Source organism: Exiguobacterium sp. s78, assembly GCF_018618985.1.
Lineage (GTDB): Bacteria > Bacillota > Bacilli > Exiguobacteriales > Exiguobacteriaceae > Exiguobacterium_A > Exiguobacterium_A abrahamii.
Genome location: NZ_JACSNB010000001.1, coordinates 1,999,691 through 2,057,361 on the forward strand (window position 1 = coordinate 1,999,691; position 57,671 = coordinate 2,057,361).

Below are 57,671 nucleotides of genomic sequence, written 5' to 3' on the forward strand. Positions count from 1 at the left end.
TCGTTCCGACGAATACACCAAGCAATGGATTATCCGACATCGATACCGTCAACTCCCGGAACCAGACGCTTGACTCGAGTGGAGCCATTCCGTCGCCCATCAATGTCAAACCATAGAACAATGCACCGAAGCCGAAGAAAATCTGTCCGATGTATTGAACCCGTTCTTTATTGAAGAAGAAGATCAAGAAAGCACCAATTGCGATCGCTGGAAGCGCGGCTTCCTTGACGTTAAAGCCGATGATGAAGGCAGTAATCGTTGTTCCGATGTTAGCCCCCATGACGACTCCGATCGCCTGTCGTAAATTCATCAGACCTGCACTAACGAGTCCGACGACGATGACGGTCGTCCCTGACGACGACTGTATCAAAATCGTGACGACGATACCTGCTAGGATACCTAACAATGGATTTGTCGTATATTTATCAAGGATATAACGTAATCGGTCTCCTGCTGTTTTTTGGAGCCCATCTCCCATATACTTAATACCGAATAGGAAAATCCCGAGTCCACCGATGAAGGTGAAAATCATTTCCTGCAAATCATAGTTCATCTTGCCAGCTCCTTTATTTCATGTGGATTGATGTGTTTGTAAAGTTTATTTTCTCAACTTCCCCATTATGTAAAGGTCCGGTGAACTTGTAAATAGTTTTTGCGACATCCGTTTGTTAAGGTTTTATTAATCTGTACCATTACACAAAAACCCTTTATTACTAATCAAAATTAAACAATTAAAATCTGTTTTAAAACAGTAGAAAGAGTGATTCACTTGTCATTTTTACGTCAACTGATTAATTACTTACAAACTTCCTTAATTCCAAATCGTCTGTTTTTACGTCTTCGTTTGGCAGATGTTTCCCTTTATTTTTGTGGATTAGCTTGGATTTCACTTTGGACGACGATCATTGATTCCTTCTTTTTACAAAAAAGCATCCCGATCGTTGCCTGGTTCATCCTTCATTTCATCTTTATCGCAATCGCTGTATTACTTTACGTGTTGTTCATGGCGTATCTAACGAAGGGATTCGTTCGATTGTTACTTCCCCGTCCGTGGGCATATCGCCAAACGTTTCCTTATACGGTTGCAACGAATCTCTGGTCTTTCCCACTCGGTATGCTTCTATACCAACTCGATTACCCTCGCTTCGGAATCGGGATACTCGTAATCGGACACTTCGTCTACACATTAGTACCATTATGGATTGCCCGTTCCTCAAAGCCACGCGCTTCACGTAAACCTCAATGAGTATTAAAATCAGGCGTCCGACGGATTGACGGACGCCCTTCTTTCATTAAACAATTGTAAATGTTCAATTTTCGTTCTTGTTTCTCGATTTTTAGGGAATAGTTCGATATGATAGAAAAGGTAAACATAAACAATATGGCGGTATGCCACAAAAGGAGATTTTCGATATGCCGAAAATGGTCCATCGCTCTAAGACTCGTCCCGTTCGTGTAGGGGACCTTGTCATTGGTGGAAATAATGAAGTCATCATCCAAAGTATGACGACAACTAAAACACACGACGTCGAAGCGACAGTCGCTGAAATCCTACGTCTTGAAGAAGCTGGTTGCCAAATCGTCCGCGTCGCTTGTCCGGAAGAACGTGATGCGCTCGCACTTGCAGAAATCAAAAGCCGAATCAACATTCCGCTTGTCGTAGACATCCACTTCAACTATAAACTTGCGCTTATGGCAATCGAAGCTGGCGTCGATAAAATCCGGATCAACCCGGGTAACATCGGTCGTCGCGAAAAGGTAGAAGCCGTCGTTACAGCAGCAAAAGCGAAAAACATTCCGATTCGTATCGGAGTAAACGCTGGTTCACTTGAAAAGCATATTCTTGAAAAATATGGCTATCCAACTGCTCGTGGTATGGTCGAAAGTGCTTTGCACCACATTAAGATCCTCGAAGATCTCGACTTCCATGACATCATCGTCTCGCTTAAAGCATCAGACGTACAGTTGGCGCTTGAAGCGTATCAACTCGCTTCTGAATCGTTCGACTACCCACTTCACGTCGGGATTACGGAATCCGGTCCACTTCGTTCTGGTTCATTAAAATCAGCAGCTGGACTTGGCGCGATTTTGTCACGCGGAATCGGAAACACAGTTCGTGTATCTCTCTCAGCGGACCCTGTCGAAGAAGTAAAGGTTGCAAAAGAAGTCTTGAAGTCATTCGGTCTCGCAGCGAACGCGGCGACATTGATCTCATGTCCTACATGTGGTCGGATCGAAATCGATTTGATGTCGATTGCCGCAGAAATCGAAGACTATATCGAAAACATCCAAGCGAACATCAAAGTCGCGGTTCTCGGATGTGCGGTCAATGGCCCTGGTGAAGCACGTGAAGCTGATATCGGTATCGCTGGTGCACGCAACGAAGGATTGTTGTTCCGTCACGGAGAAATCATCCGTAAAGTACCGGAAGCAACGATGGTCGAAGAATTGAAAAAAGAGATTGATGCGATCGTTCTCGAAAAACAGGCTGAAAAAGAAGCCGAAAAAGCAAACCACGCATAAGTTGAAGACTCCTCGCTCGCGAGGAGTCTTTTTTCGTATCTCGATTTCGACTATGTTATACTAAGTGAAGAAAAATTTTTAGAACGTGGGTGACTGTAAATGAAAATTGGAATCGACATCGATGGAACAATCACACATCCATCCTCTTGCTTCACTTACATGAATAAATATCTCGGAACGTCGATTGACTTCAATCAGGCTTCAGAGTATGAATTGCATACGTATACCGATATGAATCAAATCGAATTTTGGGACTACATGGTGAACTCTGGTCACGAGACAGGCATTTATCGTGAATCCATCCCTCAAGAACATGTTCGCCACCACTTATGGAATTTGCGGAAGCAATATGATCTCCATTACGTGACAGCACGATCAGAGCTCGTTCGTCCCGTAACAGAAGAGTGGATCAAACAACACGAACTTCCTCTTGATTCCTTGATCATGACGGGATCACACGACAAAGTACAAGTCGTCCGTGATTTATCACTCGATTTATTCATGGAAGATCGATTAGAGAATGCTGTGCAGATCGCAGAAGACACATCCATTCCTGTAATCTTGTTCGACGCACCTTATAACCGTAAAGCCGTACCGAATAATGTCATTCGTGTCGCTTCATGGAATGAGGCCGTTTTAGAGATTCAAAAATTTGCACCGATTCGTTAAAACAGCCGATTAGGCTGTTTTTTCCATTTTTATGTCATTACATGACTTGATATCGTACAATGACTATAGATTGAAACTTTGATATAGGAAGGGCTTCATGATGCTTGCGACAGTGAATATCTTTTTTATTAATATCTGTATTATTTTTCTCGTTTCTACGTTCACTTTTTATCTACTTCGTGATCGTTTGCCAATTCAACCTGACTCAAAAATATCAACTCGTCTCTATTTCGGACTTTCCAATGGTATAACCGGCATTCTACTTATGCATAATGCAATCGATTTAAATGGAGCACTGATTGATTTACGATTATTACCTCTCGCTTTATCTGCCTTGTTTGGCGGTAATGTCAGTATTGCCGTGACAGGACTGATGCTCTTGATTTATCGATTCGTGATTGATAATGGTGATTCACTAAATGCTCTGTTTAGTTCCGTTATCACACTACTTGGATTTTTAGTACTTTCTTTTATTTGTCGTCGATTCATCAAACGACAAGGGTACTTCTTTTCTGCCATCGTCACGGTCGGTTCGCTACTTGTACTCTCGCGATTAATTATGAGTAACTCCCCGGCGGATGCCTGGGGAACGATTTATATTCCGTATTTCATTTTAACGATTGGCGGAGCTCTTTTGTTTTATCGCTTATCTTCGCTCCTTCAGCAGCATTTTGTTCTTTATTCCTATCAATCCTACCTTGCTTCGACCGATCAATTGACGCGACTCGCGAATCGCCATGTCATTTTAGAAAAAGTCACGACGCTCGAAAAGAGTAAGGCTTCCTGGGGTGTCATCTTGTTTGACTTGGATCACTTCAAGAATGTGAACGATACACATGGTCACGCTATCGGAGACGCTGTCTTGCGTCACTTTTCGATTTTATTGAACGAGCATTGTCCGGCACCAGTGACAGTTGGTCGATACGGTGGTGAAGAATTCATCGTCATCGTTCCAGACATTGAACTGCATCCTCCTGTCGTCCTAGCTGAAACAATCGTAACCGCCGTTCAGCAAACACCGTTCGTCATGCAAGATCATGCCGTATCCATTACGGTGTCCGCAGGAATTGCTTACGCTCATCAACAACCAGCTGAAACAGTATTCAAGCAAGCGGATAGCGCTTTGTACGAAGCAAAAGCGCAAGGACGAAATCAGTATCGCCTGTATCAATCGGAATGAATACTAAAAAAGCCACTTCTCCTCCGAGCGATTCGGACTGAAGTGGCTTTTGTTGGTCAACGGACCGTTCCTTCATTCGTTTTTTGCAGTAGACATATGATTTCTTCAAGTGGTACCGGTTTAGCAAAGAAATAACCTTGGAATAGACGAATGCCGATTTCCTTAGCAATGCGTACTTCTTCTCCCGTCTCAACTCCTTCGACGATACATTCGACATGCATCGACTGGCTCAATTGAAAAATAGACTCGAGGATGGATTGTCGTTTCTCCGATTCACCGATTTGTTCGATGAATTGCTTCGGAATCTTCAATTGACGTAACGGTAACAAACGCTCGAGAACATGATAGGATGCATGACCGGTTCCGAAATCATCAAGTGACAATGGGAAATCGAGCGTTTTGATTCGTTTGAGCGCTCGATGAATCGATTGACTTTCAAAATCAAGTGACTGACTCTCTGTGATTTCAATTTTAATCTGTTGTGGTTTTAAGGCATACTTCAGTAGCGTTCGTTCGATGAACGGCATAAACGATTCACTCGTCAACTGGCGCGGTGATACGTTGACAGACAATGTAAACTCGTCTGGAACAAGATCGACCAATGCTTTGCGTGTCTTACAGCTTTCCTCAAAAATCCATTCTCCTAGACGAATGATCAAATCACTTTTTTCAGCAATCGGAATGAACACGGATGGTCGATCAGCTCCCTGTAACGGGGTCTTCCATCGAACTAATGCCTCAAGACCAATGAATTGCTCTGATTGAACATCGTATTGTAATTGATAAACCAGATGAAAATCCGTTTCGATATTAGCTTGGGCTAGAGATTGTGCCGCTTTGACTCGTAGTTTTTGATCCTTACGCCATTCTTGGTCAATACACATCACACGTTCGTTTTGTTGCGCCGCTTCTTGTAAGGCAGTCAATAATTGCTGCACCCGACGCTTTCGATTGCTGGTCGCCCCTTCGCCATTATCAATGACGATGGATATGTTGACATAGACATGATGCCCCTCGATTTCGTATGGTACGGAGATTGCTTGACTCAATTCTTCCATCGCTTCCTTACATGCCACCTCGTCCGGCTTTTCCATGACGATCAATAATGTTCCTGCTTCAATCCGAGCAAACGCTTGGTAAGGAGGTAGTTGTCTCTTGAGTCGCTCGATACAGGCACGTAGTACTTGTGACTGAATATCTTCTCCGAAATACCGCGCCAACTCATAGTAGTTTTCTAAATGAATTCCGACGAAAATGAGCTGTTGTTCGGGTCTTGGGAAATCAATTTCGTTTAACCCTTGGCGATTCAAGACACCTGTTTCCTCATCACGTCGCGCTGTATCGTGTAGTTGTATCGCAAGGTCATTTAACCGATTTAAATTACGGATATGCAAGTGATTGATGACAAGCGCAATCGATACGCCAATCACAATCATGCCAATCCGTCCATAATGGTCCGTCGGATCAATTTCTACCGTCACGGTATCGGCATTCCACATGACATACAAACTAGTTGCGACAGCAACCATGATGGCGTACCACATCATGATGCGTTGATACGAGATTAAAGCGATCATCAAAAACAAAAAGCAACTTGCCCAAACGGTAACTGCCGCGTAAGGTAAAAAACTAATCGATGTAATCGGAACGACGAGCAACATCAAGGACAATAAGTGCGTTTGCAAAACGATTTCCATCTTGCGACGGCTAATATAAAAAATAAATAGACCCATGACGATTAAAAATGAAATGATGACAGAACGACTCAAATACGCATTCTTAATTGTCTCTTCTGTCGTCGTATAAATGATCAAAGCTCCAACGAACATCATGAATAAGGCAAAATTTCCGATCCACCATTGTTGTTTCCGAACGATATCCTCCATGCTTTCCCCCTCCTTTCCGTCAGATTTTCCGTATAAAGGTTTCGACATCGCTTGATGATACTCCTGTTAAATGGAATGTGTCAATTCCTTCCTAAAAAGAAAAGTCTTCCCTCATACGTATCGTGGAAGACTTTCTTTCAAATTGATGTTTTTATTGTTCGACTCTACCTAACTCCTCGATGACATCCGTCGCTAACAAACTGCTCGGATGCATGTGTCGTTCAACTTGCCGAGAAGCACGTGCATACCACTCCGCTCCTTGCGCTAACGTTTGTTCGATGTCGCCTGTTGGATGTTGTGCAAGAAGGCTGGTTAATATGCCAAACAGAGTATCCCCACTTCCTCCTTTGGCGAGACCACTTGATGCACCAGAGATGACGAATCCGCCTCCATCCGGTTTCGCGATTAAGATGACATGGGACTTCAAGACGACAGTCACTTGATGCAAGATGGCATAGTCAGTTGCCTGACCAAAAAGATCATCTTGAATACTTGCGACACTCTGGTTCGTCATCCGGGCGAATTCACCGATATGCGGTGTGACGATGATTGGTGCGGTTCGTTCTGGATAACTTTCTTTCACTAGAGCTGCAGCATCTAATACAACCGGCACATCACTCTCAAGTAGATGGTCCACCCATGTTTCGACTGCCTCTTGCGATAATCCAGGACCGATTCCAACTGCTGAGATGGAGGGGAGCATCTCCTGAATTGCTGGTAACGTCTGATCAATGACCATCGCTTCCGGCGCTTGGGCGATGATTCCATGTTTCGCAAGTGCCGTCGTCGCAACTTGTAGTTTACCGACTCCTGTTCGTAAGGCTGCCCGTGTCGCGAGTTGGATGGAGCCCGGCATCGTCTCACTTCCACCAATCAATAGCGCCGTCCCGTACGTTCCTTTATGCCCGTATGGTTCCCGCTTGAATAAGGCGGTCACATCCTTAGGTGATACGCGCCATTCACCAAAAGTCGGCAATCCGATATCAATTGTTTCTGATTCGCCATAAAACGGGGCTGTTCGTATTAAAAAAGCAGATCGTTTCATTGCATGTAATTGGAAGGTCACGTCTGCTCGAATCGCTGTCTCCTTAAATTCCGTTGCGTGATCCGTCGGTACACCGCTTGGAACATCTACTGCATAGATACGTGCCCCTTGTCGCTTTTGTTCCGATACGAATTCACACTGCGCTTCGAACACTTGATTCATCCGCTTTGAATCAAATCCCGTTCCATATAAGGCATCTAAAATGACATCATATTGACCACACGGTTGTTCGGTCACAAGTCCAAACGCTTCTGCATAATGAACATGAACGATGGATGTATCCGAACGATTCTCTCCAAATGGCGCAAATAGTGTGACATCAAATCCGTCGCGTATCAATTCGCGACCAATGACATATCCATCCCCACCATTATTGCCTGTTCCACATAAAATCAAGATTCGCTCCGTCTTCCTATGACGCTCCTTGATACGTGTTGCGATGTGACTTCCGGCTCGTTCCATCAGCACTTCAAGTGGCAGTCCGGATGTCCGCGCCCACTCATCGATTTGTCGCGCTTCTTGTGTATCATAAATCATCTTCTCATCACCTCTGTTCGACTATTCCCGTTTTGAACAGGACTAGTCTTTTAAAACGAAAAAAGAGGACGCCCGACCAGGCATCCTCTTTCATTTAAGATGTCATTCGTTGACAATTCGCACAGCGCCCATAAATTTCGAACTTATGATCCTCGACTTCAAAACCAGTCTCTTGGACTGGAGAAATCCATTCCATCGGACAGACATTCAACGTCTCCGTTTTACCACAAATTCGGCAAATCAAATGATGATGATGGTGTCCTGAAGCACAAGCTGCTCGATATTTCATCTCTCCATCCAATTCTGTTATTTCTAGAAGATCGATTTCCGAAAAATCATTTAAGTTTCGATAGATTGTATCATAACTTAACGAAGGATGAGACGTCCGAAGAGCTTCTGCTACTTCCCGCGCACTGACATAACGGTTCACTTCAAAAAGATACGATAGCAAATCGAGACGCTTCGGTGTCATTTTAAATCCGGAAGCCTTCATTCGTTCACGCGCTTGTTCGATGTTCGTCTTCATGTGTTTTCCCTCCTATCCAAAAACGTTCCAACAGCATCACGATGATCAGCTCAAGTACCGCAAGCAAGACGATCATTCCACCTGGTGCCAAATCGAACTGATAGGCCAGGATGAGTCCGAGTACTGTCGCAACTTCACCAAATATGATAGCTAAAAAGATTGTCGCCTTAAAACTCTTCGCAATTCGAAGTGCTGCCGCAACCGGTAACGTGATTAAGCTTGAGACAAGCAAAATCCCAACGATTCGCATACTGATCGCAATGACAAGTGCAACGACGATCATAAAGAGAATATGCACTAAGCGAAGGCGAATCCCGGAAACGCGCGCCTGCTCCTCGTCAAAGGAAAGGAACAACAATTCCTTATAAAAAGCAAAGACGAAGATGACGACGACGACCGTCACGATTAGAATCGTATATACATCCGTCAAGGCGACAGCCGAGACCGTTCCAAACAAGAAGGAGACGAGATCCATTGAAAAGCCGTTCGCGAGACTGATGAATGTTGCCCCAAGCCCCATTCCCGTCGCCATGATGATCGGGATTGCGAGTTCTTGGAAGTGCTTGTACTTCGCACGCAACCAATCGATCGTCAGTGCCGCGATGACCGATGTCACGATTCCTAAATACAGTGGATTTAAGTCCGCTAATTGTGCGACCATTCCAGAAATCAATAGACTGAGCGCAATTCCGGCCAGCGTGACGTGTGATAGTGCATCTGCAATCAGACTCATCCGCCGGACAACAACGAACGAACCGATCAATGGTGCCGTGAATCCGATCAGAATAGCAGCCACCAAAGCGTACTGTAAAAACTTTAACGTCATGAACGCTTCAATCATTGGACACTCTTCCCTTCATGAACGAGAACACGTCCCGGAACCGGATAGAGGGAGCGAATCGTCTGTTCATCCAGTTCCCAGTATTCTTTGATGCCACAGTTACACCCTAAACGTCCATCGACCAGATGGATCACATCCGTGACAAGTTTACTGACGAAGTGGATATCATGCGTGACAAGAACGAATGTCCGGCGCTTATCTCGACGAAGTTCTTCTAATATTTCATAAAATTCTTTGACGTATCGCTGATCGACACCGACAGTTGGTTCATCTAAGATCATTAAATCCGGATCATTGACGAGCGCACGTGCGATGAAGACACGTTGTTGTTGACCACCGGATAGGTCGCCGACTTTTGAATCGCGTCGCTCCCACATGCCGACCGTTTCGAGGGCCGTTCGTACTTTGTCTCGATCGTCTCGAGACAAGCGACGAAAGAGTCCTTTTTTGGCGTACAGTCCCATCTCAACGACTTCTGCGACAGTTACCGGAAAACCGGAGTTGAACGATGCCGCTTTTTGCGAAACATAGCTGATTCGCCACCATTCATTGAATTGTGATTGCGATTGCCCAAATAAACGAATTGTTCCTTTCGGTTGCAATAACCCTAATATACATTTGATCAGCGTCGATTTTCCGGATCCATTTTCTCCGACGATGGCTAAAAATTGTCCTTGCTCGACCTGAAACGAGACTTGATTCAACACCCGACGATCCGGGTAATCATAGCTGACTTGATCAATCTCGATGATTGGTGTTTCCATTTATTTTTCACTCCTTCCGTTTTCGTAAAACGGAATAATTACGCCTTAATCAACTGTCTTATTATAGCGCCCGCCAATTATTGGTGCAACTCTAGCAACTTCCTATCCTCCTTGGAAAACATTCAAGGTACAATAAAGACAGAAGCTAGCTGTTTCCGGCTTGTTCAGAGAGGGAATTCTTTTAGTGCACGCATCGCAGAGAGGAGTCGGAGTCATTTGAAACAAGAACTTGCAGTCATCGATATCGGTTCCAACTCGATTCGTTATGTTATCTTCCATCCGATCGCTTCTGGTCGCTATATCGAGAAGATTAATATTAAAGTCGTCGCCCGATTATCTGCTCACATCAACGAGGATGGAGCACTCGATGATGAAGGCATCGCCTTACTCGAAGAAACGTTACATCGTTTTTATGAAGTTGGTGTCACCCATGAAGTCGAAGAAACGATCTGTGTCGCGACAGCAGCCATCCGTAATGCAACGAACCGAGATGCCATCGTTGAATCCGTTACAGAAAACACGCCTTTTTCCATTCAGGTTCTGACAGATGAACAAGAAGCATACTATGGCTATTTTGCCATCATCAATTCGACCTTCCTGACTGATGGCTTTTCTGTCGATATCGGTGGTGGTTCCATGGAAGTCACCTTGATTGAAAATCGCGAAATGGTGGCGTATCACAGCTTTCCATTTGGTGCCGTCACCTTGACACGGCAATTCGTTTCGGACGAGACACTAAGTGCCAGCGATAAGAAGAAATTGGTGAAATTCCTAAGGGAACAATTCGAATCGATTCCATGGCTGAGTGATAAAAAGCTTCCTTTAATCGGTGTCGGTGGTTCTGCCCGAAATTTCGTTCGGATCCATCAGTCGAATCAGGACTATCCCCTTCGAAGTATTCACCAATATCAAATCAAAGCGAAAGAACTCGCGAAGATGGTCGACGATCTCGAAGGAAAGTCGGCGAAACAACTATCGAAAATCGAAGGACTCTCAAAAGATCGAATTGATATCTTCCTGCCGGCATTGATTGCGATTCAAGAGTTAGCCCATCACATCGAAGCGGAAGAATTCGTCATGAGTAATCTCGGTCTTCGCGAAGGTCTTGTTTACGAGTTCGATGTGCAGGACGAAGCATACCGTCGGATTGAAAACGTACGTGAGCAAAGTCTCTATCAGCTCGAAAGCGACTATAAGGTCAATCGAGATCGTGCGTCATATATTGGAACACTCGCCAAATCGATGTACCGACAGCTCGTCACGCTCGACTTGATTTCAGAACGCGCGTCTGATCTACGACTGCTCGATTCAGCAAGTCGCTTATTTTATTGTGGACAATACATTAATCCAGATACACGATCGGACCAGACGTTCTACCTGTTGACGAATACCGAATTGAATGGCATGACGCACAAGGATCGCGTTGCTCTCTCGCTCGTCAGTTCCTATTCTTCTGCCAAACGGATGAATCAGCTTGCGAAACCTTTCAAGGACTGGTTTACGGAAAAATCGCTGGATCGCTTCGACCTACTTGGATCTCTCCTCAAATTAAGTCATGCGCTCGACGTGACGGAGCGAAAAGCTGTCGATCATTTGGAACTGTTCCTTGAAAAGGATCAACTCCAATTCGTCCTCGATACAGGGGATCATGATTATGGATTCGAAGTCGAAAAAGCAGAAAAACAAAAGAAACACCTGGAACGAATCATTGATTGTACGATTACCTTCGAAACGAAAGGAGATCTTCCTTCATGAAGCTCGACATACCTGAACATTTCAATAATCGTGAGCTCAGCTGGCTCCAGTTCAACAAACGTGTGCTGGATGAAGCGTTTGACACACGCAATCCGCTAATGGAACGTTTTAAGTTTCTCGGTATCTTTAGTTCCAATCTAGACGAGTTCTATATGGTACGAGTCGGTGGTTTAAAGGATGAAGTACTCGCCGGGTTCAATAAACCAGAAAATAAACAACAGATGACACCCAAACAACAGTTACGTGCGATCGCAGCGAAAACAAAAGAGTTAGTCGATCGGCAATACGAAGCATTTCAAGCAATCAATCAGACGTTATCCGATGAAGGCATTACATTCTTGAAATACGACGCTCTGACTTCGGAACAAACGACCTATGTAAAATCCTTTTTCCGTGAACAAGTCTTTCCGGTACTCACGCCCGTTGCCGTCGATGCCTATCGTCCGTTCCCGATGCTCTCGTCAAAGTCACTCAACATTGCGACGGTGCTTGAGGCAGAAGACGGGACAAAACGAAATTTGGCGCTCGTACAAGTACCTGCTGTCTTGCCACGATTCGTCGATTTACCGGTAGAAGATGACGAGACGACGGCTGTCATCTTACTCGAAGACGTCATCATCGCCTTCATCGATAGTCTATTCAAAGGTTATCGTGTGTTGTCTGCCATGCCGTTTCGGATTACGCGTAATGCCGACCTTCCGTTTCATGAGGAAGGTACCCATGATTTATTAAAGCTGATTGAGAAAGAATTAAAAAAACGGCGTTGGGGAGTCGCCATTCGACTCGAAGTTCAAAAAGCTGCCATCAATACCGAACTGCTCAACATGTTACGCGATGTACTGGATTTACAGGAACGCGACATCTTTGCCGTGGACGGTCCGATTGATTTGACGTTCTCCTTTGCCTTCTACAGTCAAATCGGTATTGAATATGATCATTTGATTTATCAGACGATCATGCCAGTTGACCCACCGGCACTCGATAGTTCAAAAAATCTGTTCAATCAATTACTCGATCGCGATTACCTCTTGCATCATCCGTATCATACGTTTGATCCTATCGTCCGGTTCATCGTCCAAGCGGCGAATGATCCGAACGTCCTTGCCATCAAACAAACACTTTATCGCGTATCTGGTGATTCTCCGATCATCAAGGCCTTAAAAACGGCAGCGGAGAACGGGAAACAGGTCACCGTTCTCGTTGAACTGAAGGCTCGATTCGACGAGGCGAAGAACATCGAGTGGGCGAAGCAACTAGAAAAGGTCGGCGCCCATGTCATTTACGGATATAGTGATTTAAAGACCCACTCGAAGATCACGCTCGTCGTCCGACTCCACGAAGGCAAGATTCAGCGTTTCGTCCATCTTGGTACCGGCAATTATAATGATTCGACGGCGAAACTATACACGGACGTCGGATTATTGACCGCTCGGGAAGAGATCGCCGAAGATGCGACGAACTTCTTCAATTGGTTATCCGGATACGGGGAACAGCCAGAATGGAACGTCATTCAAACTTCACCGAACGCAATGCTTGAGAAGTTCCTGTCATTGATTGATGAAGAGATTCATCATCATAAAAAGCACGGAAATGGTCGAATCGTTGCTAAGATGAATAGTCTAACGGAAAAAGACATCATTTTACGGCTTTACAAGGCATCGCGCGCCGGTGTCCAAGTCGAACTCATCGTTCGGGGCGTCTGTTGTCTGCGTCCTGGCATTCCAGATGTTTCGGAGAACATTCGCGTCATCTCGATTGTCGATCGTTACTTGGAGCATTCACGCATCTTCTACTTCCATCACAACGGTCAGGATTTGATGTATGGGTCAAGCGCGGACTGGATGACACGCAACATGCGAAAACGGATTGAAATCTTGTTCCCGATCATGGACGAAGAACATAAGGAGTATTTAAAGGATTGCCTCGCCCTCGCCCTGGCTGATAATGTGAAGTCGCGTGAGCAGGCAGCGGATGGATCTTATCATTACGTGAAGGACGGAAAACAGAGCTGTGAATCCCAGTTGCTGATTCAAGACTATACGAGCGGCAAACTCAAACAAAAACCTAGTTTTACAACTCCATTAACACAAAAGTGGATCACGATCGAAAAGAAAGAGGACAAAGTCATTCTTGATCAAAATGCCACCTGACGTTTAATACGTACTTTACCTCAAAGGCTGATTTACAGCAGAAAGGACGAAATGTATGCTTCAGCAAATCTTATTATCCCTTCTCGCCGGCGTCATCTGCGGCGTCGTGTTTACCGCACTGAAACTGCCGATTCCTGCTCCACCTGTTTTTCCAGCCGTCGTCGGAATCTTCGGTGTTTTCCTTGGGATGAAAATCTATCTATTTTTAGTAGAACGCTTTTTCTAATCTAAATGAAAACAGTTCTCTTTGCTGCCAGCGCAGAAAAGAGAACTGTTTTTTTGATTCTTTTTAAAGTTTTAATGATTAAATGTCGATCGTGGGAGCTCTGCTTGAATAGGAAAAGATTTTACTCACTCTCTTCCGTTGCTGCTGCCGTATCCACCGCATGAAGCATCTGTTGATGTAACCATCGGTGACAGGTCGGGCAAACCGTCTGATATCCTTCTGGTGTCAAATGCCATTCCAGTAACGACTGCCTAGACTCCTCACAATGCATACATTGACGCGCGACTTGTTCCAGATGATTTCGCTCCTTGAAGCGCTCGATTCGACGTTGTTTAGATTGTTCGAGTGTCAGTACATCCGTTTCGAAATACCCATACTGCCATGAATCAAGCAGACGCGTGCGAAACACGCCTTCGACCGGTCCAGTTTTAAGACCAAGTTGATCGAGTGGTCGTCCAAGTAAGGGATGACGTAAATCCACACTGATGAGATCAAGGCACACATATGACCCTTCTGAGTCGTCAGCATTCGTCAACCAAAATGGATCTTCTGGACGTGTCGTATACTCGGTGAACAAGGCTTCAGCATACGCCATGATACCGTCAGTCGTCGCAAGAAACACCTCTTCTCCCTCTACCAGTTCTGCCGGCAAATAAAACGGTTCCTTTGTTTCATAGTAGTGGACAACAGCTTGTCGTATCGCAAAACTAGTCTCATCAACGACGAGTATATGACACATCACAGACACCCCTTTATGAGTTATTCGACCGGTGCTCCTAGAATCGGTAGACGCCAGTCTGCATCAAACGCACCCGAACGTAACATATCGATTTCTTGTTTATACGGTGCCACTTTTTTCTTTGGATCGAGACCGATGTATGGCGTCTCTAAGATTTTCGGTAAATGTGCCAGGGCAGGATGATGCACGACACGATGTAAGGCATCAAATCCAATCTCACCGAAACCAATATTTTCATGACGGTCCTTTCGAGCACCACGGATATTCTTGGAGTCATTCACATGAATGACTCCAAGACGATCCAGTCCGACGATTCGATCGAATCGTTCAAGAACACCATCTAAGTCATGTACGATATCGTATCCCGCATCATGCACGTGACATGTATCGAGACAGACGGACAGACGATCATGATGTGTGACGCCTTCGATGATTTGAGCAAGTTCCTCGAAGGTTTTTCCGATTTCCGATCCTTTTCCAGCCATCGTCTCAAGCGCGATCTTGACCTGTTCGTCACCTGTCAGTACTTCATTGAGTCCTTCGACGATCCGTTTGATTCCGACCTCTTCTCCAGCACCGACGTGCGCACCAGGATGTAATACGATATGTTGCGCCTTTTCAAGCGCTTCTGCTCGTTTAATTTCTGCTGCTAAAAACGAAACGGCGAGTTCGAATGTCTCGGGTTTCGTCGTATTCCCCAAGTTGATGATATACGGCGCATGCACGACGATTTCCTCTATTCCATTAGCACTCATATGTTGCAATGCTTCTTGAATCCGTAACTCTTCCATCGGCTTACGGCGTGTATTTTGAGGTGCTCCTGTATAGACCATCATTGTCGTTGCACCATAAGATGCCGCTTCCTCACTTGCACCTAACAGCATTTTTTTCCCCGAAACGGAGACGTGTGAACCTATTTTCATGTTCTTTTCCACCTTTCTCTTTTTACAGTGTACCAAATCTTGAAAACGACAAGACACCCGAAAAATGTTTTTTCATTTCACGGGTGTCATCAATGGAGTTATTTTGATTTGCGTGCGTTTTCTTTACGTTGCGCGCGACCGACACCACGTTGTTCTTTGATGCGTTCACGTTTTGCTGTTTCTTTCAGCTTGTATTGATGTTTCTTCTTATAACCTGGTTTAACACGTTTTTTCGCTTTTGCTGCTTCACCCGAAAGGCGACTATGCGCTGTCTTCGAGACGGCAGTCTTCATGTGCGGCTTCGCACGGCGACGTTCTTTGACTTCGACGATTTGACTACCTTTGACATCGACGTTCGTGAATTGAATGCCACGGTCCTCTAAGCGATTGATCATACCGTTCTCGTGATCTTCAAACAATGTGTACGCCAATCCATCTTGATCGACACGACCTGTCCGACCTACACGGTGGACGTAGAAGTCTAAATCTTTTGGAATACCATGGTTGATGACGTGCGAGACACCTGAAATATCAATTCCGCGTGCAGCAAGATCCGTCACGATGACGTATTGATACTTCGCATCGTTGATTTCTTTGATGGCTTGCTTACGACGACGAGCCGGAAGGTCTCCGTGAAGAGAACCAACGTTCAATCCTGCTTCTAAGAACAAAGCTTCGACTTCGATTGCTTCTGCTTTTGTATTCGTAAAGATCAAACAGATATACGGATTCAACGCTTTCGCGACTTTCAACGTCAATTGCGAGCGCTCACGGTGCTTGACCGGAATCGTATGGTGAACGATTTTCTTCGCTGTCTGTTGTTTTGGATCCACATGCGCATAACGCGGGTTATTCATATATTTTTTCAAGAACGGTTGCAATTTCTCAGGAATCGTTGCTGAGAAGACCATCATCTGAAGCTGTTCTGGAAGAGCTTGCGCAATCCGGTCAACTTCTGGCAAGAAGCCCATGTCGAGCATTTGATCCGCTTCATCGATGATATAATGCTTCACGAAATGCGGCTTCAATGCTTGTTCCTTGAATAAATCTAGAATACGTCCCGGTGTTCCGATGACGATTTGTGGTGAGACTTTCACACGACCGATTTGACGTTCGCGATCCATTCCACCTGTAATGAGACTCGTCTTGATGAAGTCTGGTTCCTTCACGAGTAACGATTTCAGTTCTTCATGAATTTGCCAAGCAAGTTCGCGCGTTGGAGCAACGATGATCGCTTGTAATTCTTGAAGCTTTGGATCGACGTTTTGAACGATCGGAAGAAGGAACGATAATGTTTTTCCTGTGCCGGTTTGTGATTGACCGATGATATCGCGTCCCTTTACTGCAGCTGGGATGATCCGCGACTGAATGTCGGTCGGTTTTGTGATGCGGGCGTCATCGAGTGCTTCGATGACGAACGGGTGTAATTGATAATGGCTGAATCCATTCATGAATTGACACCGTCCTTTCCTTATTTGCTGAGGCTTCTGCCTCTCGATTAGTTCAACATGGTTATGGGTCTACTACCGTCATACAGATAGGAGTACGTATAAAAACGAGTTGGAATCTTTTTGTTTTTCGTATGAAGCTTCAATGCACTGAAGGCGACTTTCATCATCTCATCAGCACTCTGGACGACCGTCGCATCCATCGATTTCATGTCAACAGCTTCTAATATAGCACGATTCCCGTCTATGCCGACAATTATTTTTCCTTTGATGCCTGCTTTTTTCAATGCTTCGAGGACACCTAGCGCGATATCGTCATTGTGACAATAGACGGCATCAAACGGAATTCCCGACTCAATCACCTGCGTCATGACCTGTTCTGAAGTGACGGGGTCGTAATCTCCATTCACGGATTCGACGATTTGAAGTTCCGGCTCACGCTCAAGACCAGTCAAAAATCCCCGGTGTCGTTCATTCGTCGTGTTGACGTTTGCCGTACCTGCGACTTCAATGATATTAGCGGTGGCTCGTCCCGTCTGCTTGATGCGTTCATGTTTGATGAACGAGGCAAGTTGTTCCCCGATCAATTGGTTATTCGAGGTGATCGAACTGACGACTGCTTCGGAGCGAATCAATCGATCGATCGCGAAGACCGGAATCCCAGCACGGGCTGCCTCTTCTAACGTACTAGCGATATAGACATCATCCAGCGTCGTCACGAAGATTGCATCCACCTTCATTCGAATGAACTCTTGAATCTGCTCACGTTCATTGATGCGTGAGTTATGAGACGTCGCGACGACTGCTTCATATTTATTCAGTTTGGCTTGTGTCTTGAACGCATCGACAAGTCGTTGCGCAAATTCATGTTTATCATTGACGATCGTGAAGCCGACGAGATGACGACGTGGACTCGGATCCGGATTGACGAATAAATTGGAAATGAACAAAACGGATGAAATCCAAACAATTAGGACGAATAACCAGGCCTTATTGAATTTCATTCCGTTTGCTCCTTTCGAGGTAAGTGGACTTGAATCGTCGTACCGACCCCTGGCTTACTATCAAAGATCATCTTTCCTTTATGATCACGAACGATTTGTTTCGACATGAAGAGTCCAAGTCCATTGCCATCGACTTTTGATGTCTTAAACGCTTGACCGACATGATCAATTTGATTTCCATCCATCCCTACCCCATTATCCTGAACAATGAATACGACTTCTTCTGGATAAACGTGGACATGCAGATGACAGATTCCATCCGGTCCTTTAAACGCGACAGCTTGAAGAGCATTACGGACACAGTTTGCTAAAATCTGCAAAATCCCCTCTTCCGATGCATAAATCTTTGGCATGAAGGACGGTGTATAAATTTTGCAGTCCGCTTCGTAATGATGAGCTTCCGCTTCTAAGATATATGTCAGCTTCTTCATTAAATCATTCATATCGATCGTCGTTTTTTGAAGCGCATTGTTTTCGCCTTTCGATAAATCAAGCATCGTTTGAATCATGCCATTCGCTCGATCCAGTTCCGATAAGGCGAGAATCAGCATTTCTGGATCACGATCCTTTTCTGCTGCTAACAACTGTAACGTCATCTTGACTGGCGTTAGTGGATTGCGGATTTCGTGGGCAATTCCTGCTGCTAATTGACCCAATGAGGCTAGTTTTTCTTGATGTAACATCGTTTGTTGTTGACTCAACTGCTCAAGGCGCGCATTTTCCATCCGTTGAGCGTACTCGTTATAGGCTGCAACGAGTGTCTTGACTTCGTTTGATCCGGCACGCTCGAGAACAATCGGTTTGGGTGAGGTGCTTTTTTCGATTTTATGGACAAGTTCAAGCATCGGTGCCGTCAATTGTTTTGACATCAAATAGCCGACGATCAGACTGAGGACGAGCGTCAAGGCAGCGATGATCAAATACTGTTGTCGTGTCGTGTAGACCGGTTCATAAAAGACGCTTCGTGGCGTTCGAACGAGAATCTTCCAATCCGTCACCTTCAAATCTTTCGCAAAGTAATACATATCTTGGTTCGTACTAAAAATTTCGGAAGGTTCTACCGACTGAAAAGCACGATCAATGACACTTTTTGATAATAAGCGCTCTTCATCCGGTACCAGATTACTGGATGTGGCTAATAATTCTTTTTTGCTATTGAACAGGTAGGCGATCGTCTGATCGTCAAATGATTCAAGCGAATTCCGAAAGACGATCGAGTTCATGACACTTAATCCACCACCAAAGACACCGACGCGTTTATTACCGTCTCGAACCGGAACGAACATATAGGTGACAGCATCTGACTCCATCGTATACAGCTTACTCATATGAAAGTCCGTACTCGTCAACGTTTGCAAGAATTCATCATCTTTCAGGATCGTACTGTTTTCTATACGTCGATCCTCACTTGAGAACCAAGTGACTTGCTTCGTCTGTCGATCAAAGTAGAAGAAACTCTTAAATCCTGTATCAATGTCTAATAGATTCGATTCTTCAATTTTTTGTTTCAGCTTTTCGGGGTTTTTGACATTCAACTGCAAGCTCATGATCTCTTCATGCAGATTCCCAATATTGTCGCGAATCGCATTTCCTGAGACCTCGACACTCTTCTCGCTTTGTTTCTCTGTTTGTTGCTCGACCCGGGAAATCGTGACCCGGTCCGCAGTGAAGGCAAGCGCTGAAATGACAAGACAAATCAGGATGAATAAGACAGCGGTGATTTGAAAAAAATACGACCGCATCATTTTCTTAGACTCCATCCCTTCGCCTCCCTTTTGAATAATTGACAACTTCATTAGTATAGCATGTTCTGTAGATGAAACAGACTCCTCTATTTTCATTCAGCTTCAATCAATGGTACACTCTAACTAATCATTCTTTTTCACAAAGGGAGAATCCATAACTATGCTAGTAAAAAAAATCAGCCCCCGCGGCTATTGTTACGGTGTCGTCGATGCAATGAAACTTGCACAACAAGCGGCATTGAATAAAGACTTGCCACGTCCGATCCATATTTTAGGAATGATCGTCCACAATGCTCACGTGACACGTGAGTTCGAAAATATGGGGGTCATCACTGTCGATGGTCCCGATCGCCTTGAAGCGTTAGAGACGATTCAAGAGGGCACTGTCATCTTTACTGCACACGGCATTTCACCTGCAGTTTATGCGCGTGCTGCTGAGAAGAACTTACACGTCGTCGATGCAACATGTCCTGACGTGACGCGTACGCACGATTTGATTCGACAAGTCGTCGCGGATGATTATGAAGTCATCTACGTCGGCAAACACGGACACCCGGAACCTGAAGGTGCAGTCGGTGTAGCACCAGAGCATGTGCACCTCATCGAAAAAGTCGAAGATATCGATGAACTCCCGTCTCAGCTTGCCCACAAAAAAATCATCGTCACGAATCAGACGACGATGAGCCAATGGGATGTCCAAGCTTTGATGGAACACGTTCGTAAAAAGTATCCGCATGTAGAAGTACACAATGAAATCTGTAACGCAACACAAGTCCGGCAAGAAGCGGTGGCTGATCAAGCAGGAGACTGCGATCTCGTCATCGTCGTCGGGGACCCGCGTTCGAACAACTCGAACCGTTTGGCACAAGTATCCTTCGATATCGCTGGCACTCCAGCGCATCGGATTGGTGATCTAACGGAACTTGACTTAACTTGGCTCGAAGGTGTCACGCAAGTTGGTGTCACATCAGGTGCATCAACGCCAACACCGATCACGAAAAAGGTCATCGATTTCCTACAACAATATGATCCTGCTGATATCAGTACGCATGACAAGACACCGTTCCTTGAATTACGACGCATCTTGCCTAAAGTCAAAGTACTTTAATCATTACAATCGATACAGCAAAACCGAGTCGCGATCGTCATTCGCGACTCGGTTTTTTTATTACTAAATACGACGGTAGCATCGACGTATTCCATTCGATTCATCATAAAAACTGAAACGGATTCGTATTCGCTGTTGAAATCAGCAGTTCGACGTCGATTTTTTTCTGTTCGAATCGACGCTTCAATTCGTTGACGACGCCTTCCTTCATGACCGACTCTACATGATGTCCTGGATCGACGACTGCTAGTCCAAGTGCCATCGCATCATGCGCAACATGAAAATAGAGATCGCCTGTCACAAGGACATCCGCTCCCGCAAATGCTGCAGTCGAGACGTACTTATTGCCGTCACCACCAAGGACCGCAACTTTTTGGATGTGGCGTGATTCGTCTCCTACGAATCGTAAGTTTTGTACACCAAACGCATTGCGAACATGCTCTGCAAATTCACGCAACGTCATTGCTTCCGGTAACCGACCAATCCGACCAAGACCAAGTGATGTTGCTGGGCGTTCTTGACGAATGAGATCATAGGCGACTTCCTCATATGGATGAGCCTGTTTCATCGCTCGAATGACTTGTTTCTGATTCAGTTCCGTGACGATCGTCTCGATTCGGACTTCTGAAACGCGTTCGAGTCGCCCTGCTTCACCAATATACGGGGTAGCTTCGGTCAACGGTCGGAATTGACCCGTTCCATCGACGTGGAATTGACAATCACTGTAGTCCCCTTCTTTTCCTGCTCCCGCTTGTGCAAGGGCTGTTGAAACGCGCTCTACAGCCTCAGTCGGTACGAAGACACTTAGTTTATATTGCGTGTTTTCAAACGTCGGTGCTAGTACTTCACAAGACTCAAGACCAAGCGCATCTGCCATCCAGTCATTGACCCCGCCTGGTGTCACGTCAAGGTTCGTATGCGCAGCATACACCGCAATATCGTGTTTGATACATTTTGTGACGATCCGTCCTGTTGCAGAACGATCCGTCACATTTGCTAACTTACTAAAAATCGGTGGATGATGCGCGATGATGAGATCGACCTTCTTTTCAATCGCTTCATCCACGACAGACTCCAAGACATCAAGTGTTACGAGAACACGTTTGACGTCCTTGTTCAATGTTCCGATTTGTAGACCAATCGGATCACCTTCGAGTGCGAATTTTTTCGGAGCAAATGCTTCAAACTGCTCAATGACATGGTTCCCATTCGCCATTAGTTTGTCACCTCTTCCATCTTTTGAATCAACCGTTCGATGGCTTCGATTTTTTCAGATAAAACCTCCGTTGCTTGTCCTTGTTTCATCTGAGCTAGGATATACTCCCGCTTTTGTTTTTCGATCTGCCATTTTTCGATGAATTCTGGTGCACGTTCCCGCATTAACTGTGGTCCAAAGAACAATTCCCACTGACGTGTTGTTTCGTCCTCTGAGTACAGTGTTTCATCTCCACGTTCTGCAACAAGAATTTCATAGATCTTCCCGTTCTCCTCGACGATGGCTTCAGACAATAACGCATATGAATTCGTCAACAACCACTTCCGGACATCGACTGCATCGACATTCGGTTGAAGAATCAAGCGTTCCGCTCCCGACAACCGATCTTTCCCTTCTTCAAGGATTGAGGCAATCAGAGTTCCTCCCATTCCCGCAATCGTGATCGCCGTTGCTTCGCCCGGCTTTAAAACCGATAGACCACTTCCAAGGCGAACATCGATTTGGGACTCGAGCCCAACCAGTGCAACTTGTCCTTTTGCTGCTTCCATCGGTCCTTCGTTTACCTCTCCCGCAATCGCGCGTTCGATTTTATATTGTTGGATACAAAAACATGGTACGAATGCATGATCTGATCCAATATCTGCGAGGATTGCTCCTTGTGGAATATACGACACGACTTTTTGGAGTCGTTGATCCAATACGACGTTCATTTGCATCATCTTCATCCTTCCTATTTTCCGAAAAACTCTCTTTTAAAAATAGCGGATTTACGCTAAAAAAGATACCATACACCACAAAAAAACATCCATCTCGTGACGAGATAGATGCCTTTGTTCTTATTTCTTAGCAGCTAACCATTTGGCTAGAACAGCTGCTTCTTCGTCATTCGCAAGACCGCCAGGCATTTGCCCTTTACCGTTCATTGCGATGTCTTTAATTTCATCTTCTTTCAGCTTCGCGCCGATCTTTGTTAAGTTCGGACCTGTTCCGCCTTCTAAGTTTCCACCGTGACATCCTGTACATCCTTTAGATGCAAACAAGTCTTCTGGCTTCATTTCTGCAGTTGACGGCCCTTTGCGAGCTTCCTTCACCTGATCGACCCCAAAGTAAGACAATGAAATCATAGCGATGATGGCGATGACTGCGATCGCCGCGAACGGTACTAATGGATTACGCATTTGGATTCCCCCCATATTCTATACCCAACCAAGTTGGTGACTGAATGGTATTCCCCGTTACTATTCTACTGTAAAAAAAACAGGGAAGGAAGAAAAAAACGAAACTTTTTTCTTCCTTCCCACTAAAATTTCATATATTCTTCACACTTTGAATTAATCGAGGAAATCTTTCAAGCGTTTTGAACGACTCGGATGACGTAACTTCCGAAGTGCTTTTGCTTCGATTTGACGAATCCGCTCACGTGTAACGCCAAATACTTTTCCGACTTCTTCAAGTGTCCGTGTCCGACCATCGTCAAGACCAAAACGAAGACGGAGGACGTTTTCTTCACGATCCGTCAGTGTATCTAACACATCTTCGAGTTGTTCTTTCAAGAGTTCGTATGCCGCAGCATCTTGTGGTGCTGTCGCATCTTGGTCCTCGATGAAATCTCCGAGATGTGAATCATCCTCTTCCCCGATTGGTGTTTCAAGAGAAACCGGTTCTTGCGCAATTTTCAGGATTTCACGGACTTTTTCCGGCGTGATTTCCATCTCTTTCGAAATTTCTTCCGGTGATGGTTCACGTCCAAGATCTTGCAAGAGTTGACGCTGGACACGAATCAATTTATTGATCGTTTCAACCATGTGAACCGGAATTCGGATTGTCCGCGCTTGGTCAGCAATCGCACGTGTGATTGCTTGGCGAATCCACCATGTTGCATACGTCGAGAATTTGTATCCCTTCGTATAGTCGAATTTCTCGACCGCCTTGATCAGACCCATGTTTCCTTCTTGAATCAAATCAAGGAACAACATGCCACGTCCGACATACCGTTTAGCAATCGAAACGACGAGACGTAAGTTTGCTTCCGCCAATCGTTTTTTTGCTTCTTCATCGTTTTGCTCGATTCGTTTTGCGAGTTCGACTTCGTCTTCCGCATTCAACAAATCGACACGACCGATTTCTTTTAGATACATCCGGACAGGGTCATTGATCTTGACACCAGGAGGAACAGACAAATCGTTTAGATCCGCCTCTTCTTTTTCGTCCCCTGTACCGTCATTGTTGACCTTGATACCTTCTGTTTCAAGCAATTGAAGGAATTCCTCGAATTGCTGAGCATCCATTGATTCGAACGAACTTAGTTTGTCTTCGATCTTTTGGTGTGACAATTCACCATTTTTATGTCCGAGCGCGATGAGTTCCTCTTTCGCGAGACGGAGTAATTCAGCTTCTGATCTTGCTTTTTCTGCCATCGAACCATACACTCCTTCCACATCATGCAGCAGGTCATCGATCTTTTAAACGACGCTTTCGTTTAATGATCGCCTGCATCAGCTCCGCTTGGGTACGGATATCTGTTTGTTGATTCAATCGTGATTTTTCTTCTTCGAGCAATCGACGTTGCTGTTCATTTTGGACGTCACGAATGTAATGACTGAGTAAGTCAGGATCATATTCAGGTATCAGCATGAACTCTAGATCCGCTACGATTCGTTGCAAGGAAGCATCATGGAGCATCGTCAAAAAACGATCTGGACTTCCTTGCGTACCTGCTCCGTAAAATTCATATAGCTTGCCGGCAATCAATTGGTGTGCCGGATCATTGAATTGGACACCTAGTTGCTCTCGCACTTCTAGACATACTTCTTCGGAACGGATCATGTAGGCAAGCAAGAAGCGTTCTGCCTTCTTCCAGTTCACGAACGTTCGGTCAGGAGGTGCTGTCGGTAGAGCAGCTGGGCGATCGGAAACGATTTGTTCTCTCTTCGGTTGTTGCACGGTTGGACGCACTTGTGCGATCAAGGAGTCTTTCGAGAGTTTGAATTCCTCAGAAAGTTTTCCTAAATAAATGTCCCGTAACAACGGATTGGATGTTCGACCAATCTCTTCAAGCATAGTTTCAATATATCGAACGCGTTCTCCTTCTAATCGCAAGTTTTTTCCTTGTCGAAAATAAAAAGATTTGAATTCAAGACTTGAAACCCGTTCTTGTTCGATCCAGTGTAAAAACGTCTCTTCGCCCTGAGTCCCAATGAAGGAATCCGGGTCTTCGCCATCCGGTAAACGGATGACGGAACAGTCGACGGCAACGGCTTCAAGCAACTGTAGGGCTTTTAACGTCGCAGCGCGTCCTGCCTTGTCTCCGTCATAACAAATAATGACTTCATCGACGATACGTGCTAGGTTTTGGGCATGAACCGGTGTTAAGGCTGTTCCTAAAGAAGCTACCGTATAAGGTATACCCGCTTGAGCGACACGCACAACATCAAGATTCCCTTCAACGAGGACGACTTGTTTGATTTTGCGCATCGCCCCTCGTGCTTGAGCGAATCCGAATAACAGTTCACTTTTATTGAACAAAGGTGTTTCCGCTGTATTGACATACTTCGGATCACGACCATCAATCGAACGTCCACTAAATCCGACGATCGTGCCATCACGATCGGAGATAGGGAATACGACTCGACCGTTGAATCGATCTCGATAATCGCCATCGCGTCCGATTGAAATCAATCCCGCTTCGACCATCTCATCTAAATCAAACCCACGTCGTGCCAAGGAATCCACTGTAAAACGATCTTGATCCGGCGCATACCCGAGTCGGAACTCACGCATCGCACCTTCACGGATACCGCGATTCTCTAAATAGATTCGTCCTGCGTCGCCTGCTTCCGTTTGAATCAACACCTCATGATACAACTCGGTGACGATCCGATGTGCTTCGCGCATCCGGAACTTCTTTTCCTGTTCGGGTGTCGATTCTGATTGTTCGAATCGGTCCGGCTCCAGTTCCGGAAGTGTGACATCACTTCGATCCGCTAATTTAGAGACGGCTTCCTTGAAACTCATTCCTTCTGTTTCCATGACGAAAGTGATCGCGTTTCCACCTGCACCACATCCAAAACAGTAGTACATCCCTTTATCAGGAGAAACAGAAAAGGAAGGTGATTTCTCAGAATGAAACGGGCAAAGCCCTGAATATCGATTCCCTTGTTTTTTTAATTCTACACGTTCTGAAATCAATTCGACGATGTCCGTTGCTTGGCGGACCTGATCGACGATTTCATCAGGAATTCGCTTCATTCCGTCCTCTCCCCTTTCCTTGAGAACTTATCCTTACATGACCATACCCGCAATGAAACGGAACGATGACTCGTTCCGTTTCATTAGAAAAAGGGCATTATCTCATTTATCAGCTAAACAAGTATACTATGTTCCTGACTGCTTGACTAGTCATGCGCCTTCCCGGAAATTCCGGTCAAAATCAGGTTCGCCGTTTCCTCGACTGCTTTATTCGTCACGTCGATGACTTGGCAACCGATTCGTTCGTATAAATTCCGTGCGTATTCGAGTTCCCGGTTGATTCGGTCCATCTGCGCGTACGCTGCTTCTGGTTTGAGTCCTAATGAACGCAGGCGTTCCATTCGGATGTCGATCAACTTTTCCGGTGAGATGAGTAGTCCAAAACATTTTTCTTTTGGAATATCGAATAGCTCTGTCGGCGGGATCGATTCAGGTACGAGTGGTACGTTCGCTACTTTATATCGTTTCAAAGCCAGATACTGCGAAAGCGGTGTCTTAGATGTACGCGACACCCCAATCAAGACGATGTCCGCACGTTTAATTCCTTTTGGATCACGTCCATCGTCATACTTAACAGCAAATTCGACCGCTTCGATTTTTCGGAAATATTCCTCATCTAAGCGATAGATTAATCCTGGCTCTTCCTTCGGTTGCATCTGCAAGCGATCTTCCATCGTATCAAGCAATGGACCAAGTAGATCAATCGCTTTTACACCGTGGGCACGCGCTGTGTCTGCAAGCAGACGACGATGGGTCGCATGAACGATCGTAAAAGCGATCGTCGCTTGTTCTTCTTTCGCATGAAGAACCAAGTCATAAATGACTTGATCATCATCGACGAACGGAATGCGGACCGTTTCGATGGCTTGTTCCGGGAATTGGATTGCAGCTGCGCGGACGACGAGTTCACACGTCTCTCCGACAGAGTCACTCACGACATAAATCCGTTGACGCATCAGGAACCCTCCTTAAATTTCTTCATCACGTGCTAAAGCGACCAACACTTTCGTCATGTTCGTCTTCGTCATTCGACCAACGACTTTCAAGACGCCGTTCTCCTCTTCGACGACTGGCATTGAATCAATCTGTTTTTCGATCAGTTTCATACCGGCACCAATCAACGTCTCCGATTTTTCACAGACCGTCAAATTCGGCATCCGTGTCATGATGATGTTGACCGGTAACGAGTCTAATTCTTGATTACCGATTGCCGCACGTAGAAAATCCTTACGTGACAACACACCGACTAACGCATGGTCCTTACTGACGACGAACAGCGAACCAACATCTTCAAGGAATAAGTGAACGATCGCATCGTATACGGTCATCCCTTCATGAATGACCTTTGCCGAAGACATGAATTCGCCGACGGTCAAGGTGTCGAGTTTCTCATGAAGCATGGACGCATTTTTCTTTCCAACGTACATATAGCCGACACGTGGACGCGCTTCTAGCATGCCGGTCATCGTTAAAATCGACAAATCGGGTCGTAATGTCGCCCGTGTCAGGGAGAGCGCTGCAGCAATCTGCTCTCCCGTGATCGGACCATTCTCTTTGACGATTTGGAGTATCTTTTTTTGCCGTTCATTTAACTTCATCGGCTCATCCGTCCTTTTTCTTTACGCTAAAGTAAGTGCATTGAACCGGGCGACTGATTCGATGGCTTGCGCAAATCGTTTCATTTCGCTAAGACGGTTCGTACGGACCGTTTCGTCGTCCGTCATGATCATCGTACCGTCGAAGTATGCTGTAATCGACGGAACGGTTGCCTCAAGTGCCTCAAGCGCTCGCTCATAATCAAGTGACGCGATAGCTTGATCGACCTCTGGTAAGGTTTTCTCAATCGCCTCATGCAGCGCGCGTTCCGCATCATTTTCAAAGAGCGCTGGATTAACAGTTGTGACGTCTTCTGCTTTTTTCGAGATGTTTAAGACACGACTGAGTTGTTCGACTGTTTTCTTGAACGATTCTTTTTTCGTCGCACTTTCAAGCATCGCAGCACGCTGCTCATTCGCTTCGACTGTCAACGTATGATCAAGAGCGGCTTCGACGACATCATGACGGAAGTTCATTTCCGATAGACGGTATTTCAAGCGTTGTGCAAAGAAGTCTTGTAATGCAACTTGAACTTCTTCGGCATCCTTCGCATAAAGACCTGCTGCCACCTGTTCTGAAACGACGAAGGCAATCAATTCAGTCAATGTCAGATTCAACTTTCGATCTGATAAAATCTGAACAATCCCTTGTGCTTGACGACGCAATGCATACGGATCCGCTGATCCACTCGGAATCATACCGACACCAAAGAATCCAGCGACGCTATCCATCTTATCGAGAATCGCATAGAGTGTTCCTGTCGGTGTCTCCGGACTTGCATCACCCGCGAAGCGTGGCATGTAATGTTCACGAATCGCAGCCGCGACTTCCGGATCCTCATTCTTCATGTTCGCATAACGCTCACCCATCAGACCTTGTAATTCTGTGAATTCATAGACCATTTGACTGACGAGGTCGAATTTATAGATCTCTCCTGCACGTTCGACACGTGTTTTGTCTGCACCGACACGATCTGCAAGTGCGAGTGCCATCTGACGGACGCGACGGACTTTTTCGCCTGTCGTTCCTAATTTTTCATGGAAGACGATTTTATCAAGTCGTTTCGCCTGTTCATCGATATCTGCTTTTTTATCTTCTTCATAGAAGAACTGCGCATCTGCTAAACGGGCACGGATGACTTTTTCGTTTCCGCGTGCGACGTTTTCAAGATGTGTTGCGTTTCCGTTTCGTACCGTCACGAAATAATGGAGCAACGCCCCGTCACGTTTGACCGGGAAGTAACGTTGGTGTTCCTTCATCGTCGTGATCAAGACTTCTTCTGGTAACTCAAGATACGCTTCATCAAATGCACCGAACAAGGCTGTCGGATACTCGACGAGGTTCGTGACTTCTTCAAGTAAAGACGCATCGATCGGCACTTCGAATTGTTCGCGTGCCGCAAGCGCTGCAATTTGTTCTTCGATCAATTGACGACGTGCTTCGTAACTGACGATGACATTTTCTCCTGCGAGCGCTTCAACATAAGCGTTCGGACGTAGGATCGTGATGTCCTGCCCGAGGAAACGATGTCCACGCGATGTCCGACCTGTTTCGACGGATGCGACTTCAAACGGGATGACTTGATCGTCAAGCAGGGCAATCAACCAACGAATTGGACGCATATAACGTAACGATTGTGTGCTCCAACGCATGTTTTTCGGGAATGTCATCGCTTCGACGACTTGTTTTAGTCCAGGAAGTAAATCAGCTGTCGCTTGTCCGACTTCCTTACGTGTCGCATAAAGGTATTCGACTCCTTTTTCTTCTCCAAGGAAGAGATCGTCCGTCGTTAACCCTTTACCACGCGCGAATCCTTCGGCTGCTTTCGTCCAGTTACCGTCTTCATCCATCGCGATTCGTTTTGCTGGTCCTTTTAATGTCTCTTCGAGGTCGCTTTGACGTGCTGCGAGACCTTTGACGTAAACTGCAAGACGGCGTGGTGTCGAGAAGGATTGGACGCTCGCGAACTCAATCCGTGCTTCTTCAAGAAAACGCGTCACGCGCTCCTTGAGTTGTGTTTCGGATTGAAGAACGAATCGAGCCGGCATCTCTTCTAAACCAATTTCAAGTAATAATTCATGCATGTGACTCACCTGCTTTCGACTTGATCAATGGGAAGCCAAGACGTTCCCGTTCTTCGATGAAACTTTGCGCACAACGACGCGACATGTTCCGGACACGATGGATGAATCCTGTGCGTTCCGTGACGGAAATCGCCCCTTTCGCGTCGAGAAGGTTAAAGGTATGTGAACATTTCAAGATGTAATCATACGCTGGGAAAACGAGGTTCTCGTCCAAGGCACGATTCGCTTCTTTTTCATATTGATCGAACAACGTGAAAAGTAATGCGACATCTGACGTTTCAAACGTATACTTCGAATGTTCGAACTCCGGTTGATAGAAGATATCACCGTATTTGAAGCCATCTGTCCAAACGAGATCAAAGACACTCTCGACGTCTTGGATGTACGACGCGAGACGCTCGATTCCGTACGTGATCTCTACTGCGATCGGATTACACTCGATTCCACCGACTTGTTGGAAGTACGTGAATTGTGTGATTTCCATCCCGTTCAGCCATACTTCCCAGCCGAGACCTGCAGCACCGAACGTCGGGTTCTCCCAGTTATCCTCTACGAAACGAATATCATGTTCGAGTGGGTTGATACCAAGCAACTCGAGACTTTGTAAGTACAATTCCTGAATGTTGTCAGGTGATGGTTTCATGATGACTTGGAATTGATGGTGTTGATACAGACGGTTCGGGTTTTCCCCGTAACGACCGTCAGCCGGACGGCGTGATGGTTCTGTATAACAAACGTTCCATGGTTCTGGTCCGAGACTCCGTAAGAACGTCATCGGATTCATCGTACCGGCTCCTTTTTCTACGTCGTATGCTTGCATCGTCAAGCAGCCTTGTTCTGCCCAAAATTTTTGTAATGTCAAGATCATGTCTTGTACTGTCATCTTCACGACTTTCACCTCCGAAATGATTAAGGAACGCAAAAAACGCCCCTATGTACAACAATCGTTGCACATAGGGACGAGACGAGCCCGCGGTTCCACCCTACTTGCATGCATCGCATGCCACTCTTTTTGACAAAGAACACTCCGAAACGCCATTCGCGCCCCTCTCACTCCCAGCTCACACCACCCTGGAATCGCTTGATTGAGAAAAAGACGGTACTCCTTTTCGTCATCGTGTTCATTTAGTTGCTTCTACCGCATTTATTCTACCGAACCCGCTTGTTGCTGTCAATCGTTGCCGAAATCAATCAACTGGTCGAGGACACGTTTTGAACGTAGACGTAACCCGCTGTAGCGTTCCATATAAGCATCCATGATTTGACGCAATAGACGCTTCGTTTCCGGCTTCACCGTCACGGTACCAATCCGCGAGAAATCATAGACAGAAAACACATAGAGCATCTTCGCGACTGCCTCTGACATAAAGACAGCATGTTCATCCTCATGGCGATGCCGGCGACAGAGTAGACCACCGTGGTGTAACGAAAAAGCAAACGGTGCTTCAGCACTCCCGCAAATCGTACAGCCATTCAAGTGCGGCGCAATCCCTAGATGACGCAACAGGCGCAACTCGATGATGAAAGAGACGACGTCGGGATCAAGTCCTTCATCCATCGCCTCCAGTCCTTCGACGAACAAATCATAGAGTGCCGGTTGCGGCACTCGTTCATCAAGCGCTTTATCTGCCAGCTCCAGTAGATACATCGCATACGCCATCAAGACGACATCTTGCCGGATATGCGCGTGGCTCGTGATGACGTCTGCTGATTTCAACTGACCGAGACCACGTGACCGTGGATAGATATAGACGGCTCGAACGAAAGGCTGGCTTGCCGCGTTGAAACGACTACCCGGCTTCTTCGCTCCTCGCGCCATGACGGCGAGCTTGCCGTATTCACGTGTCAGTAGCGTGACGATCTTATTCGATTCACCGTATACGACCGTTCGTAGTACAAGCCCTTCCGCCTTATCGATCATCGCTTAATACTCGTCATCGCGGAAGCCAAGTTCACGCAATTGACCGGCCTTGTTACGCCAATCCTTTTGGACTTTGACCCACAAGTTCAGGTAAACTTTCGTTCCGAGTAACATCTCGATGTCCGTTCGTGCTTCAGAGCCGATTTCTTTTAGAAGTGCTCCGCGTTTACCGATGATGATTCCTTTTTGGGAATCGCGCTCGATCAAGATCGTCGCATGGACATCGACCATGTTTCCATTCTCACGCGTCTTGATTTGATCAATCGCGACTGCGATCGAGTGTGGTACTTCGTCGCGTGTCTTCTGCAAGACTTTCTCACGAATCATCTCTGAGATGATAAAACGCTCCGGGTGGTCAGTGACTTGATCCGCCGGGTAATACATCGGTCCTTCTGGTAAGATCTTCGCGATTTCTTCAAGTAACGGTCCGACGTTGTTACCTTGAAGCGCAGAGATCGGAACGACTGCCGCAAACTCGAGCTCATTTTTATATGACTCGATGATTGGCGGAATATCATTCGGATGAATCAAATCGACCTTATTCATGACGAGAATGATGGGTGTATCGAGTTCCTTCAATTTTTCAATGATGAAATCGTCACCTTTTCCTTTTGGTTCTGTCACGTTGACCATGAACAAAATCGCATCAACTTCACGCAATGCGTTCGTTGCGACCTTCATCATGAAGTCACCGAGTTTATGTTTTGGTTTATGAATCCCTGGTGTATCGATGAAAATCGTCTGAACGTCTTCTGTCGTATAGACACCTTGGATCTTATTTCGCGTCGTTTGTGGCTTATCAGACATGATGGCAATCTTTTGTCCGATGACACGGTTGAGGAATGTCGATTTTCCGACGTTCGGGCGTCCGATGATCGAGACAAAGCCCGATTTGAATCCTTCTTTAAACATGTAAATCCCCTTTCGTGAATGCTCCTGGTAAGAGGGCGCCCACTGTTGTTTCTGTGACGTCCCCTTTAAGGTTCGTCAAATAGATTGGCATATCCGCGTCACACATCTCTGATAACACTTGGCGGCATTGTCCACATGGTGCGACCGGTCCTTCCGTATCCGCAACGACAGCCATCGCTGCATACTCGCGCGCATCCTGTGCCCACGCAGAGAAGATTGCTGTCCGTTCTGCACAGTTACAAAGACCATATGCAGCGTTTTCAATATTGCAACCATGGAAGACTTGTCCGTCTTTTGTTAGTAGAGCAGCACCGACTTGGAATTTCGAATATGGAACATACGCTTTTTCGCGTGCACGTTTAGCTTGTTCGAGTAATTGTTCTGTTTTCATGTGAATATCCCCTTCTTAGGAACGGTATTGGCCAAAAAGGCCGGATTCTTATTGTACCAAATATGGGATGAAGATGCATAGTGCAATTGCAATAGATGTAAGCGCCAACACTAAAACAGCTCCACTTGCAATATCCTTGACTGCTTTTGCCAGCGGATGCCATTCCTGTGTCACGAGATCAACGACGCGTTCAAACGCTGTATTGAACATCTCGGCACTGATGACGATCCCGACCGTCAAGAAGAGGATCGCTCGTTCGACAGACGTCAATGGTAATAAAAAGGCGACAAGTAACACGATGGCACCAACTGCCACGTGAACCTTCATATGCCGTTCTTCTCGAATCGATTGGCGCAATCCGTTCATGGCATGCCGAAACGGTTGCCACCAGCTTTTCACAATGTGCCCCGATATAACTCGAAGTGATGCAGGATTTCCTCCTGTCGCTTCGTCATGACTTCCTCATCTGCTTTTTCAATGTGATCATATCCGAGTAAATGGAGGAAACCATGGACAGCGAGGAAACCGAGCTCTCGCTCGAAATGATTGCCATACTCTGCCGCTTGTTCGCGACACCGTTCCACGGAAATGATCAAATCACCGAGGACGATTGGTTCGTCTTCGAGCAATCCAAAATCGATTTCATCTTCACCGAGTTCTTCCATCGCAAAGGAAATGACGTCCGTTGCCTGATCCTTTCCACGCCATTCACGATTGATCTCTTGAATCTCATCGTTTGAAACGAAAGTCACGGACAACTCACTATTTGAATCGACTTCTTCCTGTTCCGCCGTGTAAATCAAAATCGATTCGACAAGCTGTCGTTGTTCTTCCGTTAGACGATTATTTTCGTCTGTCATATAAATATTCATGTCGTTGCCTCTTTCTTTAATTCTGGATACTCGATTCGTTCATGGAACAAACCGGATAAGGTATGACACGCACTTTCACCGACGCGATAAATCTCGCGTGTCGTAATGTCACATTCCGCAAATTGATCATCCATCATCTTTTCACGAATGATTTTCGCGACCAAGTCCCGAATTCCTTCTTCTGAAGGGGCTTTCATCGAACGAACGGCCGCTTCAATCGAGTCAACGATCATGATGACCGCCGCTTCACGGGTTTGTGGTTTCGGACCCGTGTAACGGAACGTCTCCTCATCGACCTCCCCTTGTTCTGCTGCCTTGACATAAAAGTATCGCAGCAGAGAGGTTCCATGATGCTGGCGGCAAATATCGACGATGGCTGCAGGCAGCTTTGCGTCTTCGAGTAATTCAACACCATCCTCGGTATGTGCCAAAATGACACGCGCCGACTCTTCTGGTGTCAATCGATCATGTGGATTACGTCCATGCTGGTTCTCAATGAAATAAAGCGGTCGTCGCGTTTTTCCTAAATCATGATAGTAGGCGCCGACTCGTGCAAGCAAGCCATCTGCTCCGATTGCTTCACAGGCTGTTTCTGCTAAGTTCGCGACCATCATGCTGTGATGGTATGTTCCCGGTGCTTCAACTAATAATTTTTTGAGTAACGGATGCGTCGGGTTCAACAGTTCGAGTAGACGGGTCGGTGCTAAAATACCGAACGTCATTTCAAGAAACGGCAATAGTCCAATTGCTAGGACGGCACTCAATATACCACTCGCAATCGCAAAACCGATTAAAATCAGCGTTTCTCGCAGTTCGAACGTACCACTTCGTAACAGGACGAATGCTAAGAAAATCGCGATGTTTGCTCCGGCAATCGAAATACTGCTCATGAAAATACGACGACGCGACAAACTAGATTGTAGGAAAAATGTTGCGACTAACCCACCAACCAACAAATAGATTGCGATATTGAAGCTGAAGTTTTGATTCGCACTATAGAAGAACGTTCCCGCTAGCGCCGTAAAAAGAGAGCTTGATAAGGCAATCCGTTCGTTCAATAAATTGCGCAGGACGAGCGCAGCAAAAGCGGTCGGCGTGAGTAAGTAAAATGCTGGATTGATGTCGTCTGCTAAGAACGCCATACCATACATGACGAGTAATTGTAGACTGACGACGAGATAGACAAGCCCGAATAAACGAATCCGCCCCATTTGAGCGTATCGCAGTTTCGAACGGTGAATGAAGCCAAATAAAAAGGCAGTCATCAACGCACTGATCAGCATCGCACCGAGTAACGGTTTCAACGACTGTCGATCAGAAATCAATCCGACGAGTTGTAGCTGACGATAGGCATCTTGTGAAATCACTTCGCCTCGTTTGACGATCACTTCACCTTCTGAAATGATAACCGGTTCGACTTTATCACTCGTCTGTTTACGGAGCTGTTCCGTTTTTTCCGGATCATAGACGTAGTTCGTCACGATCAGTTGATCGGTCAACGCTTTAGCGACTGCTTTTAGTGAAAAGGAGAGTGGCGAACGTTCGATATCCGTCCGTGCATTCTCACGTGCTTCCGCTACTTCACCACCATCGGACGAGATGCGTTGACGCATCGCTTCTTCAATCGCTGTAATGACGACGTCACGTGTCGTATTCCGCAGTGCTGTCGTCGACGTCACAAGCAAGCGTAACTCATCATCCTTCAACAGTGTCGCTGCCTCTGTTCCACGCAGACGCTGTTTGATTTTACCGATCTCATTTGTTTTTTTAATACCGGACAAACTCGCAAAAAGTTGTTCGACTTTATCAATTTGCTGTGCTGCATACTCTTGTTTGATCGTATACTGACTCTCGATTGCAGCAACCGAATTTTCCTTGATTTGATTTGTTGCGACCCGGTCCTCCATCGTCAAGGGTGACCGGATATCTTCTTCTGCAATTGAGAATGGTTCTGCGGACAAGGCTTCTGGTCGAACGCTGACATACATCATCGTCGATACGATGAGATAGAATATTACTGTCAAAAGACCGACCCAGACCCCAACCTTGCGCATATCATCTCCCCCTTTTTCCTCTATTTCCGTAACGGCTTAGGTCAAATCCTGACTATAAGCATCAACGATTTTTCGGACAAGTGGGTGACGTACGACATCAGCTGAGCCAAAGTGCTCAAAATGAATCCCTTTGACATTGCCGAGCAAATGTAACGCTTCTTGTAGACCAGACGTTTTTCCACGCGGAAGATCGACTTGTGTTAAATCGCCCGTAACAATCATCTTCGAATGGAATCCGAGACGCGTCAGGAACATCTTCATTTGTTCCCGTGTCGTATTTTGCGCTTCATCGAGAATGACAAAAGCATGTTCAAGCGTCCGTCCTCGCATGTAAGCAAGCGGTGCGATTTCGATGACACCACGTTCAAGCAGACGAGCCGTATGTTCGACACCAAGCACGTCATGTAGCGCATCGTACAGAGGACGTAGATAGGGATCGACTTTTTCTTTAAGATCCCCTGGAAGGAATCCTAGATTTTCTCCTGCTTCTACTGCCGGACGCGTCAGGACGAGTCGTTTGACGTGACCTTCTTTTAACGCTTTTGCTGCCATCACGACAGCAAGATACGTTTTTCCGGTTCCCGCTGGCCCAATACCAAATGTCAAATCACAGCGGTCGATTCCCCGAACGTAACGTGCTTGACCGAGTGTCTTTGCACGAAGTGGTTTTCCTTTATGATTCGTATGAATGACCGTATCGTAAAGTTCTAGCAGTTCATCCACACGATCTTGACGTGCAAGTTGAATGGCGCTCGTCGCGTCACGTTCCGTTAAAACAGCTCCGCGATTCACAAGTTGTTTCAAGACGCCTACGACCTGTCCTGCTAAGATCACAGACTGCTCCTGTTCGGATTGTGCCAACAGCTCATCTCCTCGATGGGTCAGCTGAACGTCAAGTTCTGCTTCCATCGTACGTAAGACTGCATCATTCGGACCGACGAATGCTTGAATCTGTTCTGAATTCGAAAATGCAAATGGGATTCTTTCGTTGAATATCACGTTGTGAATGGCCTCCTAGTCATGGATAACAAGTTGTCATCGCTTCATATCTAATCTCTTCCACTTTAGCACTTCCGCCGAAAAGATGGAAAGAAAAACCCGTTCCCACCTTTTAGGAAATAAAAAGAGTCGATCCTACGCGTTTCGTAGGATCGACTCACTAGACAAATATTAGCGTTTGCGCTTGGAAACAGACGCACCAAGAACTTCACTCCAAACGATGGCACGTCGCATTTCATCTTGTGAAATCGTCGTTGCTGATGCTGAACGACTAGACGATCCAATGGCACCATTTGCTACGCTATCTTTGATTTCGCCAATCGTCGATGAGGACATCCCTTTTTTCGAATGTTGCTTTTGACGTTGGTCCAAACGTTGTTGCAATTCCGTTCGTTCATGAACTGGTCGCGCTTTCGTTTGCGTTACCCCCGGTTGTTTCTTCGCGGGTGCTTTTTTACGAACGACAGGTGGAGGTACCGTCTCTTGTCGCATCGTATCGACCTGTTCGGTCATTTGCTTCACATATTCACCGAACTCCTTTGAAGGAGTTCGGTTCGTCTGCTTCGGTTTTTTATCTGCTGCTTTTGAGATGACGGAGATGACACCGAATGCGATCATCAATCCGACCCATATGATATCCATACCGTCTCACCCTTTATTGTGAGTCATTTGGTGATGATTGCCCACCGATTGCTTGGCGCATTTTCGTATCTGCTGTCACGTTCAAGTAGTTCGCATAATCCATGACACCAAAGTTACCGTCACGCATCGCTTCAGCGATAGCAAGCGGCACTTCCGCTTCAGCAGCGACAACCTTCGCACGCATCTCTTCAACACGTGATTTCATCTCTTGTTCACTTGCGATCGCCATTGCGCGACGTTCTTCGGCTTTCGCTTGCGCAATGTTCTTATCTGCTTCTGCTTGATCCGTCTGCAGAACCGCACCGATATTCTTACCGATATCAATATCTGCAATATCAATCGAGAGAATCTCGAACGCCGTACCCGAATCGAGTCCTTTTGCAAGAACCGTCCGTGAGATCATCTCTGGATTCTCAAGTACTTCTTTTTGGTCATTACACGAACCAATTGTTGAGATGACACCCTCACCAACACGTGCGATGACCGTTTCTTCCCCAGCACCACCGACGAGACGATCGATGTTCGCACGTACCGTGATCCGGGCTTTCGCTTTCACTTCAATCCCGTTCATCGCCACACCGGCAATGAATGGTGTTTCGATGACTTTCGGGTTAACCGACATTTGAACAGCTTCCAAAACGTTACGACCAGCAAGATCAATCGCCGCTGCGCGTTCGAAGCTCAACTCGATATTCGCACGGTGTGCTGCAATCAAGGCATTGACGACGCGGTCAACGTTACCACCAGCAAGGAAGTGACTTTCCAGTTGGTTCGTATTCAAGTTCAATCCCGCTTTAACCGCCTTGATCAACGGATTGACGATCTTAGACGGTGTTACTCGACGAAGACGCATCCCAACTAATGTAAAGATCGATACGCGCACTCCCGCTGCGAGCGAGCTAATCCAAAGTGGAATCGGAACGAGCGTGAAGAAGATGGCGAGGAAAATTAAAATTCCTCCGGATATGAGTAATACAGTCAATAATTCAGGTGTCATGTGTGGGACTCCTCCTTCGTATGTTGGACTCTAACAATGACGCGTCCATGCGTCACTTCTTTTACGACGATCGTTTCCCCCGCTTGAATGAAGGTCCCTTCCGTAACCGCATCGATTCGATTTCCGTCGATTTCAATTGTTCCTGACGGACGGAGAGGTGTCAGACTGACTCCTTCTTGTCCTAACAGTTGCACTTTGTCTTGATGAGAAAGATAGCCTTTTTCAGACGATGTGGAATCTGTCAAAATCAAACCTCTCCATAATAAGGATTGATTCGATTTAATTCTGCGATATGCCCAGTATCCGGCCGCAAGTGATAGAAATACAGCAAGTCCAACCGCTATGCCTACTTGACCAACTGTAGCACCTGCCATGATCAGACTAGCAAGGACAGCGCCGATTCCGAGGACTCCAAAGATTCCGAACCCTGTGACGAATATTTCGACCAGTAACATGAGGACCCCGATCATGAAGACCGCCAAAATCATCCCTAAGCTAAACGTCATGCGTACGTTCACCCCTTTTCATTCGTGTCAGAAGCTGCTTCTTTTGCACTTTGATTCGTTACTATAATTATATACGCTTTCAAAACAAAAAGGTTTCATGACTATTCTGAATTCATTAAGAAACTTTTAATTGTGACAAGAACGACAAAAAAGGTGCCCCGAAGGACACCTTTTTCATGTATTAAGCGAGCCGTTGTTTGACGAGTCGATTAATTAACGCACCGTCTGCCTTGCCTTTAAGCTGTGGCATGACGATACCCATTACTTTCCCCATATCTGAAGGAGCAGAGGCACCCGTCTGCGCAATAGCTGCGTCGACGATTTCCTGTACTTCTTCCTCGGAAAGCTGTTTTGGCATATAAGCTTCGAGCACGACAATCTCTGCTTGAATTTTCTCGACGAGATCGTGACGACCAGCGCTTTCGAATTCTCGGAGGGAGTCGTTGCGCTGCTTCATTTCACGTGAAAGAATCGTTAATTCTTCCTCGTCTGTCAATTCTTGCTTACCGAGTTTGATCGTTTCATTTTGCAACGATGATTTCACCATCCGAATCGTCGTAAGACGATCTTTTTCACGTAGACGCATGGCTTCTTTCATATCCGCTGTCAAACGCTCCTGAAGACTCATGAGGATACACCCTCTCTAACGTTAGAACTTCTTACGCTTACGCGCAGCCTCCGATTTAAGCTTACGTTTTACACTTGGCTTTTCGTAGTGTTTACGTTTACGAACTTCTGCAAGCGTACCATCTTTTGAAACACCACGTTTGAAGCGACGAAGTGCGTCTTCAAGTGATTCATTTTTACGTACACGAGTTTCCACTAGTTTTCCCTCCCTCCGATATTACCGACTAAAGGAAACGTGTCAGACACGTCATACAACATTATAGTAGGAATATACAATTTGGTCAACAGTTGATTCTAGCGACTTTTCTGTACCCTACGCTGTTCCTTTTTGTTCTTATCTATCCTCTCATGGTTGCATCCGTTTGACAACAAAATCTAGTCATTCCTGCATCAAAATCCAGAAACTTTTTTGTAAGCGTTATCATGTATTTTTTAAAATGTTTTGTCAAAAAGGGTGATGATGTGTCAAAATATAGACAATTATCAAATAAAGGAGTGTGACATCACTTATGAAAGAAGCAAAGCGCATCATTTGGGGATTGATTCTCGGGGTGATTCTCGGAATCGTCCTCGCTTCCTTACCGGACAAGTCGATTTATGAGGGATTGAATAAATATGCTTTACAACCCATCGGAACGATCTTCCTGAACTTAATTAAGATGCTCGTCGTACCGATCGTCTTCTTCTCAATCGCCCTTGGCGTCATGGGACTTGGAAATCCAAAAGAGCTTGGTCGTGTTGGTGGTAAAGCCATCACTTACTTCATGACGACGACAGCTGTCGCAATTGTCATTGCTCTCGGTTTGTCATTACTGATCAAACCGGGTACGTTTGGTAACTTCGAGACGCAAGGTCTGGAATATGATAACGGAAATCTACCAGATACGAGCATAATCAACACAATCGTTGGTATGTTCCCGACGAACCCGATCACGTCGATGGCGGAAGGAAATATGCTACAAATCATCGTCTTCAGTGTCTTTATCGGTTTTGGGATCACGTTCCTCGGTCAAAAAGTCTCGACACTACGGACGTTCATCGAGCAGGGTAATGATTTAATGACGTACTTGATCACGCTCGTCATGAAAATGGCACCGCTCGGAGCATTTGCTTTGATCGCATCAGCCGTCGGTTCTCAAGGGTGGGATTCGCTAAAAGCAATGGGACTTTATATGGGTGTCGTCATCTTGTCACTATTCGTCCATTCCGTATTGACGTATGGTTCGACTGTTTCACTTCTTGGGAAGATGAACCCGTTCTTCTTCTTTAAGAAGTTCGCACCTGTCATGCTGTTTGCTTTCTCGACGTCTTCGTCGAACGCAACACTTCCTGTTGCGATGCAAACGGCTCAAAAAGAGTTGAAGGTTCCGCGTTCCGTCTCAAGTTTCGTCCAACCTCTTGGTGCGACGATCAATATGGATGGAACAGCGATCATGCAAGGTGTCGCGACTGTCTTCATCGCGCAAGTCTACGCTGTAGATTTGACGCCAGGTCAACTTGCGACTGTCGTCCTGACAGCTGTTCTTGCATCAGTCGGTACAGCCGGTGTACCGGGTGTCGGTCTCGTCATGCTGACGATGGTTCTCCAGTCGGTCAATCTACCGGTCGAAGGGATTGCATTGATCATCGGTGTCGATCGTCTTCTTGATATGATGCGGACAGCCGTCAACATTACTGGTGACGCAGCATGTGCCGTCATCGTCTCGAAATCGGAAGAAGGTAATCTGAAAGAAGAAGAGAACGAAGAAACGGATGAGCGTTACGCTTGATTGCACGTTTCTCGACTGACGAAAAGGACGTTCCGCCAACTGCGGAACGTCCTTTTTTATCTGTTCACTTATTTTGATAAGACGAATGAGCTAAGTCCTTCGACACGAACCGTACCTGATACTTTACGGATTGCTTTGGTTCCTGCTTGTTTACCATCTACAAGCAACTTCCATTTTCCTGTCGGTAGCTTCATATCGACTGCTGTTCGATTCGCATTATGAATGACGTAGAGATCATCCTTTTGTTGTGGCGCAGCATCATCTAGTCGATAAGCGATGACTTGTGCCGGTGCTGTTTCAAACGTCAGGTAACGACGAATGTCTTTTGCTGTTGCTAAATGAAGTACTGGATTCTTTTTGCGTAACTCGATCAATCCTGTCATATAATCAACGTCTTGTTGACGGTCCATCTTCCGTTTCCAATCGAGCTGATTGACAGAATCCGGTGATTTATATGAATTATGGTCGCCGCCCTTCGTCCGCATGAAGTCCTGTCCTGCATGGATGAACGTCGTTCCTTGTGACGTCAACAAGATGCTTGAAGCCAAACGATGCATCTTTGTCTTCGTTGCGTCATTGTCTTGCGGATTCGTCAGGTTCAACTTATCCCAGAGCGTATGGTTGTCATGTGCTTCAACGTAAGTGATGGCTTGATCTGGTTCTTGCGTAAATCCTTGAATCTCTTTGTCATAAGCAATTTCTCCGACGATTCCGCGTTTGATGCGCGTTTCAAGACCCGTTGTTCCGTTAATGAAACCAGCATCTGAATCGATGAAGACGCTACCTTTGAGCGCATCGCGTAGATTGTCATTGAAATGTCCGATTCCTGGCATTTGTTTTGTATTCGTTTGGTTTGCCTTATCCGTCTCCGGAAGTGGTGTTCCAAGGCTCCACCCTTCTCCGAATACAAGAATCGACGGATCAATTCGTTTTGTCGCCTGTTTGACAGCATTCATCGTCTTGACGTCGTGAATGCCCATTAAGTCAAAGCGGAATCCGTCCCAGTGGTATTCTTTCGCCCAATATGAGACAGAGTCAACGATCAATTTGTGCATCATTTGACGCTCAGATGCTGTATCGTTTCCGACACCAGTTCCGTTCGCTAAATCGCCGCCTTCTGTATAACGGTAGTAATAACCAGGGACGATTTTATCAAGGTTTGATGCCTTTGCGTCAAACATGTGGTTGTAAACGACGTCCATGACAGCACGAAGTCCATTGTCATGTAGTCCTTGAATCATCTGCTTCATTTCTGTGATTCGGACTTTTGGATCATAGGGGTTTGTCGCATACGATCCTTCTGGTGCGTTATAGTTCTTCGGATCATAACCCCAGTTATACGATTTAAGCGGGTTCGTCTCATCGACGGACGCTGTGTTGAAATCATAGACTGGAATGAACTGAACGTGCGTGATGCCAAGTTCCTTCAGATGATCAAGCCCCGTCTTCGTCTTCGTTTTCTTACCATCCTTCGTCAAACGCGTACCTGGCTCGATGACGCCAAGGTACTTCCCTTTTTGTTTGATGCCTGAATCGTAACCTGAATTCGTCACATCAAACATCGATAAATCACGGACGTGTGATTCATAGATGATCGCGTCTGTCGCATGGCGAAGTGGCATTTTCCCATTCGTCCAGCGTTTTGGATCCGTCTCGCGTAAGTCGACGACGACACCTTGGTCGCCATTGACGGCGACTGCTGTCGCATACGGATCAACAGCACGCGTTGATTCTTTGGCGTGTTTGACTTCGTATGTGTATCCGACACCGTCAAGATCGCCCTTGACTGTTACTTGATACACACCACGATCCGTTCGTTCCATCTTGATTTCGCGCGTGATATCTTTTGTCGTAGCAGCTTCTTGTTTTGGTAAGCGATACAATTCGAGCTCGACGGCTTGTGCTGTCGGTGCCCAGACTTTAAACGTCGTCTTCGATTTTTGATAGTCGACACCGAGTTTTCCATCGTAGGCATACTTTTGGTCGAATGCTTTCGAACGGAGCACTTTACCTGCTTCAAGAATTGCTTCTCCAAAAACAGGATGAGATGCTCGGACGACTTTTGCTAAATCGATATCTGAAGTGACTTCGACTTTTACCGTTTTGGCATCGATTGCTGACACGACTGGATTCGTCACGCCTTCAAACGTAAATGCCTTTAAGTCTTCTTCCGTCAGCGGTGCATTCGTTTTTAATGTCATCGTCCGGAAGTCATCTGCTAAAAAGCTTGTGATTTTAGGTGTGCGATCAATTTCCGGTTTGCTGTAGTATACCGTCTGATCCCCTTCAATCAACCAGATGTCTTTCGCCCCTGCATAAAAGAAACGATCAGCTCCGTCTTTTTCCGACCAACCCTCAAGATGAGGAATGACGCCTGCAAGACGTGCTTTCGTTGGGTTATCGAGCGTTACCTTGGCAATGGCACCGAACTCATCCTGCTGATCGAACTCGAAACGCTTGCCATCTTGCTCTTCCGGCCAAGACCAGACACCGTACTTGTCGTAATCATTGTCATACCGGTAATAGTGGATGTTCGTATCAATTTTTTCGACATCTGCTCCATTGCTTGGATTGACTGTCGAGATGTCCTTGCTTCCCGACTCGATCCAAATTTCAGCAACACCATTTTTAATCATGTCTTTCGTAATGAAGCGATCATTCTCAGATCCCCCATCCTTGTTCCAATTGTCATCTCGAACGATGAAGCCGATTTTTTCCGGCTGATCAACTGGAAATTCATAAGCTGCGATTTTTCCGTAAGCATCCTCACCGTTAAAAGCGTGGGCTTTATTCGGAAAATAATCCGGCCCATTTGCCCATAACCATAGATTCCAATCCTTTGTGGCATTCGGGTCTTCCTTGTAGTGAATGATGACCAATGTCGACTTCCCTTTTTCCAGTGCTTGACCGGATAAAGAGAGTCCACTAAATATCAGTGCAAACGTTAGCGCAACGATACAGACGAATTTCATGCGTTTCATACGGTAGCCATCTCCTTTTGGTATGTAATCGTTTTCATTTTGCATCCGTTTACAAGTCCTGTCAAAGCCTATTTCATCGATTTGATCGAAAATAAGACTTTTGAACCAAGCACTTTTTTCAAAAAGAATGATGCGTTACTTAAGAGAAAGATAGGAAAAAGCGCCTCCACAATCATTTGCTAGAGACGCTCAACCTTGTTTATTTGATGGTAATACTAATTATGACTTACGATCGTGCGAGAAGTTTAGCGATCGTCTGCTTCGTCTGTTCCATTGATTCGTCCGATGCAAAGAAATACCAGACACCATCACTTGCGATATATCCTTCTCCCTCGATTTTCAGCGGCTTCAATTGTTCGAACCCACGCTGATTCTCCTGTGCTAGCTGCGCTGCGACATCAAGTCCGATATTCGTCGTAAAGTTGTTTTTCATGACATCCGTGATCTTTTCGAGTTGCGTCAACAACTGTGGTCCAGCAAGCTTCATTCCGACTGCTTCTAGCACTTGACGCTGACGAATTTGTCGACCCATATCGCCGAGTGGATCTTGCTTTCGCATCCGAGCATAACCACTCGCTTCAAGACCCGTCAGATGAATTTTCCCTTTCTCATACTCCTTTTGAAGACGACGGTCGTTCCAACTAAAGGCAGATGGATTGTCGACCGTGACACCCCCAACAGCATCGACCAACTCAATCAATCCATCCATGTTGATTTTCGCATAATAAGGAATATCGGTCTCAAACGTCTGCTCCACCGTTTCGACTGTCTCTTTCACCCCCCCATAGGCATAGGTATGATTGATTTTAGTCTTTTCGCCAGACGGCACGGTTACCTGCATATCTCTTGGAATGGACAGGGAAGTCGCTTGTCTTGTTTTTGGATTGAATGAAAGAAGCATGATGGCATCGGCACGTCCCTTATCATTTTTCCGTTCATCCACGCCCAGTAACAAGACATTGACCGGCTTCATCGATTCGAGTGGCTTCGGCCGCTCTCCATCTAACGGTGTTAAAAATGCGTCTGCCGTTTGCTTCACTTTTAAAAAAGCTAAACCAGCTGATGTACTAGCAATCAGAACGAACCCTAGTAGGAGCGCACTCAATACGCGCCAAACAAGGCGTGGTTTTCTTTTCGCCATTCGGGATCTCATGTCATGAACTCCTTCATAGTGTGTTTTCATACGTCTTCATCAATCCAGCAATGTTCGAGTTATGCAGGAACAGCACGGAGTCGACTTGTTTTTGTTTAGCGAACTGCGACACATCGAATGATTTTGGGACGTAACGAACGTCGACGACTTCGAGATTGGCACTTTTAGCAAGGAACGGTAAGACTGGATTCGCGAATGAATCCTTTAAGACGAGAATCGTTGGTCGATCATTCTTCGTCTGCTCCTTCATCGACATGATGCCATGATTCCCGCGCAAGAATACTTCATACCGATCGACGTAATCTCCCTCTTGCTGAACGAAAGATTCATCAATGACCGGGCGATCGCATGCCCCGTCGTAACAGACATCGATCCCTTTAAAGAATGCTGGTCCATAATAAGCTAACTGATCACCGGACGTCGCGTACGCAAGCGTCGTCTTTCGCGCTAATGAACCATAATAGGCATGCTCATCCTCTTTACGATCTGCTTTTGATGGTGTGACCGGTTGCAATCCCATCCCCTTCGTAATCGTCTGGTATGCTGACGCTGCTCCGTCGATATTCCAGTGATGGTCCGTCTTGAAGTAGTCCGTTAGTTTTAATTGATCAAGTGACAAATTCGTCATCCCCGCAGCCTTGAAGTCACGAATCATTCCTGCGTAACGTGTCCGTGCATTCGAAGCAACATACGATGGGATCAACTGATCGCGTTCAGCAATGACCGTCTTCGATGGAGCTAGCGCCATATAGACGGGTCGATCGACTTCTTGCACGAATTGCTGAAACGCGTTTGGAATCTGGACTTGAGTCGAGGCACTCGGTTCGATCATATAGCCATTTTTAGCTGTATAGATTCCATTACGAAAAGGCTGTCTGAAGACATCCTTCGATAGTAGTGCCTGCATCTCAACGAACGTCCCTCGCAAAAGTAGTTGGTCCGTGAAATACGTCTCCATCTTCAGCATGTCTTTTCCAGTCGCGATTCCTTCGATCGTCGGATTGACCGATTGTGCGAGTGTACGATTTTCTAGCTGAGAACGCACACGGTCTTCTCGGACGATCGTACCAATACCAATCGTTAACAAGATGAGTAAAAAACTGATCGTCGTCACCCACATCATGATCCGTTCAAAAGAAGTCGTCCGTTTTTGTCCCTGCTTATTTTCTGTTTCAAGTGGCTGTGCCATCAGTAGACCTCCTTTTTAGAAGCGGAAATAGATGAATGGATTAAACGTACTTGCAACAAGTGCTGATGTCGCCAAAAATAGTAGCAACATCGCATATCCATACTGCATCGTCGTACCAATTCTTCCGAGTGACACGACTAATCGCTCTCCGATGATTTTCGGAATCGGTGTCGCTGCGATACACGCGACAAGCAATAGAACACCATTTTGGACAAGCTGATAGCTCGCGCGTTCATCCCAGATCACATCTGGTACGAACATCGCTTGAATGTACGTAACGGCTTCTGGGAACGTCTCGGAACGGAAGAATACCCAACCGACCAACACGAGTACGAGTGTCCAAACGGTCGAGAAGACTGGCGTTTTCTCCAACCATTTCCCGAGAAATGCTTTCTCGAGCATGATCCAGATTCCGTAATACGCTCCCCACGCGACGAACGTCCAACTCGCACCATGCCAAAGACCCGTCAGCATCCAGACAATTGCTAAGTTGCGATACTGTAACCACGGTGAGACACGATTTCCACCAAGCGGGATGTAGACATAATCCCGGAACCACGATCCGAGCGAAATATGCCAACGACGCCAAAATTCAGAAACGGACTTTGAAATGTAGGGATAGTTAAAATTCTCAAGAAAATGAAATCCAAACATCAAAGCTAGTCCAATCGCCATATCACTATATCCTGAAAAATCGAAATAGATTTGTAAGGCGTAGGCGATAATGCCAATCCAAGCAAGCCCCATCGAGAGATCTTTCATATTGAAGATGGCATCCGCGACTTGACCACATCCATTGGCAAGAATCAGTTTTTTAGCTAAGCCGATCGTAAACCGACGAACCCCTCGGGCAAAATCGGAAACTGTCTCTTCTCGTGATTCGATTTGGCTCGCAATCGTGTTATAGCGAACGATCGGACCCGCGACGAGTTGGGGAAAGAACGCGATATAAAGGGCGAGGTCAAGCGGATTCTTTTGCACCGCTTCCTTCCCTTTGTAGATGTCGATGACATAACTCATCGCATGGAACGTATAGAACGAGATACCGAGTGGCAAGACGACCTCTGGTACGAACCATCCTAATCCGAATGTCTCGTTGACTGAACGAACAAAAAATCCGCTGTACTTGAACCAGCCGAGTAACCCCAGATTGACTGCGATCATACTGAACATGATCCACTTGACGCCGATTCGGTGTCGATACAGATCGACGAACAAGGCGAAGAAGTAGTTGATCGTGACGCTCAGTAGCATCAGCAATGCAAAACGCGGTTCTCCGAATGCATAAAAGAATAGACTCGTCACTAATAGCCAGCCATTTCGGAAGCTGCGTGGGAGTAGGTAATAGACGATCAATACAGTCGGTAAGAACAGAAATAAGAATATCGTCGAACTAAATAGCATACGTCGCTTCCTCCCCTGCCGTGACATGTTGCACAATCTGAATGTCCCGGAGATGGACCCGGAAGCTCCCCTCTTGCAAGAACTTCCATGCCACCTTGAAATACTTCGCTCCTGGTACTCGTTTCATCTGTACATGAACGACTGTCTCATTCGTCAATGTGACGGTCTCCGTTTCCGATCCCATTCGTTTTTTCTGCCCATATTGCATCTTGAATAACTGAACGACACATGGTGCATCGACTTCGAAATGACAGGTCACCTCGATGATGTCTCCTGTAATCGTGGCGTCTGACCGGTATAACTTTGAAGGCGGATGTTGAAATCCTTGATCAAACAACTGAATGTACAATTTGTCATCTGCCGTCGCTTCTTGAAAATCAAAATAGATACCATCTGTAGCATCCTCAAGCAAGATTTTTTCCTGCGTTCCGAATGGAAAGAACTGATAAATCGCTAGAGGAATACGTTGACTCATACAGGTACCTCACTCATGATGGCATCGACGATTCGCTCTGCTGCCTGTCCATCGCCATAAGGATTCGCCGCTTGTGCCATCGATTGATAGAACACCTGATCCGTCAACAATTGATGACTCATCGTATAAATCATCTCTGGGTTCGTCCCGACGAGCTTCAACGTTCCAGCTTCGACCCCCTCTGGACGTTCTGTCGTCTCCCGTAAGACAAGAACAGGCACGCCGAGCGAAGGTGCTTCCTCTTGAATCCCACCTGAGTCAGTCAGAATGAAGGATGCCCGAGCCGCAAGATTATGGAAGTCAAATACATCAAGTGGTTCGATCAATTGAATCCGCGGATGATGCTCCAAGCGAGCTGCCGCCTCTAGTACGACCGGATTCGGATGAACCGGATAGACGATTTCGATTTCTGGATGTTCATTCGCTAGTCGCTCGATTGCATCAAAAATCGTTGCCAGTTGTAAATGATTCTCACGGCGATGAACCGTCAAAAGAACGAGTTTTCGTCCCGACTTCTCTAGGCGCGATAGGACAGGATGTGTATATGTCGGTGATACAGTCGTCTTCAACGCATCGATGACCGTATTACCGGTTACGATGATTGGCGTCTGCTTGTTCTCAGCACGTAAGTTCATTGCGGCCTGTTCAGTCGGTGCAAAATGATAATCCGCCAACACACCTGTCAATTGACGATTCATCTCTTCAGGGAACGGCGCATACTTTTCATATGTCCGTAATCCTGCTTCCACATGACCGACTGGAATCTGTTGATAGAACGCCGCTAAAGAAGCAGCGAACGTCGTCGTCGTATCCCCATGGACAAGGACGAGATCCGGCTGTTCCTTTTCGAGGACGCGACGCATCGCGTTTAAAATACGCGCCGTCATTTCCTCTAACGTCTGACGCGGACGCATCAAATCCAAGTCATGGTCCGGAGTGATCTCGAACAGTTCAAGGACCTGATCGAGCATCTCTCGGTGCTGTGCTGTAACAACGACGATTGGTTCGACGTCCTGACGATTTTCAAGTGCTTTGACGACCGGCGCCATTTTGATCGCCTCTGGTCGTGTTCCGAATACAAGCATGACACGTTTCATTTACTTCATCCCCTATCTCATTTCATGACGATTGTTCAATCGTCTCGCCCATCATTTGCTGATCCACGGAACCGATCCGTTCCGTTCGTTTCTTAGCTACGTAATGGGAGGCTTGCTTTTTTGATAACTGTTTGTACCAATATAGATATTTATTGTATTCAGCCAACGTTTCGTTCGTCGGACCAAATAGACGTACTTCCCCGTATTCCAACCAAAGGATTTTTGTACAGAAACTCTTTACCTGGCTGAGCGAATGACTGACGAAAAAAATCGTTTTCCCTTGATCGCGGAATTCACGCATCTTATCGAGGCACTTTTCGGTAAACGTTTGGTCTCCGACTGAGAGTGCTTCGTCGATGATCAAGATATCTGGATTAATATGAATCGAGATCGCAAAACCAATTCGAGCTCGCATGCCGCTCGAATATGTCTTGACCGGCTGATCGATAAACTCCCCGATATCAGCGAACTCTAGAATTTCTGGAGCAATCGTCTCGATTTGTCGTTTCGTCAAGCCCATCATTAGCCCTTTTAATTCAATGTTATCTCGCCCTGTCAGTTGACTATTCAATCCACTAGAGATGGCAATCAATGCTGACTTTCCACCCAATGTGACCCGACCGTACGTCGGTGGTGTCACGTTAGCAAGCAGATGCGATAGTGTCGATTTTCCACTTCCGTTGATGCCAACGACACCGACGATTTCTCCCTCTTCCACAGAAAAGGAGACGTTCTTTAGAGCATAGAACGATTTTCCATTCACCTTACCGAACAACACTTCCTTTAGCTTGTCGATCGGTCGGGCATAGAGCATGTACCGTTTCGATACATTCTCAAACACGACATGACCCATCGTTCTCCCTCCTATACGTAATCGATGAAATAGCGTCGGAATCGAATGTGAATCGATGCTCCAACAAGTAAGATTGCGAGCGTCATACACCAGAAGTACACGCCGTACCACATATGATCGAGCAGATAGCCGGTTCCGATGAGTGCGGACCGATACCCCTCAATCAAATAAACGAGTGGGTTTAGCATCAACAACATCTTGAATAACGAGTGATCTGGCGGAATCCACATGATTGGCGTCAAATACATCAGCATGCGGATCGCAGATGTCACCATGTTTTGTACATCTCGAATCATCGTCGCAAGTGCGGATAACAATAAGGAGACCGCATATAGGAATACGACGCCTGCCGGTACGATATAAAGGAGTTCAAGCGTATGCCATCCCGGGAAATAACCGAAGGCACACCCTAAAATGATCGTCAAAGCAATCATCGCGAGATGACGGTAGAATTGTGCCAAAATGACATACGCTGGAATCGTACTCAATGGAAAGTGCATCTTCGAGACGAGAGCGACCCGACCATAAATCGACCGGGAACCACTTGGAATCGTACTACCGATGAAGAACCAAGCAATCAATCCGCTGACGAGCCAAAAGACGAACGGAATTCCATCGACTGGATGACCACCACGAATCCCGAAGCCGAATACGACCCAGTAGACACCGATTTGGAGAAGTGGCGTCATGATCTCCCAAAACCAACCAAGGTATTGCATGCTGTATTGACTCTTTGTTTCATAAAGCGAGAGCCGAAAGATCAGATATAGATGATCCTTCAACTCTCCCCCAATCGTTCGTAACGCGTTCATATCGCTTTCGCATCCACTTCCGTCACGCGGTGCGTATGCAAATTACCGAAGTTCAGGACTTTGACAGCGTCGAGCTCATTGACGATCCCTTTCGTATCAAAGAGTAACGGTGTCCGCATGTAGTTTGCGAGACGACGTGAATCGAATTGTTTGAATTCATCGTGGTCGACTAAGACAAGCGCTAGGTCGGCGCCTTGAATCGCCTCCAGCTCATCGACGAGTTCGAAACGTGTCGAAATCGAGCGTTCGACGTGCGGATCACAGACAGCGACGTCAAGTCCACGGTCGAGTAATTGTTCAATGACTTCGACAGCTGGACTCTCGCGCATGTCGTCGACGTTTCCTTTATACGTGACACCAAAGACGGCGATTTTTGGACGGACACGCGAACCGACGAGACGAGCTGCTTGTTCGGCAACGAATTGTGGCATCTGAACGTTCGTTTGTCGTGCCGTATGAATGATGCGAGCAAGCGATGGGGCTTTTGCGACGATGAAGTACGGATCCACTGCGAGACAGTGACCACCCACTCCCGGTCCCGGATGATGCAAGTTCACCCGTGGGTGCATGTTCGCCATCTCAATCACATCTAAGACGTTGATCTCTAGCTGATGACATACTTGCGTCAATTCATTTGCGAGAGCAATGTTGACATCGCGGAACGTATTCTCCATCAACTTCGACATTTCGGCTGTCTTCGCATCTGTCCGGACGATTTCACCTTGAACGAATGTTTCGTAAACGGCAGCACCTGCCTCCGCACACGCTGGCGTCAATCCACCAACGATTCGGTTATTATGGATAAGTTCATGTAAGATTTGTCCTGGCAAGACACGCTCGGGACAATGGACGACATAAATGTCCTCACCGATCGTAAATCCAGCTGCTTCGATTAAGGGACGGACATGATCATCCATCGTTCGTGGCGCAATCGTCGATTCGACGATGACGACGTTCCCTTTTTCAAGGAAGGGTAGCATGTTATTAATCGCTGAAATGACATATTTCAAATCACACGATTTATACGTATCGTTTAAGTTAGGAGTTGGAACGGCGATTAAAAAGACATCTGCTCGTTCTGGCGTAAGTGTCGCTCGGAATTTTCCGTTCGCGACGACTCGTTTGATGACATCCTCGAGTCCTGGTTCTTCAATATGAATCGTTCCCGTGTTCAGAAGATTGACGATTTGTGGATCGATGTCGACACCTACGACTTCCGTGCCATGATCCGCGAACATCGCAGAAGAAGGTAATCCAATATATCCTAGTCCGATTGTGCAAAGTTTCATTTTGTCATTCCTCCATCGAGTTAGTCATACTAGCCAACGAACGGTCTGTGGCTTGGCTGTAACTAGACCATAACGACATTTCCTTTGCTTTCCAATGCTTCTAACCATCTCTTAAACCATTCTTCACAGACCTTACATTTCCAGTGTTTTCTATCGTTTTTGTAAATCTTATGAAGCTTTCGCGAATCCTCCGTGTCTATTCGAATGAAACAAAACGACTCGTCAGGAATCCGCCTTCATTGCACGTGGATTTCCCTTCGAGTCGTTGACTATTTTTCTTATTTTGCGCCAGATTCCATGAAAATCGAGTCATAGACAGCAAGAAGTCGACCTTTTTCTTGCTCCCAGTTGTATTGTCTCCTTGCTACGCTTGCTCGTTCCTGCATCGCCCGTCGCAAGTTCTCATCCTTCACTAGACGATTGACCGCCTCGGCGATACTCTGCGGTGATTCGACATCGACGATTAATCCAACTCCTTCTGTTTCGACGACACGACGGATTTCTGGTAAGTCGGCCGCGATGACAGGAATCAACGCCGCCATGTATTCGAATAGTTTATTCGAAGAAGCGGAATAATGATTGAAGCAAACGTTCTGGAGGACTTGAAAGCCGACCGTCGCCGCTGCCGTGTAACTGGGTAGTTCAGCAAGTGGAACCTTATCAATGAAGCGGATACGAGACTTTTCCGATGATTGCGTAGCCAGTTGCATCAGTTTCCCCTTTAACTTTCCATCTCCAACGAAAATAAGTGTTCCTCGATCGATGAACGGCATCGCTTCAATGAGTCTCTCCAGTCCACGTCCTTCCTGGATCCCGCCTTGATACAACAAAATCGGCTCGTCTGGTACGAGTGCTAACTCTTCGCGTAACGGTCGCGGTTGCGGAACAATCGGTTCGTAAAACGGATAATTGTGCAAGACGGATGGTCGGGTTCCATATAATTTTTGATGATAATCTGCACGCGTGTCATTTTCAACGATTGTCTGGTCGACGAATCGAAGCAACCAGCGTTCTAATTTCCCTTGCATGCTTCCGTATCCTGTCCGATCGGTCTGGACTTCATGCGAGTCATAGACGATTTGGGCACCACGCGCCGCCCCAATCGCTTGTGGTAACGTATTGACATCGTTCGCATGCATGACGTCATAATCATGCTTCCGGGCAGTACGTGTCATACGAAGAATGCCGAAACTGTTATATAGGGCGTAACGGATGAATCGACTTCGCATGAGTAAAAAGAGCACGAGCATCACGGGAATAAGCCATGGCGCAAGAAGCGCACCCATCAATCCGATAACAAGGGTCCGTTTTTTCCGTTTGCGAAAGAACGAGAGCCACCTCGCAAAAGGTGGCGTCCGGTCGATTCGAATGACGCGAAACCCAGACATCGGGTATTCGACTTCTGGAAGTGTGCCGTCATTTAAGCAGTATAGGTCCACGCGGTGTCCTGCTTCGACGAGTGCCGTACATTCACGTAAGACACGGGCGTCATTCGTAAACGGATTCCAAACAAACATTCCAATGCGCTTCATTCTGCGACCGCCTTTCGTGACTGCGTTTGTTCGATGGCTTCAAACAAGCGCTGTTCATTTTGTTCCCAATCGAAATGGCGTTGGACGTAATCCACACCCGCCCGTCCCATCGCTGCACGTTTCTCTGGATTTCGTGATAACTCGAGAATATGATCGACAATCTCCTCTTTTTTCCGCTGGACAGACACATAACCGGCTCCTGCTTCTTCGATGACATGCGCCGCATGACCGGATACCGCACCGACGATGGCACAGCCCATCGCCATGTAGTCGATGATTTTGCCTGGTGTCACTGTATCGAACGCTGTACTCTCGACGAGTGTCGCAAAGGCGATGTCACTCTTCGCGAGTTGTTTCAACGCATCCCAGCGTGGCATCGCGTCAAGAAACTCGATATTCGTCAATCCACGTTCCTTGACGAGTCGTTCGAACGTTTGCTTGTGATAGCCGTAACCGACGACTTGAAAGCAGATATCCTGCTCTTGTTGAAGTTCTTGTGCGACGTCAAGCAACAAGAATACATCTTGTGCGAGTCCGATATTCCCTGTATATACGACGCGCACTTGTTCCGATACTTTTCGGCGTTTGATCAACCACTCATTTTCCTCGATGGAGTTCGGGATGTAATGAATTTTTTCCGGTGCAATGCCCCGCCCTTCAATATACGATCGAAACCCCTCACTGTTGATAACCAATTGATCTGCCTGACGATACATCCACTTTTCAAGCCAGTAGAGCGGAGTCAATAAGAGACGTGATTTCGTGATTCCGACGCCAATCAACGATTCCGGCCATAAATCACGTACATCGAGAATCAAAGGAGCCTTTTTGACATGTTTCGCGACGACCCCGACGAGCCCCATGAAGATGGATGGCGTCGTCGCATAGATGTAGGCATAGGATTTCGGGTCATGTCGCACCTCTTTTACCGCGAGTACGAATTGTTCCACGAACAGGCGAAGACGCCGCCATAAATTATTCGTCGCCCGGACGTCACGCGGTTGGATACGGGTTACATGTGCCGTATCGAGGCTCGGTTCATCCCAGAACATCGAGTCCGTATAAAGTTCTGCCGTCGGATAGAGCGGTTCTGACGTCAACACATGGACGTCACTTCCCGCTTGTTCCATCCGCTTGAAGATATTCTTCATTCGGTTTGCCGCACTCCCGATTTCCGGATAGAAATTTTGACAAATCATCAAGACGTTCATCGACGACTCCGGCGCTGCTTGAGTTGACGTCGGAACTTCCAGTAGCGGACGACGATTTTTCCGAGCTTTGATCGCGCGAGTGAGCGGTATTTTGATTTCCATGATGCATTCGCCTCCAGCAATTCCAGATTTGCCACCAATGATCCTTCGAATCGATCAAGCAGTACGGCATATTGTTCTTCGAGCATCTTATATTGTTCACGCTGTTCCTGTAGTTGCTGTTCATGACGTAGCAATTCGACTTGAGCGTGTTCCAATTGGTCCGTTTGTTCCCCTAACCGCTGAACTTTTCGTTCTAGATTCTGTTGCTTGCGTTTTAAATCAATGATCGTTGCGAGATGCAATCGTTCCACCTCTTCAAAGGCGTCTTCAAGCCATTCGACTTCCGCCGGTAGAATCGATCGACCGGATTGAGGTTCCGGATAGACTTGAATCGTGATCCCAAGCCACTTGTCAATCCGCTCGATCGTCTCGATCTTACCGAAGGGTGTCAACTGTTCAAGCAGTCGGTTTAAATAATACGTCCGTTTGTGATCCGCATAATCGTTCACTCCAAATGGGACTGTGATGACGAGTCGTCCTTCTGGTGCGATGAACGAGACGGCACGGGCGATAAAGCGCTCTGGCTCCCCGATATGTTCCAGTACTTCCGTCATCAAGACTGTATCGAATTGAATGTCAGGTGTGTACGTCATGACATTTGCTTCATGTAATTCCACTTTTTCTTTTACGGATGCCGGTTCTTCAAGTAACGCTTGTTTGGCCTCGATGATCGCTTCTGGTAACACATCGATCCCGATGACATGTTTCCCTTCGCGTCCGAGCAAAATCGGGACGACTCCACCCGAACAACCAATATCTAAAATGTGCTCTCCTTTTGCTTGTCGAACGATCCAGTGAACACGCGCGCGGACTTTTTTACCGAATCCACCGCCTAACTGATCGTAGTAGGCAGCTCGGATTTGATCCTTGGGGCGTGCTGTTTTCATCGATGCCGTCATTTTTGCACCTCCTCGAGTAGTAAGTGTTGAAGTCGATCCGTCTCCTGTCGATCTGCAAGCTCCATGAATCGACGAATCAACGGGTTCGTCAACGTGATTGGTTCATAGAATCCGATGATCGTGCGTAGTAATGCGACACTCGGTGCAAAGTCCTTATCACTGCAGTAGCGTAACTTGACAAGATACCAATGCTCAAAGAAATGCTCGAATCGAGTTTCCTTGTATTCCTCTAGCACTCCATAACGAGCGAATTTCTCGGCTCGTGCCCGCTCTCGGACGACACTTCGTTCAAAGAACTTCACCGTCAATGCATTCACGGTTGACCCTGCAACGGCTGCGTAATAATAATGGATGACTCGATTGACGAGTAAGACACGGTTCGCGCGAAGCATCAATTCTTGGAAGAACAAGGAGTCCTGACCGACCGCACCGACGACTTGTTCCAATTGATGTTCAAGCAGGAAGGTACGACGGACGACGAGTGCTTGAATGCTTTGTACCGCAAACCGATGTTTCAATAGAAAAGCTTTCGGATCCTCACAAACCGTTCGTCCTTGTTTACGAATCGTTGGCAAGGCGATGATACTCGTCTTCTCGGCAAGCTTTTTCATATGCCCTGCCACAAAATCAAGTGATGGATCTTTTTCTAGTTCTTGAAGCAAAAAGGCATATCGATCACTGAGTACCTCGTTATCCGGATCAAGGAACGTCACATAGTCAGCTCGTGCCATCTCGACTCCTTTGTTACGCGGACGTGAAGCACTACCGCTT

General features: G+C 46.3%; 53 protein-coding genes and 1 pseudogene (2 of these 54 running past the window's edge). 9 read left to right on the forward strand and 45 right to left on the reverse strand.

The genetic code is table 11. From position 1 onward, the window contains the following. Positions 1-553, reverse strand: the 5' end (the start) of a protein-coding gene (locus tag KNQ18_RS10410; protein ID WP_215084691.1) for a Na/Pi cotransporter family protein. It extends 1,091 nt beyond the left edge of the window; the window shows 553 of its 1,644 coding nt (coding positions 1-553); the start codon lies at positions 551-553; its stop codon lies off the left edge, out of view. A gap of 207 nt (positions 554-760) precedes the next feature. On the opposite strand from KNQ18_RS10410, the gene KNQ18_RS10415 reads away from it, so the two are divergent. The 4 genes from KNQ18_RS10415 (at position 761) to KNQ18_RS10430 (ending at position 4,372) form a co-directional block, all read left to right on the forward strand. After that, entirely contained in the window at positions 761-1,246 is a 486-nt protein-coding gene (locus tag KNQ18_RS10415; protein ID WP_323679042.1) for a hypothetical protein, read from the forward strand. Positions 1,247-1,413: 167 nt separating this feature from the next. After that, the gene (gene ispG / locus KNQ18_RS10420; RefSeq protein ID WP_023467533.1) at positions 1,414-2,523 is read left to right on the forward strand and encodes a flavodoxin-dependent (E)-4-hydroxy-3-methylbut-2-enyl-diphosphate synthase; all 1,110 of its coding nucleotides are present in this window, start codon (positions 1,414-1,416) and stop codon (positions 2,521-2,523) included. A 99-nt stretch (positions 2,524-2,622) separates the two neighbouring features. Continuing rightward, positions 2,623-3,192, forward strand: coding sequence for a hypothetical protein (locus KNQ18_RS10425; protein ID WP_251133342.1), 570 nt, complete (start codon positions 2,623-2,625; stop codon positions 3,190-3,192). A 100-nt stretch (positions 3,193-3,292) separates the two neighbouring features. After that, on the forward strand, positions 3,293-4,372 hold the full coding sequence (locus KNQ18_RS10430) for a GGDEF domain-containing protein (RefSeq protein WP_251133404.1): 1,080 nt from the start codon (positions 3,293-3,295) through the stop codon (positions 4,370-4,372). Positions 4,373-4,428: 56 nt separating this feature from the next. Here the strand turns inward: KNQ18_RS10430 and KNQ18_RS10435 are convergent, their stop codons facing one another. From KNQ18_RS10435 to KNQ18_RS10455, 5 genes are all read right to left on the reverse strand, one after another. Then, a complete protein-coding gene (locus KNQ18_RS10435) occupies positions 4,429-6,258 on the reverse strand; it encodes a GGDEF domain-containing phosphodiesterase (RefSeq protein ID WP_215084695.1) in 1,830 nt (609 codons plus the stop codon). 151 nt (positions 6,259-6,409) lie between these two features. Further along, positions 6,410-7,840: an NAD(P)H-hydrate dehydratase gene (locus KNQ18_RS10440; RefSeq protein ID WP_215084698.1), complete on the reverse strand. Its 1,431-nt coding sequence runs from the start codon at positions 7,838-7,840 to the stop codon at positions 6,410-6,412. A gap of 94 nt (positions 7,841-7,934) precedes the next feature. Continuing rightward, entirely contained in the window at positions 7,935-8,366 is a 432-nt protein-coding gene (locus KNQ18_RS10445; protein WP_050678381.1) for a Fur family transcriptional regulator, read from the reverse strand. Continuing rightward, positions 8,338-9,207 carry a metal ABC transporter permease gene (locus KNQ18_RS10450; RefSeq protein ID WP_064300309.1) on the reverse strand — a complete coding sequence of 290 codons (870 nt, stop codon included), beginning with the start codon at positions 9,205-9,207 and terminating at the stop codon, positions 8,338-8,340. Before KNQ18_RS10450 ends, KNQ18_RS10445 begins: the two co-directional genes overlap by 29 nt. Further along, complete coding sequence (locus KNQ18_RS10455; protein WP_133207964.1) at positions 9,204-9,971, reverse strand: metal ABC transporter ATP-binding protein; 768 nt, start codon at positions 9,969-9,971, stop codon at positions 9,204-9,206. The genes KNQ18_RS10450 and KNQ18_RS10455 overlap by 4 nt, the downstream gene beginning before the upstream one ends. 216 nt (positions 9,972-10,187) lie before the next feature. Here KNQ18_RS10455 and KNQ18_RS10460 point away from each other — a divergent pair, with 216 nt between their 5' ends. From KNQ18_RS10460 to KNQ18_RS10470, 3 genes are read left to right on the forward strand one after another with little or no spacing between them, the layout of a single operon-like run. After that, positions 10,188-11,726: a Ppx/GppA phosphatase family protein gene (locus KNQ18_RS10460; protein ID WP_214769035.1), complete on the forward strand. Its 1,539-nt coding sequence runs from the start codon at positions 10,188-10,190 to the stop codon at positions 11,724-11,726. Beyond that, positions 11,723-13,876 carry an RNA degradosome polyphosphate kinase gene (locus KNQ18_RS10465; RefSeq protein WP_215084700.1) on the forward strand — a complete coding sequence of 718 codons (2,154 nt, stop codon included), beginning with the start codon at positions 11,723-11,725 and terminating at the stop codon, positions 13,874-13,876. Before KNQ18_RS10460 ends, KNQ18_RS10465 begins: the two co-directional genes overlap by 4 nt. A gap of 55 nt (positions 13,877-13,931) precedes the next feature. Next, a complete protein-coding gene (locus KNQ18_RS10470; RefSeq protein ID WP_023467523.1) occupies positions 13,932-14,102 on the forward strand; it encodes a XapX domain-containing protein in 171 nt (56 codons plus the stop codon). 121 nt (positions 14,103-14,223) lie between these two features. On the opposite strand, the gene KNQ18_RS10475 is transcribed toward KNQ18_RS10470, so the two are convergent. The 5 genes from KNQ18_RS10475 to KNQ18_RS10495 all read right to left on the reverse strand — a co-directional run bounded on the left by KNQ18_RS10475 (position 14,224) and on the right by KNQ18_RS10495 (position 19,976). Further along, the gene (locus KNQ18_RS10475) at positions 14,224-14,841 is read right to left on the reverse strand and encodes a hypothetical protein (protein WP_058712879.1); all 618 of its coding nucleotides are present in this window, start codon (positions 14,839-14,841) and stop codon (positions 14,224-14,226) included. Between the two features lie 20 nt (positions 14,842-14,861). Then, positions 14,862-15,764 (reverse strand): deoxyribonuclease IV, encoded by a 903-nt coding sequence (locus KNQ18_RS10480; protein WP_215084702.1) that lies wholly within the window; start codon positions 15,762-15,764, stop codon positions 14,862-14,864. A 98-nt stretch (positions 15,765-15,862) separates the two neighbouring features. After that, positions 15,863-17,215, reverse strand: coding sequence for a DEAD/DEAH box helicase (locus KNQ18_RS10485; RefSeq protein WP_029341046.1), 1,353 nt, complete (start codon positions 17,213-17,215; stop codon positions 15,863-15,865). 47 nt (positions 17,216-17,262) lie between these two features. Continuing rightward, the gene (locus tag KNQ18_RS10490; protein WP_215084704.1) at positions 17,263-18,216 is read right to left on the reverse strand and encodes a sugar ABC transporter substrate-binding protein; all 954 of its coding nucleotides are present in this window, start codon (positions 18,214-18,216) and stop codon (positions 17,263-17,265) included. Then, positions 18,213-19,976 carry a two-component system sensor histidine kinase NtrB gene (locus KNQ18_RS10495; protein ID WP_215084706.1) on the reverse strand — a complete coding sequence of 588 codons (1,764 nt, stop codon included), beginning with the start codon at positions 19,974-19,976 and terminating at the stop codon, positions 18,213-18,215. The genes KNQ18_RS10490 and KNQ18_RS10495 overlap by 4 nt, the downstream gene beginning before the upstream one ends. 145 nt (positions 19,977-20,121) lie before the next feature. On the opposite strand from KNQ18_RS10495, the gene KNQ18_RS10500 reads away from it, so the two are divergent. After that, positions 20,122-21,069: a 4-hydroxy-3-methylbut-2-enyl diphosphate reductase gene (locus KNQ18_RS10500; RefSeq protein WP_215084708.1), complete on the forward strand. Its 948-nt coding sequence runs from the start codon at positions 20,122-20,124 to the stop codon at positions 21,067-21,069. Between the two features lie 103 nt (positions 21,070-21,172). On the opposite strand, the gene KNQ18_RS10505 is transcribed toward KNQ18_RS10500, so the two are convergent. From KNQ18_RS10505 to rpsU, 21 genes are all read right to left on the reverse strand, one after another. Next, positions 21,173-22,285 carry a Nif3-like dinuclear metal center hexameric protein gene (locus KNQ18_RS10505; RefSeq protein WP_029341042.1) on the reverse strand — a complete coding sequence of 371 codons (1,113 nt, stop codon included), beginning with the start codon at positions 22,283-22,285 and terminating at the stop codon, positions 21,173-21,175. Next, complete coding sequence (locus tag KNQ18_RS10510) at positions 22,285-23,004, reverse strand: tRNA (adenine(22)-N(1))-methyltransferase (RefSeq protein ID WP_353049771.1); 720 nt, start codon at positions 23,002-23,004, stop codon at positions 22,285-22,287. The genes KNQ18_RS10505 and KNQ18_RS10510 overlap by 1 nt, the downstream gene beginning before the upstream one ends. Positions 23,005-23,121: 117 nt before the next feature. Continuing rightward, complete coding sequence (gene cccA / locus KNQ18_RS10515; protein WP_029341040.1) at positions 23,122-23,463, reverse strand: cytochrome c550; 342 nt, start codon at positions 23,461-23,463, stop codon at positions 23,122-23,124. Between the two features lie 153 nt (positions 23,464-23,616). Continuing rightward, complete coding sequence (rpoD, locus tag KNQ18_RS10520) at positions 23,617-24,702, reverse strand: RNA polymerase sigma factor RpoD (protein ID WP_023467512.1); 1,086 nt, start codon at positions 24,700-24,702, stop codon at positions 23,617-23,619. 34 nt (positions 24,703-24,736) lie between these two features. Further along, positions 24,737-26,533, reverse strand: coding sequence for a DNA primase (gene dnaG, locus KNQ18_RS10525; RefSeq protein WP_215084710.1), 1,797 nt, complete (start codon positions 26,531-26,533; stop codon positions 24,737-24,739). 146 nt (positions 26,534-26,679) lie between these two features. Next, positions 26,680-27,489: a pyruvate, water dikinase regulatory protein gene (locus KNQ18_RS10530; RefSeq protein WP_029341037.1), complete on the reverse strand. Its 810-nt coding sequence runs from the start codon at positions 27,487-27,489 to the stop codon at positions 26,680-26,682. A 12-nt stretch (positions 27,490-27,501) separates the two neighbouring features. Then, the gene (ccpN, locus tag KNQ18_RS10535) at positions 27,502-28,131 is read right to left on the reverse strand and encodes a transcriptional regulator CcpN (RefSeq protein WP_029341036.1); all 630 of its coding nucleotides are present in this window, start codon (positions 28,129-28,131) and stop codon (positions 27,502-27,504) included. Between the two features lie 21 nt (positions 28,132-28,152). After that, the gene (gene glyS, locus KNQ18_RS10540; protein ID WP_215084712.1) at positions 28,153-30,213 is read right to left on the reverse strand and encodes a glycine--tRNA ligase subunit beta; all 2,061 of its coding nucleotides are present in this window, start codon (positions 30,211-30,213) and stop codon (positions 28,153-28,155) included. Further along, positions 30,206-31,096, reverse strand: coding sequence for a glycine--tRNA ligase subunit alpha (gene glyQ / locus KNQ18_RS10545; RefSeq protein WP_029341034.1), 891 nt, complete (start codon positions 31,094-31,096; stop codon positions 30,206-30,208). The genes glyS and glyQ overlap by 8 nt, the downstream gene beginning before the upstream one ends. A gap of 288 nt (positions 31,097-31,384) precedes the next feature. Further along, positions 31,385-32,134, reverse strand: a complete 750-nt coding sequence (recO, locus tag KNQ18_RS10550) for a DNA repair protein RecO (RefSeq protein WP_023467502.1) — start codon at positions 32,132-32,134, stop codon at positions 31,385-31,387. Positions 32,135-32,137: 3 nt separating this feature from the next. Beyond that, positions 32,138-33,046 (reverse strand): GTPase Era, encoded by a 909-nt coding sequence (gene era, locus KNQ18_RS10555; protein ID WP_023467500.1) that lies wholly within the window; start codon positions 33,044-33,046, stop codon positions 32,138-32,140. Continuing rightward, entirely contained in the window at positions 33,039-33,437 is a 399-nt protein-coding gene (locus tag KNQ18_RS10560; protein WP_023467498.1) for a cytidine deaminase, read from the reverse strand. Before KNQ18_RS10560 ends, era begins: the two co-directional genes overlap by 8 nt. Positions 33,438-33,485: 48 nt before the next feature. Continuing rightward, a complete protein-coding gene (locus KNQ18_RS10565) occupies positions 33,486-33,836 on the reverse strand; it encodes a diacylglycerol kinase (RefSeq protein WP_174316054.1) in 351 nt (116 codons plus the stop codon). Then, a complete protein-coding gene (ybeY, locus tag KNQ18_RS10570) occupies positions 33,833-34,309 on the reverse strand; it encodes an rRNA maturation RNase YbeY (RefSeq protein WP_029341033.1) in 477 nt (158 codons plus the stop codon). The genes KNQ18_RS10565 and ybeY overlap by 4 nt, the downstream gene beginning before the upstream one ends. After that, the gene (locus KNQ18_RS10575; RefSeq protein WP_215084714.1) at positions 34,306-36,363 is read right to left on the reverse strand and encodes an HD family phosphohydrolase; all 2,058 of its coding nucleotides are present in this window, start codon (positions 36,361-36,363) and stop codon (positions 34,306-34,308) included. The genes ybeY and KNQ18_RS10575 overlap by 4 nt, the downstream gene beginning before the upstream one ends. Before the next feature lie 36 nt (positions 36,364-36,399). Then, positions 36,400-37,362, reverse strand: a complete 963-nt coding sequence (locus KNQ18_RS10580) for a PhoH family protein (RefSeq protein ID WP_023467492.1) — start codon at positions 37,360-37,362, stop codon at positions 36,400-36,402. Between the two features lie 171 nt (positions 37,363-37,533). Next, positions 37,534-38,004: an MSCRAMM family adhesin SdrC gene (locus KNQ18_RS10585; RefSeq protein ID WP_215084716.1), complete on the reverse strand. Its 471-nt coding sequence runs from the start codon at positions 38,002-38,004 to the stop codon at positions 37,534-37,536. Positions 38,005-38,017: 13 nt separating this feature from the next. Beyond that, entirely contained in the window at positions 38,018-39,001 is a 984-nt protein-coding gene (gene floA, locus KNQ18_RS10590; RefSeq protein WP_023467489.1) for a flotillin-like protein FloA, read from the reverse strand. Beyond that, positions 38,998-39,507 carry an NfeD family protein gene (locus KNQ18_RS10595; RefSeq protein ID WP_047396392.1) on the reverse strand — a complete coding sequence of 170 codons (510 nt, stop codon included), beginning with the start codon at positions 39,505-39,507 and terminating at the stop codon, positions 38,998-39,000. Before KNQ18_RS10595 ends, floA begins: the two co-directional genes overlap by 4 nt. Positions 39,508-39,688: 181 nt before the next feature. Beyond that, complete coding sequence (locus tag KNQ18_RS10600; protein ID WP_023467485.1) at positions 39,689-40,135, reverse strand: GatB/YqeY domain-containing protein; 447 nt, start codon at positions 40,133-40,135, stop codon at positions 39,689-39,691. Positions 40,136-40,156: 21 nt separating this feature from the next. Further along, a complete protein-coding gene (rpsU, locus tag KNQ18_RS10605; RefSeq protein ID WP_012369719.1) occupies positions 40,157-40,330 on the reverse strand; it encodes a 30S ribosomal protein S21 in 174 nt (57 codons plus the stop codon). A 313-nt stretch (positions 40,331-40,643) separates the two neighbouring features. Here rpsU and KNQ18_RS10610 point away from each other — a divergent pair, with 313 nt between their 5' ends. Continuing rightward, on the forward strand, positions 40,644-41,903 hold the full coding sequence (locus tag KNQ18_RS10610; protein ID WP_050678369.1) for a dicarboxylate/amino acid:cation symporter: 1,260 nt from the start codon (positions 40,644-40,646) through the stop codon (positions 41,901-41,903). A gap of 68 nt (positions 41,904-41,971) precedes the next feature. Here the strand turns inward: KNQ18_RS10610 and pulA are convergent, their stop codons facing one another. From pulA to KNQ18_RS10675, 13 genes and pseudogenes are all read right to left on the reverse strand, one after another. Continuing rightward, positions 41,972-44,884: a type I pullulanase gene (gene pulA / locus KNQ18_RS10615; protein ID WP_215084718.1), complete on the reverse strand. Its 2,913-nt coding sequence runs from the start codon at positions 44,882-44,884 to the stop codon at positions 41,972-41,974. A 226-nt stretch (positions 44,885-45,110) separates the two neighbouring features. After that, positions 45,111-46,037, reverse strand: a complete 927-nt coding sequence (locus KNQ18_RS10620) for an LCP family protein (RefSeq protein ID WP_023467480.1) — start codon at positions 46,035-46,037, stop codon at positions 45,111-45,113. A gap of 13 nt (positions 46,038-46,050) precedes the next feature. Beyond that, on the reverse strand, positions 46,051-47,226 hold the full coding sequence (locus tag KNQ18_RS10625) for a DHHW family protein (protein ID WP_058265078.1): 1,176 nt from the start codon (positions 47,224-47,226) through the stop codon (positions 46,051-46,053). Positions 47,227-47,241: 15 nt separating this feature from the next. Next, positions 47,242-48,630, reverse strand: coding sequence for an MBOAT family O-acyltransferase (locus KNQ18_RS10630; RefSeq protein WP_064300326.1), 1,389 nt, complete (start codon positions 48,628-48,630; stop codon positions 47,242-47,244). Continuing rightward, entirely contained in the window at positions 48,620-49,105 is a 486-nt protein-coding gene (locus KNQ18_RS10635; RefSeq protein ID WP_215084721.1) for a hypothetical protein, read from the reverse strand. The genes KNQ18_RS10630 and KNQ18_RS10635 overlap by 11 nt, the downstream gene beginning before the upstream one ends. Beyond that, on the reverse strand, positions 49,102-50,202 hold the full coding sequence (gene wecB / locus KNQ18_RS10640; protein WP_050678363.1) for a non-hydrolyzing UDP-N-acetylglucosamine 2-epimerase: 1,101 nt from the start codon (positions 50,200-50,202) through the stop codon (positions 49,102-49,104). Before wecB ends, KNQ18_RS10635 begins: the two co-directional genes overlap by 4 nt. A 112-nt stretch (positions 50,203-50,314) precedes the next feature. Continuing rightward, a pseudogene (locus tag KNQ18_RS10645) lies at positions 50,315-51,055 on the reverse strand (ABC transporter ATP-binding protein); the annotation flags it as partial. A gap of 11 nt (positions 51,056-51,066) precedes the next feature. Further along, complete coding sequence (locus tag KNQ18_RS10650) at positions 51,067-51,867, reverse strand: ABC transporter permease (protein ID WP_029341022.1); 801 nt, start codon at positions 51,865-51,867, stop codon at positions 51,067-51,069. Continuing rightward, a complete protein-coding gene (locus KNQ18_RS10655; RefSeq protein ID WP_215084725.1) occupies positions 51,864-53,156 on the reverse strand; it encodes a nucleotide sugar dehydrogenase in 1,293 nt (430 codons plus the stop codon). Before KNQ18_RS10655 ends, KNQ18_RS10650 begins: the two co-directional genes overlap by 4 nt. A 278-nt stretch (positions 53,157-53,434) precedes the next feature. Beyond that, entirely contained in the window at positions 53,435-54,688 is a 1,254-nt protein-coding gene (locus KNQ18_RS10660) for a glycosyltransferase family 4 protein (protein WP_215084727.1), read from the reverse strand. Next, positions 54,685-56,001 carry a glycosyltransferase family 4 protein gene (locus KNQ18_RS10665; protein ID WP_231681782.1) on the reverse strand — a complete coding sequence of 439 codons (1,317 nt, stop codon included), beginning with the start codon at positions 55,999-56,001 and terminating at the stop codon, positions 54,685-54,687. The genes KNQ18_RS10660 and KNQ18_RS10665 overlap by 4 nt, the downstream gene beginning before the upstream one ends. Then, entirely contained in the window at positions 55,896-56,900 is a 1,005-nt protein-coding gene (locus tag KNQ18_RS10670) for a class I SAM-dependent methyltransferase (protein ID WP_251133343.1), read from the reverse strand. The genes KNQ18_RS10665 and KNQ18_RS10670 overlap by 106 nt, the downstream gene beginning before the upstream one ends. Continuing rightward, positions 56,897-57,671: the 3' end of a glycosyltransferase gene (locus KNQ18_RS10675; RefSeq protein WP_214768993.1), read on the reverse strand. The gene runs 1,850 nt beyond the window's last position; only the last 775 of its 2,625 coding nucleotides appear in the window; its start codon lies off the right edge, out of view; its stop codon occupies positions 56,897-56,899. Before KNQ18_RS10675 ends, KNQ18_RS10670 begins: the two co-directional genes overlap by 4 nt.

Excerpts from the sequence above, each read along its gene's own strand:
- KNQ18_RS10495 (WP_215084706.1), bottom strand. The coding sequence starts at position 19,976 with ATGGAGTCTAAGAAAATGATGCGGTCGTATTTTTTTCAAATCACCGCT.
- KNQ18_RS10620 (WP_023467480.1), bottom strand. The coding sequence starts at position 46,037 with ATGAGATCCCGAATGGCGAAAAGAAAACCACGCCTTGTTTGGCGCGTA.
- glyS (WP_215084712.1), bottom strand. The coding sequence starts at position 30,213 with ATGCATGAATTATTACTTGAAATTGGTTTAGAAGAGATGCCGGCTCGA.
- KNQ18_RS10475 (WP_058712879.1), bottom strand. The coding sequence starts at position 14,841 with ATGTGTCATATACTCGTCGTTGATGAGACTAGTTTTGCGATACGACAA.
- KNQ18_RS10630 (WP_064300326.1), bottom strand. The coding sequence starts at position 48,630 with ATGCTATTTAGTTCGACGATATTCTTATTTCTGTTCTTACCGACTGTA.
- KNQ18_RS10500 (WP_215084708.1), top strand. The coding sequence starts at position 20,122 with ATGCTAGTAAAAAAAATCAGCCCCCGCGGCTATTGTTACGGTGTCGTC.
- KNQ18_RS10650 (WP_029341022.1), bottom strand. The coding sequence starts at position 51,867 with ATGAACGCGTTACGAACGATTGGGGGAGAGTTGAAGGATCATCTATAT.
- KNQ18_RS10440 (WP_215084698.1), bottom strand. The coding sequence starts at position 7,840 with ATGATTTATGATACACAAGAAGCGCGACAAATCGATGAGTGGGCGCGG.
- KNQ18_RS10660 (WP_215084727.1), bottom strand. The coding sequence starts at position 54,688 with ATGAAGCGCATTGGAATGTTTGTTTGGAATCCGTTTACGAATGACGCC.
- KNQ18_RS10530 (WP_029341037.1), bottom strand. The coding sequence starts at position 27,489 with ATGCGTCAACGGATTTATGTCGTGAGTGACTCTGTCGGAGAGACGTGT.
- cccA (WP_029341040.1), bottom strand. The coding sequence starts at position 23,463 with ATGCGTAATCCATTAGTACCGTTCGCGGCGATCGCAGTCATCGCCATC.
- wecB (WP_050678363.1), bottom strand. The coding sequence starts at position 50,202 with ATGAAACGTGTCATGCTTGTATTCGGAACACGACCAGAGGCGATCAAA.
- KNQ18_RS10595 (WP_047396392.1), bottom strand. The coding sequence starts at position 39,507 with ATGACGTTTAGCTTAGGGATGATTTTGGCGGTCTTCATGATCGGGGTC.
- KNQ18_RS10505 (WP_029341042.1), bottom strand. The coding sequence starts at position 22,285 with ATGGCGAATGGGAACCATGTCATTGAGCAGTTTGAAGCATTTGCTCCG.
- ccpN (WP_029341036.1), bottom strand. The coding sequence starts at position 28,131 with ATGAAGTTAAATGAACGGCAAAAAAAGATACTCCAAATCGTCAAAGAG.
- KNQ18_RS10655 (WP_215084725.1), bottom strand. The coding sequence starts at position 53,156 with ATGAAACTTTGCACAATCGGACTAGGATATATTGGATTACCTTCTTCT.
- glyQ (WP_029341034.1), bottom strand. The coding sequence starts at position 31,096 with ATGACAGTACAAGACATGATCTTGACATTACAAAAATTTTGGGCAGAA.
- recO (WP_023467502.1), bottom strand. The coding sequence starts at position 32,134 with ATGATCGATAAGGCGGAAGGGCTTGTACTACGAACGGTCGTATACGGT.
- KNQ18_RS10575 (WP_215084714.1), bottom strand. The coding sequence starts at position 36,363 with ATGCGCAAGGTTGGGGTCTGGGTCGGTCTTTTGACAGTAATATTCTAT.
- KNQ18_RS10480 (WP_215084702.1), bottom strand. The coding sequence starts at position 15,764 with ATGAAAATAGGTTCACACGTCTCCGTTTCGGGGAAAAAAATGCTGTTA.
- rpoD (WP_023467512.1), bottom strand. The coding sequence starts at position 24,702 with ATGGCAGAAAAAGCAAGATCAGAAGCTGAATTACTCCGTCTCGCGAAA.
- ybeY (WP_029341033.1), bottom strand. The coding sequence starts at position 34,309 with ATGAATATTTATATGACAGACGAAAATAATCGTCTAACGGAAGAACAA.
- KNQ18_RS10625 (WP_058265078.1), bottom strand. The coding sequence starts at position 47,226 with ATGGCACAGCCACTTGAAACAGAAAATAAGCAGGGACAAAAACGGACG.
- KNQ18_RS10485 (WP_029341046.1), bottom strand. The coding sequence starts at position 17,215 with ATGAATGGATTCAGCCATTATCAATTACACCCGTTCGTCATCGAAGCA.
- KNQ18_RS10510 (WP_353049771.1), bottom strand. The coding sequence starts at position 23,004 with ATGATGCAAATGAACGTCGTATTGGATCAACGACTCCAAAAAGTCGTG.
- KNQ18_RS10455 (WP_133207964.1), bottom strand. The coding sequence starts at position 9,971 with ATGGAAACACCAATCATCGAGATTGATCAAGTCAGCTATGATTACCCG.
- KNQ18_RS10490 (WP_215084704.1), bottom strand. The coding sequence starts at position 18,216 with ATGAAATTCAATAAGGCCTGGTTATTCGTCCTAATTGTTTGGATTTCA.
- KNQ18_RS10430 (WP_251133404.1), top strand. The coding sequence starts at position 3,293 with ATGCTTGCGACAGTGAATATCTTTTTTATTAATATCTGTATTATTTTT.
- KNQ18_RS10470 (WP_023467523.1), top strand. The coding sequence starts at position 13,932 with ATGCTTCAGCAAATCTTATTATCCCTTCTCGCCGGCGTCATCTGCGGC.
- KNQ18_RS10635 (WP_215084721.1), bottom strand. The coding sequence starts at position 49,105 with ATGAGTCAACGTATTCCTCTAGCGATTTATCAGTTCTTTCCATTCGGA.
- ispG (WP_023467533.1), top strand. The coding sequence starts at position 1,414 with ATGCCGAAAATGGTCCATCGCTCTAAGACTCGTCCCGTTCGTGTAGGG.
- KNQ18_RS10600 (WP_023467485.1), bottom strand. The coding sequence starts at position 40,135 with ATGAGTCTTCAGGAGCGTTTGACAGCGGATATGAAAGAAGCCATGCGT.
- KNQ18_RS10665 (WP_231681782.1), bottom strand. The coding sequence starts at position 56,001 with ATGGAAATCAAAATACCGCTCACTCGCGCGATCAAAGCTCGGAAAAAT.
- KNQ18_RS10610 (WP_050678369.1), top strand. The coding sequence starts at position 40,644 with ATGAAAGAAGCAAAGCGCATCATTTGGGGATTGATTCTCGGGGTGATT.
- KNQ18_RS10425 (WP_251133342.1), top strand. The coding sequence starts at position 2,623 with ATGAAAATTGGAATCGACATCGATGGAACAATCACACATCCATCCTCT.
- KNQ18_RS10670 (WP_251133343.1), bottom strand. The coding sequence starts at position 56,900 with ATGACGGCATCGATGAAAACAGCACGCCCCAAGGATCAAATCCGAGCT.
- KNQ18_RS10585 (WP_215084716.1), bottom strand. The coding sequence starts at position 38,004 with ATGGATATCATATGGGTCGGATTGATGATCGCATTCGGTGTCATCTCC.
- KNQ18_RS10450 (WP_064300309.1), bottom strand. The coding sequence starts at position 9,207 with ATGATTGAAGCGTTCATGACGTTAAAGTTTTTACAGTACGCTTTGGTG.
- era (WP_023467500.1), bottom strand. The coding sequence starts at position 33,046 with ATGTTTAAAGAAGGATTCAAATCGGGCTTTGTCTCGATCATCGGACGC.
- KNQ18_RS10435 (WP_215084695.1), bottom strand. The coding sequence starts at position 6,258 with ATGGAGGATATCGTTCGGAAACAACAATGGTGGATCGGAAATTTTGCC.
- KNQ18_RS10445 (WP_050678381.1), bottom strand. The coding sequence starts at position 8,366 with ATGAAGACGAACATCGAACAAGCGCGTGAACGAATGAAGGCTTCCGGA.
- KNQ18_RS10560 (WP_023467498.1), bottom strand. The coding sequence starts at position 33,437 with ATGAAAACAGAACAATTACTCGAACAAGCTAAACGTGCACGCGAAAAA.
- KNQ18_RS10465 (WP_215084700.1), top strand. The coding sequence starts at position 11,723 with ATGAAGCTCGACATACCTGAACATTTCAATAATCGTGAGCTCAGCTGG.
- dnaG (WP_215084710.1), bottom strand. The coding sequence starts at position 26,533 with ATGAAGCGAATTCCTGATGAAATCGTCGATCAGGTCCGCCAAGCAACG.
- floA (WP_023467489.1), bottom strand. The coding sequence starts at position 39,001 with ATGACACCTGAATTATTGACTGTATTACTCATATCCGGAGGAATTTTA.
- pulA (WP_215084718.1), bottom strand. The coding sequence starts at position 44,884 with ATGAAACGCATGAAATTCGTCTGTATCGTTGCGCTAACGTTTGCACTG.